Genomic DNA, 57,671 nt, shown 5'->3' on the forward strand with positions numbered 1-57,671 from the left:
GGTCGGACGATGGTGAGGAAGGGGTCGGCGGAGTCCAGAAAGCCGTGAGGGAGGCCACAGGTGTCCGGCTGGGATGCCGAATGTGGCCTGCTCGCGATGCCAATCCCGACCTCTCGGGGGAGGGAAGTCAGAGCCAGCGACAGGCCTGAGGGGGGCTGTACAAGGGTCACCGGAGAGCCGAGGTAGACATGCTCGGGGGTCCAGTAGGGCGTCTGGGGCGGGCGGGAGGAGGGCCGCGGGGGCTCGGGAGATGGGGTCATCCCGAGGCCAGGAAGGCTTCCAGCGCATCGACAGAGGCCGGCGCAGGGAGGGACCTGGCACGCCTCGCGTGCACAAGTCATTCGGTCGAGTTGTGCATGCCACCTGCCTGTTCAGGGGTGCGGGGAGGTCTGCCGCCGAGGCCAGCCAGCAGTCGGGGCCGTGGCATGGATGGTGAATCGGTTCCCGGAGGGCCGAGCGCGAGGTCGGCCTGGAGACTGAACGAACGACGTGGAGGTGACATCGTGCGACGTTCCCTGCCGCCTGCGTGCCTGTCGGTTGCCATGACCTGCGGAATGCTCTGGGCGCTCCCGGCGCCGGCATCGGCACAGGTCGAGTTCCTTCAGCGCTGCTCGCAGGACAGCCTCGATGCGTACCAGGCCGAGCAACGGATCAACTGGGCGCGGAGGTGTGCGCTCAACCTCCATACCTCCGGTCCGCAGGACTTCTTCGCGACCGGGGAACCCTATGCCGGAGGATCCGGTGGGCCCACGCTCTTCGACTACCTGGACGACCGGTATGCGAGCAGGAGCTATACCGGTTCGTACGAGCGCCTGATCAACACCCGGTATCGCTACAACCTGTTCTTGTCCTCCGGGGGTCCCACGACCCAGAGCCGCGATCCGCTCAATTCTTGGAAGTGGACGAAGAGCCTGAATTACAAGCGCCCTCGCCCGATGTACCCGACCTTCGGCAGCACGAACAACATCGCCACGGCGGTGTTGCTCAAGCCGAGCACCAACCCTGCCGACTGCAACTTATACGATGCGCAGGGGAGTGCCTCCGACACGTTTCACGTGCTCGGGTTCTGCACGGCGAGCTGCTACACGCCGGAGCAGAAGGTGCTCTTCCCCGAGGGTTACCAGAGCATCGTGGAGGCTGCCGATGCACGCCGGCCGACGATGATGACCCTCACCCCGGACGCCCTGCTGGGTGACATCCAGGTGATGGAGAACGACGTGCACAGCTACATCGCGGAGCTGCGCGATGGGGAGCACGTGATCTTCGAGATCCGCACCGCTTCGGGGGGCCTCTTGCGGCTCACGGACGAGCACCCCGTGGTCCTCGGGGGTGGCCAGCTCGCGCAGGCGCGCACGCTCCAGGTGGAGCAAGAGCTGATCCGCGAGGACGGCTCGCTGGACTCCATCGTGTCGGTCGACAAGACCACGCACCACGGCAAGGTCTACAACCTCCAGCCACAGACGACGGATCGGGTGTCGAACCTGCTGATCGCGCAGGGCTATGTCGTGGGATCGGCGCGCTTCCAGAACGACGACATCGGGTACATCAACAGGATCATCCTGGCAGGTGCCATCCCGGATGAGGTGATCCCTCGGTGAACCCCGGCGCCTGCTGACGGTGCTGCGACCGCAGGAGCAAAGGCAATGCAACCCTTTCTCAAGACAGGGCTGGGCGTGGGGCTACTCGTCCTCGCCACCGCCATCACGGCGCATGTCGTCGAGGCGCCGCGGGCGGCGCCAGAAGGCCATGGACGACGCGGACTGGATCCGAGGGCGTCGCGCGGCGCAGGCGCCAGGGCACCGGGCGTGACGGGCCAGCGTCTCGCGGGCGCCCCGGAGCAGCAAGCCGCCGCCTCGGGGGTGGACGGCGAGGCGACTGCGGCGGAGCGACGCCCTGCAGAGGACGTCGACGATGAAGGCGACAATGGCGCACTGCGCGCCGTGCTGGAGGGTGATGCCTGGCTGGCCAGCTACTGGGACTTCCGCAACCGCCCCCTGATGGGCGCGGACAGCCGCGCGAGCTACCGTGCGTTGCTGTCCGACCCGGAGATGCACGAGAAGGTGCGCCGGGATCTGCGGGATCCCGAGCCCACCGGGCCAGCCACCCAGCGCAACCTCCAGCAGCTCATGGAGATCGATTACCTCCGCGATGCGATTGCCTGGGACGACAATCCATTGAGGGAGGAATTGCTGGACCTGGTGGCAGCGATGATCACGGAGGACAACTTCGTGTCCGGGTCGGACGACGACATGCGGCGCACCAAGGCCGCGGTGAAGCGAGAGCTGTACGAGATGCTCGTCGAGGTGGATGCCGCCCGCGCTGCAGCGGTGGTCGACGATTGCCGGGGGACGAGGCTCGAAGGGCTGGTCGCGTTCCTCGCGGACGATGCGGCGCGGCGGAGGCGAACGACGTTCGACGTGGAGAGGAAGCCGGGCGGTGGATGAGAGGGTCGATGGTACCGCGCTGGCATAACCGGGCAGGTAATACGACGACGGGGGGCATGCCGCCGTTGAAGATGTCACGGGCAACGTGTTCGGGGGTCGCGGAACAGGCGCAGTGTCGGACCCTCTTTGGTGGTTGCAACAAGCGCCGCGTCGCGCGACGCTCGGGAGTCGATGCACATGGATCGATGTCGCTCATTAGGTGTCATGTTCCTTCTGTGGGGGTCGATCGATGAGTCCTGCAGCGTCGCTGACCTGACTGTCCCGACGGAGAGTTACTTCCAGGGCCTGAGCAACCCGTCGCCTCAAGGCATCCCGGGGCCGTTGGAGGGGAGCCCTTCGCTCTGCGCCAGGAGCTGGCAAGGTGACATCCTCACGGGGACCGCGCGCAGCGACGAGCTGCTGGCGATTGCGATCGACGAGCAAGGGCAGATCCTCGTCGCCGGCTACGAGAACGGTACGACCGGCGTGGCCAACGTCGAGCCGGTGGGCGATGCGCAGGGCGTGGTGCGCAAGTACTCCGCGCGAGGTCAGCTCCTCTGGGAGCACCGCATCGACACCGCGGGTGCGGAGACCGTGGAGGATCTGGTGCTCGGCAGGGGGGGCGCGGACATTCACGTGCTCGGGCGCACGACGGGGGCGCTGGGGAGCTTCACCAACCAGGGGCAGTTCGACGTGTTCGTCAGGACGCTCGATGCCCACGGCAAGGAGCAGCAAACGTTTCAGATGGGCGATGAGCGGCCTCAGCACCCCACGAAGATGGCGCTCGACGCGACGGGGGCCCTGACCATTGCCGGCTACGATGACCTTTACGTGATCGGGAACTACGTCGCTGCGTTCGAGGACGCCTTCGTGCTCCGACTGGCCCCCGATGCCGCGGGTGGGACAGGCCAGGGGCTGCACGAGGACTGGTGGTATCGCTACCAGACGGAGGGCCCTGATCTCCTGCTCGGAGCGGCCGTGGATCCGGCAGGGACCATCTTCGTCGCCGGCATTCATGGCGACCCCACCCCGGGAGGGGCGAGGGTCCGGATGGTGGGGAACGACGGCACGCCCGGCTGGACTCACGACGTCTCTCCCATCCGGGACGACGTGGCGTATTCGGTGGCGCTGTCGCCTGCTGGGGATCTCTATGTTTCGGGAGCGACCTTTCTCCAGCTCGGCGACCAGCAATTCGGCAATCAGGACATGTTCGTGGCCAAGCTCGACAAGGACACGGGGGACGTCGCCTGGATCGCCCAGGAGGGATGGGAAGACTCTGAATTCCCGACGGCCATGACCTTCGACGCAGAGGGCAACGTCTACGTGGCGGGCACCACGTTCGGGGGAGAGGACATGGGCATCTTTGCCATGAAGCTCAGCCCGTCGGGGGCCCTCCTGGACACCTGGAGGCGAGATTCGGCACAGGACGAAGAGATCTGGGGGGCCGCCGTCGATGCTTGCGGGCGCCTCTTCGTGGTGGGTTACACCCAAGGAGAGCTGATCCCGGGTACGCCGAACCTGGGCAAGCGCGACGCATTCCTCATCAAGACGGACCTGTAGGGCCCAGCTCCGGCGTGGTGCAGGTCGTGCGCGGCGTGTATCGGCGCGTATCGGCGCGTATCAGCGCGCGACACGCATCAGCGTGCCATCGCCAGCGTTGTGCCAGTAGACGTGGGTCGCATCGAGCGCGATGGCAGAGGGCAGCGCTTGATCGACGGCGAGGGAGAGGGGCTCTCCTCCGGCGGTGGGAATGCGGCGGATGGTCCCATCCTCGTCGGTCGAGTAGAGGTAGGCGCCGCCGAGCACGAAGCTATGCGGGGACACGGGAGGCTCGGTGAGGGGCACGAGGGGGCCACCCGCGAGGGTGTCGTGCCTCATGATGCCGACGTTGTCGATCCAGTAGACGTGGCTCTCGTCGACCGCAATGGCGCGGGGGGCAGGGCACTCCGTGGCGATGGGTTCAGGGAGGGCGTCGCCGTCGAGGGGGGAGCGCAGGATGGCGCCACCGTCCTGGTTGACCCAGTAGACATGGTGGTCGCCCACGGCGAGGCCGAAGGCGCCGACCTGTGACGAGGCGATGTGCTCCAGGGGGCCTCCACTCCGGGGAATGCGGAGGACCTCGCCGACTTCATAGGTGGTCCAGTAGGCAAACCCACCGGCGAGAGCGAGGGCATAGGCGCTCGGCTGGTTCGTGGCGAGGACCGAGGTCACGCCGGAGGTCAGGTCGAGCGCGACGATCTCCGCGGCGACGCTGTCGGTCCAGCAGAGGGTGTCGCCTTCGACGGCGAGCGCGTGAGGCGCAGGGGAAGTGGCGTGATCGGTCCTGGCGCCGCCACTCGAAGGGATGGAGGAGACGCGGCCAGGGGAGGCTTCGGTCCAGAAGAGCGCGCCATGGGTCACCGCGAGCGCGCGCAGGGTCCCGAGGCCTGTCATGAGGAGCTCGGGCGCGCATAAGGCGTCGGCGCAGGTCTGTCCGGAGCAATCGTGCTCGCACGCGCCGCAGTGCTGCGGGTCGGTGCGTAGGTCGACACACCCGCCAGCGCAGCGAGGGCGGTGAGAGGGACAGGTGCATTGCGCGTCGACGCAGATCTCACCCGTCCCGCACGCGGAGCCGCAGGCGCCACAATGCAGGGGGTCACCGGAGAGGTCGGTGCAGGTGCCATCGCACGCGTGCCATCCTGGCTGGCAAGCCTCGGGCGCGCCCGGATCCGGCGCGCTCGCGGTGCTGGAGATGCTGAATTCATCCAGGCCAGTGATGGCCTGACAGGCTGCGAACCCGAGAAGACACAGCGCGGCAGCCAGGTGTCGCGCGACGAGGACGAGGTCATTGTCGGTAGCCATCGCAACCTCCATGGGGGCGCGCAGGGCGGCGGGACGGTGCCGCGCTTCGCACCATGAGATGTCAGGGACCCTGGAAGAAGCTGTCCATGGTCCTCAATGAGTGCGTGCGGTGAGTGCAAGGACGGGGCCGGCGAGGGGCCACGCCAGAGACTTCACCGCGCCCGAGAAGGGCGGCTACGATGGTAGCATGGACTCCCTCCGCAGGGCGTGGATGGCCCCCTTATCCCTGGAGGTGCACGCTGTCGCTTCGGGCACGGCTGCGGCTGCGGCTGCGGGCGCGCTGGCCCGCCATCCGCTTCCTGCTTCTGGACAGGTGTCCATCGGGAGGGACGAAGGGAACGACATCCGCCTCGGAGACCCTGGCGTGTCGGGGCGGCACGTCATTCTGCACCTGGGACCCACGCTGAAGGCCGAGGATCTCGGGAGCCGCGGGGGGACGAGGGTGCTGCGGCGCTACGAGGAGGCGGGGATGGAGGAAGGCCCCGAGATCCTGCTGAGGAACGAGCAGCGCGAGGAGCTGTACCCGGGGGATGCCATCCGTGTTGGAGACACGCTGCTCGTCCTGAAGACGCGGGCGCAGGAGGTGCCGCCGCCGTCAGGACGGAAGGTGCGCGGGGCGATGCCGCTGGTGGTCGTGGCGCCGAGTATGCGCAAGCTGTACGAGCGGGTGGCGCGGGTGGCGCGGGGGGAGATCTGCGTGCTCATTCTCGGGGAGACCGGGGTGGGCAAGGAGGTCATGGCGAGCGCGGTGCACACCCAGTCTCCGCGGGTGGGCAAGCCATTCGTGTCCATCAATTGCGCGGAGCTGGCGGCGTCGCTGCTCGAAAGCGAGCTGTTCGGCCATGAGGCGGGGGCATTCACGGGGGCGCTGCGGGCGAAGCCAGGGCTCATTGAAATGGCAGACGGGGGGACGGTGTTCCTCGACGAGGTGGGCGAGCTGCACCCGAGCCTGCAGGTGAAGCTCCTGCGGGTGCTGGAGGAGCGGAAGGTGCGGCGGGTGGGCGGGGTGCGGACGCGCGATGTCGACGTCCGGTTCGTCTCGGCGACGAACCGCGATCTGAGGGGCGAAGTGACGCGAGGGGCGTTCCGGCAGGATCTGTTCTTCCGGCTGGAGGGGGTCTCCCTGCGGATCCCACCCTTGCGGGAGAGGACCGAGGAGATTGCTTCGCTGGCGCGCGCGTTCGCGCATCGGTGCGCCGAGCAGCTCGGACTCGCCGCGGCGCCGGAGCTGTCGGAGGAGGCGATTGCAGCGCTCGAGCGCCATGCGTGGCCGGGGAACATCCGCGAGCTGCGGAACGTGGTCGAGCGCGCGATCATGCTGAGCACCGGCACCACGGTTCAGCCGGAGCACCTGGAGATCGGGGACCAGGGCGCGCCACCGGCCTCCGCGGGGTCGCGGCCGGAGGGCCTGCAGCTTCGCCTGGACGATCGCGAGGCGGATCGGGCCCGGATCCTGGAGGCGCTGATCGCGTGTGCGTTCAACCAGACGCGCACGGCCGGGAGGCTGGGGATGTCGCGGCGGACGCTGATCAACCGGATCGAGGAGTACCGGATCACGCGCCCGAAGAAGCATTGACGCGTCGTGGCGCGAGGTCGGCGCGCGCTTCTCGGGAGAGGGCGCGCTATCCTCCGCGGCCGCATGACCATCAGTGTCTTCGATCTCTTCAAAATCGGCATCGGTCCCAGCAGTTCTCACACCGTGGGGCCGATGCGCGCGGCGCGGTCGTTCGCGCTGGCCGTGGAGGGGGCGGGGCTGCTGGAGGGGTGCGCGGCGGTGCGGAGCGAGCTGTTCGGGTCGCTGGGGGCGACGGGGCGCGGGCACGGCAGCGACAAGGCGGTGCTGCTCGGGTTGCTGGGAGAGACGCCGGACGGGGTGGATGTCGAGCAGGTGGACGTGCTGGTGGGGGAGGTGCGCAAGAGCGGGCGGCTGCGGCTGCTCGGGAAGCGGGAGGTGGCGTTCAAGGAGGGGGCGCACCTGCAGCTCGTGCGGCGGAGCTTGCCGCACCACCCGAACGGGATGCGGTTCACGGCGCTGGATGGGGCGGGGGAGCCGTTGATGTCGCGCGTCTACTACTCGGTGGGCGGGGGGTTCGTGGTCGACGATCCCGAGCCCGCGGCCGTGGCGGCTGGAGAGGAGGCGCCGCGTCAGGAGGCGCCGCGCCGTCCTTCCCGGCCGCCGCCGGGGCTCCTCGGGGCACAGGCAGCGACGGGGGCGCAGGGCGGGAGGCAAGCGGGGCGACCGTCGTCGTCGCCATTTCCGTATCCATTCACCACAGGGGCCCAGCTCCTTTCGCGGTGCACGGCGGCGGGGGTGTCGATCAGCCAGCTCATGATGGAGAATGAGAAGATCTATCGCTCGGAGGCGGAGATCCGGGCGGGGCTCGCGCGCATCTGGCAGGTGATGCAGGAGTGCGTGCGCCGGGGGTGCCGGACGGAGGGCATCTTGCCGGGGGGGCTCAAGGTGCAGCGGCGCGCGCCGGCGCTGTACAGGAAGCTCACCGAGAACCCGGAGGCGGGGCTGCGCGATCCGCTCACGGCGCTCGACTGGGTGAGCCTGTATGCGCTGGCGGTGAGCGAGGAGAACGCGGGAGGCGGGCGGGTGGTGACGGCGCCGACCAACGGGGCGGCGGGGATCATCCCGGCGGTGCTCCATTACTACCGGCGCTTCGTGCCCAGCGCGACCGACGAGGGGGTGCAGCGGTTCTTGCTCACGGCGGCGGCGATCGGGGTGCTCTACAAGGAGAATGCGTCGATCAGCGGCGCGGAGGTCGGCTGTCAGGGGGAGGTGGGCTCGGCCTGCTCGATGGCGGCGGGGGCGCTGTGCGAGGTGCTCGGTGGGTCGCCGGCGCAGGCGGAGAACGCGGCGGAGATCGCGATGGAGCACAACCTCGGGCTGACCTGCGACCCCATCGGGGGGCTGGTGCAGGTGCCCTGTATCGAGCGCAATGCAATGGCGGCGATCAAGGCCATCAATGCAGCGCGGATGGCGCTGCACGGCGACGGGCAGCACTTCGTCAGCCTCGACAAGGTGATCCGGACCATGCGGATCACCGGCGCCGACATGAAGGACAAGTACAAGGAGACGGCGCGCGGGGGGCTCGCGGCGCGGTTCGTGGAAGCCGCGCCCGACGTCAGCGTCAGCCTGCCGGAGTGCTGAGGGGATTGTGGGGTGAGGGGGGAGGATCCGGGTCGAGGTAAGCCTTGCTGACCGCCGAGAGATCCTTGATCACCAGCACACTCTTGATTCTGTCCCAGCGGAAGCTATAGACGGACGCCCAGGCGGTGGAGAATGCCTCTCCGGTCCTGCGCACGCGCAGAGATTCGGCGCCGAGGACCACCACCTTGTCCTCGCCAGCGAGGTAATCGTGGACCTCGACCGTGAGCTGCTCGACCACCTCCCGCAGGGTCCGGAAGTAGCCCATGACGGCTTCTTTTCCCCGGAATGTGCCGCTGATGGGCGTGCCCGCGGGGATGGTGAGCGTGAGCGACACGTCGTCCGTGAGGCTCTCCAGGAGGCCTCCTGCCGATCCAGTGGCAGCATAGTCCCCGTAGATACGCCGCAATAAGGAGATGTTATCGTCAGCGCCCATCCATGTTCTCCTCGTGTGCTGTGTCACCGAGAAGACAGCGGCGTGGGTGCGGTGTCAAGCGCACCTGGTGTGCATAGCGTGTGGACGGAGATTACATTTGGGCGTGAGTCGCCTCACCTGACGTCCAACTTCAGAGGGAAACCGTGTCTCTGCACAAATGATTCATTTTGTTTTCTCGTCACGCGTCATTGAGAGGTGAGCCTACTCTGCATCGTGGAGGAACCTCCTGATGACCAGTGCGCCCGTTCGAGAGAGGTCGACGCGCTCAGTGGAGTTCAATGAGACGACGCTCACCTGGGATCCCGAGAGCGGTTTGCTCGGTTATCACGGCCGGCGGTCGACGATGTTCTGGCTGGATCCCTCGCTGTCCCAGCTCCTTGCGCCGCTCGCGGAGGAGCTCGGGGTGCCGCTGTTCCGCCTCACCGTGGCGTACCACGCGAGCCTGGGGGCCAAGGACGATCACCGCCTGAGCATTGCGGACGGGGGCGGGGCGTCCTTCGCGGAGGTGCTGGAGACCTGGGGGCACTCGGTGGAGGTGTGCGGCTGGGGGCGCTTCGAGCTGGAGTGGTTCGACGAGGAGACGGGCCGCGCCAGCGTGCGGGTGCACAACCCCTGGGAGCTGGCAGTGCAGGCGTCGGCGAAGGAGAGGTGGGGGTGCCCGTTCCTGTTCGGGAAGCTCGTGGGGCTCTACTCGCGGGTGATGGGCGCGAACGGCTGGGCCGACGAGACGGTGGGGGTCCGCGAGGACGGTACGCCGGTGGTGGACTTCCTGCTGTACCGCTCGGACCGGACCATCCAGGACGACCTGGAGGCGCTGCGGCGGGAGCACGACGAGGAGGCGCGTCAGCCCCTGCGGGAGAAGCTCCAGGAGCTGTGGGAGAGCAAGGAGCGGCAGCGGGCGGTGCTCGCGTCCCTCGGGGAGGTGGTGCTCACCCTGGACCTGGAAGGGCAGCTCACGGGGCTCCACGTGCCGCCCGACCAGGCGCCCTTCCACCCGTCGCCCAAGGCAGCCGTGGGGCGCTCGCTGGAGGAGGCGCTGCCCTGGAACGTGGCCGTGGCGCTGCGGGGAGCCTTCGAGCACGTGCTCCGCGGGGAGGCGCCGGCGCCGGTGAGCTACGAGATCGAGCACGAGGAGGGGTGCCGGGGCTACAGCGCCAAGCTGACCGCGCTCCACGACGCCACGGGGAAGGTCGCGGGGGTGACGGTGCTGGCCCGGGACCTGACCGAGCGGCTGCGCACCGAGCACGCGCTGGAGGCGCAGCTCGCGGTGATCGCGCGGCAGCAGGAGGCGATCCGGGCGCTGTCGACGCCGGTCCTGCAGGTCTGGGAGGGGGTGGTGGCGCTGCCGATCATCGGGGTCGTGGACGATCGGCGCGCCGCCGACATCACCGCCGCGCTGCTGGAGACGGTCTCGCGCACCCAGGCGCGCTGCGCGATCCTGGACGTCACCGGGGTCGACTCCATCGACGCGCGCACGGCCGATCATTTCACCAGGATCCGGAGGGCCGTGACCCTGCTCGGGGCGGAGTGCGTGGTCTGCGGGATACGCCCCGCCGTGGCCCAGGCGATGGTGGAGACCAGCGCGGGGGGCTCGCCGGACGTGGGGGCAGCGGCGCGGAACTTCTCGACGATGCAGGCTGCGCTCCAGGCGGTCATCGGCCAGCGCCGGGAGTGGGCCGCGGCCCAGGCGCAGCCCCGGCCAGCGCGGCGGTGAGCGGCGAGGAGCGGCGAGGAGCGGCGAGGAGCGGCGAGGAGCGGCGGGGGACCGGGGATCGCGGTAGAACGTCCGGGTGACGTACGCAGAGCGCCTCCCTTCTCCGGACCTCGGCCGCTTCGTGCGGTGCGTGTGGGCCCACGAGGAGGTGTCCCGGAGCGGTGAGCCCTTCCGCGTGCTGCCGGATGGGTGCGTCGACGTGGTGTGGAACGGGGTGTCGCTGAGGGTCGCCGGTCCCGACACGGGGCCGGTGCTGGAGGCCTTGCCCGCGGGGGCTCCGGTGAGCGGGGTCCGGTTCCATCCAGGAGCCGCGCCTGCGCTCCTGGGGGTGCCTGCGTCGGCGATCCGGGACGCGCGGGTCTCGCTGGAGTCGCTGTGGGGAGGGGATGCGGTCCGGCTGGCCGAGGCGCTCTCGGAGGCAGGGTCGGTGGAGGAGAGGGCTTCGCTGCTGGAGCAGGCGATGGCAGGTCGCGCGGTCCGGGCGGGCGCGCCGGATCCGCTGGTGGGGGCGCTGGTGCGGCGGCTCGCGCAGGGAGGGCAGGGGAGCCTCGACGGGCTCGCCAGCGAGCTGGGGGTGAGCACGCGGCAGCTCCTGCGCCGCTGCACGGCGGCGGTGGGGTACGGGCCGAAGGTGCTCGAACGGGTGCTGCGGTTCCAGGAGGCGATGCGCAGGATGCAGGCGGAGCCCGAGGTGCCCCTGGCGCGGCTCGCAGTGGCGGTGGGCTACGCCGATCAGGCCCACCTGGCCCACGAGACCATGGCCCTCGGGGGGCTGACGCCCGCGGCACTGCGGGAGAGGGTGCGCTGAGGGACTCCAAGGGGAGCGCTGGGTGCGCTGGGGGCGCTGGGTGTAGGGGATGTCCGATTTCGACAAGATGGCCGGGGGCGGCCGCTGCATGCTCCGGCCATGCGAGAGGTCGATCTGGCTGCCTTCGAGGCGGCCGAGCGGTTCGTGTGGCTGTCGGGGCGGTTGCTCGAACGGCTGCGGTTTGCGCGCCTGTTCCGCGGAGGGGAGGGCGCGCGCGTGGTGCAGGCGCTGCGGCCCTACCAGAATGCCGATGGCGGCTTCGGGGAGGCGATCGAGCCCGATTTCCGGGGGCCGGTGAGCCAGCCCCTCTGCGTGGAGGCGGCGCTGCGGGTGCTCGACGAGGTGGGGAGCTTGCAGGACCCGATGGTGGAGGCCGCGCTCGGCTACCTCGGAGGCCTGGTGGCGGCGGATGGCGGGATTCCCAACGTGCTGTCCGACGTGCCGCGCTATCCCCATGCGCCATGGTGGGCGCCCGCGGAGGGCGTGCTGCCGGGGTGTCTGCTGCCGACGGCGAGCCTCGTGGGCCTGCTGCACAAGCACGGGGTGACGGCGCCATGGGTCGCGCGCGCGACGGCGTTCTGCTGGGAGGCCATCGAGGCGATGCCGGGCCGGGTGGCGGCGGCGGCGGCGGCGAAGGAGAGGGTGCCGCTCCTGCAGATCGCTTACGAGAGCCGCGCGGCCCTGGTGTTCCTCGATCACGCGCCGGAGCGGGCGCGGGCCGCGCAGGCGGCGCAGAGGCTCGGGGAGGTCTTGCTGGAGCCGGGCGGGATCGTCGCCCTGGAGGCGCAGGCTGGGGGGCACGCCGGGGAGGTGATGATGCCCCTGGAGTTTGCGCCGCACCCTGGGTGCCTCGCGCGGCGGTGGTTCGACGAGCGGCTGATCGAGGCGCACCTCGACGCGCTCGTGGGGGAGCAGGCGGAGGACGGGGGGTGGACGGTGGGCTGGGCGGCGTGGACTCCGGCGGCAGGGCTGGAGTGGCGGGCGATCCAGACCCTGGAGCGCCTCAAGGTGCTCGCTGCCCATGGCCGCTTGAAGGTCCCGGCAGCCATCAGGTGAGCTGGCGGCACCCGGGGCGGATGAAGCGTGGGTGACCCCTTGCCAACCCCCGGGGGTTGCCCGAGGGAGATCCAGGTGACCTGCGGGTTCGGCGGGTAAAAGCGACACAGAGGCGGAGGCGATGGGCAGCGACTGCTCCCCTGGAGGCGCAGGCAGGGGCAGGCGTGGGGGTGGAGTGTCCCAGGCGCAGCCACGTATCGTCGGCACGGCCGTTGCTGCTGTCGCTGCTGTCCCTGATGCGCGCTTCCCGGCAAGTACTCTCGGTGAAGCGCCCGTTCACGCGCTGGTGAATCACCACCGCAGAGGAGAATGCGATGAGCAACGAGAGCAATCGTGCCGAGGGTGCTGCCGAGGAGCTCGGGGGCAAGATCAAGAAGGGCATCGGCGCCCTCATCGGCAACGAGCAGATGGAGGCCGAGGGCAAGGCCAAGGAGCTGAAGGGCGAGGCCAAGCAGGAGGCCGCCAAGGCCGCCGAGCGCGCCCAGGGCAAGACCGAGGAGGTGGTGGGGGCCATCAAGAACCGCGTGGGTGCCCTCATCGACAACGAGCAGATGCAGGCCGAGGGCAAGGCCAAGGAGCTGAAGGGCGAGGCGCGCCAGAAGGCGAACGAGTAACGCCACGCGGCGCGGCACCGCGTCACGCAGTACGCCGTAAGGCGCTGGCTCGGGGCGGGTCCTGAAAAGGGCTCGCCCCGTTCGTCATTTCCCTGCTCCCCATGACCTCGGGATCGGCGCGAACGGGTGAGACCGGCGTGAGGTCGGGTGTTGGGGTATCCTGGAACGTCCGAAGAAGGAGGCCCAGGTGCAGGAACAGACGATCGCCGGGTGGTGCGGAGAGTTCATGCGGGGATTGCCCGAGAAGCCGAGCTTCGGCCGGGAAGACGCGATCCTCCAGGCGGTGCGCGACGCGCGCACCACACAGACCACCTGGGTCGAGGTGGTGAGCAAGCACAAGGAGCACGAGCTGGTGCTCTTCGTGAGCGCCGACGCGCTGCGGGTCGGCGATGAGCAGGGCTCGGTGCGGGTGAGCGTGAGCGCCCGGACGGCGCAGCGGATCGCGGACCTGCTCGGGTGCGTGCTGCCGACGACGAAGGTGTGCGATCTGATCTGGGAGCAGGCGGCGGTGAAGCTGAAGCCCTGCATCCAGAAGCCCGACGGAGCGATGGGCTACACCTCGCGGATGATCCAGCACCACACCAAGGTGGAGGCGGCCTACGCGGGGCGGCAGGGGCTCATCGAGAACGTGGGCAAGCACTGGGTACTCACCAACCGGCTGGCAGGGACGCGCAACGTGTCGGCGAACTACGGCTGGTACGACGAGGCGGCGCCGCGCAAGTTCGGGGCGCACAAGATGTGGCAGACCCTCGGTCTGGCGCACAACCTGGACCACGTCGATTACTCGCAGGTGATGCGGCTCGTGCAGCGGTGCTGCCTGGTGAACGGCGAGGAGCGCGACCTGACCGAGGTGATGGTCGACCGCACCCTCGCGCCGCTCGTCTCGTCGGAGGGGCCGCTGCGCTTCACGCGGCTGCCCGGCGTGAAGGCGGAGGCATGACGCGTCGTCCGCGGCGTCGTTCGCGACGGCGTCATCGTCCTGGACCATCGCCAGGTCGGCCGCGTCGGACGCGTCGGACGCGTCGGACGCCGTCGACGTGCCTTGCCGTTCGGTGTCTGCACGGTATCGTTCCAGCGGGATGAGGGGGCACGGTCGAGGGGAGCTTGGGCGATGCTGGTGACCCCGGGGGCCGTCATCGGAGAGAAGTACCGCGTCGAGCGGCTGCTCTCGCGCGGCGGCATGGGCTCCGTCTGGGAGGCCAAGCACGTGGTGCTGGGCCTGCCGGTCGCGCTCAAGCTGATGCACGAGGGGCTTTCGACCTCGCCGGACTCGGTGACGCGCTTCGAGCGTGAGGCGCGCATCGCCGCGAAGCTGCGCAGCCCCCACGTGGTGCACGTCGTCGATTACGGGATCGACGCGGACATGCCTTACCTGGTGATGGAGCTGCTGGAGGGCGAGGATCTCGGGGCGCGGCTCGATCGCGTCCGCCGGCTCTCGCTCCAGGAAGCGGTGGGGATCTTCGCCCAGGTGGCGAGGGCCATCCGGAGGGCGCACGACGCCGGCCTGGTCCACCGCGACCTGAAGCCCGCCAACGTGTTCCTGGCGCGGACCGAGGAGGAAGGAGAGATCGTCAAGATCCTCGACTTCGGGATCGTCAAGGACACCCTCGGTCAGGTGCTCGGGAAGGTGACGCGCCCCGGAGAGCTTCTGGGCTCGCCGCACTACATGAGCCCGGAGCAGGTCCGCGGCGAGGAGGTCGACCACCGCAGCGACCTCTGGGCGCTGGGCGTGATCCTGTTCCGGATGCTCACGGGAGAGCTGCCCTTCGGGGGTGAGCAGCTCGGGATGGTGCTCTCCAAGATCCTCACCGGTCCTTGCCCGCGGGCGACACAGATCGTCGGGGATCTGCCGGCGCCTCTCGATGGCTTCTTCGAGCGCGCGCTCTCGCGCGACCGCGCGCAGCGGTTCCAGTCGCTCGGGGAGATGATCGAGGCGCTCGAGCAGATCGCCGGGGGACCCCTGTCGCTCCGGGCGAGCCGCTCGTACGCGTCACGGGACCTCGCGTTCGCGGTGACGGGCGTGGGATCGACCGGCGGTGCGCGCGGGAGCGAGGAGCGCGGGCGTGGGAGCGAGGAGCGCGGGCGCGGGAGCGAGGAGCGCGGGCGTGGGAGCGAGGAGCGCGGGCGTGGGAGCGAGGAGCGCGGGCGTGGGAGCGAGGAGCGCGGGCGTGGGAGCGAGGGGAGCGCGCGGGGAGACGAGGGGAGCGCGCGCGGGAGCGAGGGGAGCGCGCGGGGAGACGAGGGTCAGCGGGAGAACAGGGCTGTCGAGGCGAAGCCGCACAAGCGCGCGCGCCATGTCCTGGCGCTCGGCGGAGCCGGCCTGGTGATGCTGCTGGGCGGCGCGGTGTTCGCTGCTCTGGCGCACGAACGAAAGCACCTGGATCTCGATGCCACGGCAGAGGGCACGTCGAGCGCGGAAGGTCCACCCAGCACCGCAAGGCAGGTGCCGCGACAGCAACCCGCGGGCGTGGTGAACCCTTTGGTGACTGCCGCGATCGCCGCGACCGAGCCAGCGCCCTCTCCCGAGGCGGTGGTGCAGCGTGCGCCGGAGAACGCCTCGACCCCGCGCGCGCTCGCCCCTGCCAGCAGCGGAGCGGCGCCACCAAAGCCTTCGACGTCTTCCAGGGCCCGCCCCGTGCGCGCGGCCTCGTCGGCGCCGCAGCTCTCCCGGAAGCGCATCAATCCCAGCGAGATCCAGTGAGCTTCGTACCGAAGCCGCGTCGAACGCCGTAGGGCGTGACCCGATGCGCCATCGCTGGTGATCGGCCCATGGCCCTTGAAGGCTGCGCGCACGTAACTGCGTCGGTTTGTCGCCATCCCAGGGGCGATCCATTGCGGAGCGCGGCCCTGGCCCCATGAACCCAGCGATCATCTGGATCGAACCTGGGAGGAGACTCATGCGTGGTTCCTTGAAGTGTCTCGGTGCTGGGCTGTCGGCGTTGCTCCTCGTGGTGGGGACTGCGGCGTGCGATGACGATGGCGATGGGGGATCGGGAGGAAGCGGCGGCAGCGGCGGCGATGGAGGAGGTGGCAGCTCGGGCGTGAGCAGCGCGAGCGCCGAGATCGGGGCGCTGGAGGCCAGCGGCGTGAGCGGCACGGCCATGTTCAGCCTGTCGGGGGCCGAGGTGACCGTGGTGGTGACCCTCATGGGGGCGCCTCCCGGGGAGCACGGCCTTCACATCCACCAGAACGGGGTGTGCGACGGCGACGGGACCTCCGCAGGGGATCACTGGAATCCGGAGATGCACGAGCACGGACAGCCGGGCGAGGAGATGTCTCACCTCGGTGACCTCGGGAACATCACCATCGGCGCCGACGGGAACGGCTCTCTGACCTACCGGTCGACGCAGTGGACCCTGGGCGATGGGGCCGCGACCGACGTGATCGGTCACGCGATCATCCTGCACGCAGCCCCCGACGACTTCGGCCAGCCCTCGGGCAACGCCGGGGCGCGCATCGGGTGCGGCGTCATCAAATAGGGCCGTGGTGCCGCGCCCCGTCGACGCGGGGCGTGCGCGGCGCTGCACGGATGGGCGCGCTGTACAGGCGCGCCGCACCGCCGTGTCCGACATGGCCGGGGCGGTTCTCCGGCGCGATCTTGACTTGCGCGTGGTGGCGCGGAAGATGACCTCATGGTCAGGTTCCTGCGCCGCGCTCCGCTCATACTGACCCCGTTGCCGCCGCCGCCGCCGGAGGTGACGGAAGGCATGGTGCTGAACCAGGGATTCCTCTTCACCCTGTTGAGCACCGTGGCCGCTCCGGAGCTGAGCGCGGAGACGCTCGACGCGCTCCGGGCCATCGATCCGGAGTGCTGGTACGACGGGCAGCACATGGAGACGATCCTGAACGAGCTCGAGGATCGCGATCCGGAGCTCCCGAAGCTGATGGGGCAGAGCATCTATTTCATGCTGCGCCCCGAGCTGGAGAAATCGGGCATCACGAGCTGCGTGCAGATGATCGAGCAGCTCCCCGCCTTCTGGAAGTTCGCGGTCCGCGGCGGCCGCGGCGAGTTCCGCTCCACCATGCTCGGCCCAGGCGCGGCCCGGGTGGAGATGGAGCAGCCGTTCAACTGCCACTTCGAGGAGGGGGCACTGCAAGGGCTGCTCGACTCGTGGGAGGTGCGCGACGTGAGCATCACCCACGCGCCCTGCATGCGCGATGGGGCGCGGTGCTGCGTGCTCGACGTGCGGTGGTCGGGATGATGGCGAACGAGGCACCGGGGGGCGGTGGCAGCGTGGAGGGCTCGCTCACGAGCCGGCTGTCCGCCGAGGAGCTGGAGATGGTCCGCAGCATCGGGACCGGGCTGCTCCGGGTGCTGCAGGGACGCTACGACGACATCGCCCAGATCGCGCGGCGGGACGAGCTGGGGATCCTCGCCAACATGGTCGAGCGGGTGGCCAAGTCGCTGAAGGCAGCGAAGGAGAAGGAGAACACCCACCGCCAGGTGCTGGAGGAGAAGATCCGGGAGCTCGAGGACGCGCGGGCGCAGCAGGAGGATCTGCTGGCGTTGATCCGGCAGCTCTCGTGCCCGGTGCTCTACGTGGAGCGCGGCGTGCTGCTCGTCCCGCTCATCGGGGACGTGGACGCGGCGCGGGCGGAGCTGGTGACCACGGCGCTGCTCGGGCGCGCCGCAGAGATGGGTGCGGACACGGTGATCCTGGACGTGACGGGGGTGCCGAGGCTCCACGGCCAGGTCGCGCACGTGATCGAGCGCGCGGCGCAGGCGGCGCGCCTCCTCGGAGCACGCGCCATCGTGTGCGGCCTGTCGCCCGAGAGCGCGCGGGAAGCGGTGGCGCAAGGCCTGGACTTCGCGGGGCTGACACCCTGCAGCACGCTGGCCTCGGCGCTGGAGATGGCGCGGAGCTGGCGGCACGTGCGGCATGCGCGCCCCGGCGAGGCGCCCGTGTCCCAGGCGGTGCCCTCGTCACGCCGCTGAGACACGGTCGACGTCACCTCGCCGTCTACAGACAGAAGAGCCAGCCGCGCAGGTCGTGGCAGGCATCGAAGCGGTCGAGATCGCGGGCTGCGTCGCGGGCGAGCGGGTGGTTCCAGCGGGCGTAGCAGGTGCGCCGCGCGTCGAGCTGCTCGCGATCCCAGGGGGGGTGAGGCTCCAGCGCGGCGAAGGCGGCCACGCAGAGGTCGTGCTCGGCCTGGGAGCGGGCGATGGCGACGCGGGTGAGCTTGCGGGATTGCTCGAGCACCAGCACGGAGAAAGGCTGCTCCAGCGCGTCGAACAGGAGCCTGGCCACCGGATCGGGTGAAACGCCTGGCTGCCCTGGCGGCGCCGCGGTGGCCATGTCCGTGGCGAGCGTGAGCGCGCGGCCGATCACGGAGGTGGAGGGCCAGGGGTCCGCGCGCAGGCCGGTGAAGACCTGCGCGAGCTGGGTCGCCGCCCTGGCCCGGTCGCCCTTGCGGAAGGTGAGGCGGGCGCGGTGGGCGCCGGCTTCGAGGGGGTGGGTGCGTTCGAGCGCGGCGATGATCGGGAGGGCGGCGTCATCGCCGGCATTGGCGAGGCCCTCGGCGACGAGGGAGCGCTCGTTGATGCTCAGGGGAGCCCGCTCCTGGAACTGCCACTTCGCGAGCGCCCCGTCGATGTTGCCGGCCACCCAGTTGACGGCCGCCTGCGCGCGCACCTCCTGATCGGGGGCGAGGTTCTCGGGGACCTCGGGCTCGGTGCCGTCGCCCGCGATCTGGAAGAGCCGCTCCTCTTCGACGCGCGCCCAGTCCACGTCGTCGTGGAGCAGCACGGGGCGGTGGGACCCGTCCTTGCGCAGGGGCGTGAAGAGGTCGTCGACGCTGCTGAAGTGGCCCACGTGGCGGGCGAAGCCGAACTCGACCTGGTTGCGGTCGTCGGTGTTCACCGCCTGGCCCGGGCGCGCCATGAATGCAGAGGCGAAGGCGGGAGGCGCGAGGTGGTGGGCGAGGAAGCCCTCCAGGCTCTCCGTGCGCCACGCGAGCGCGAGGGCGTCACGGTAGGGCTGCTCCGCGAGGCGGGCGCGCAGGGCGCGGGCGTCGTGCCGGGGCGGCTCCATCGAGCCGACGAGCAAGAGGTCGTGCCAGCCGATGTACCAGGTCTCCACGTGGGGGAAGACCGATCCGAGGGTGGCATAGAGCGTCTGCAGGGTGCCTGCGTCGATCTCGTAGGCCTGCACCCACTGCAGGAACAGCCCGCCCTGGTTGAGCCGGCTCCGGGCGGCCTCGTAGTACTCGCGGGTGAAGAGGCTGGCGACGCCGGCGCGGTAGGGGTTGGAGGGCTCGGAGAAGATGACGTCGTAGCGGGCAGGGACGGTGAGGAGGATCTCGCGCGCGTCGCCCACGAGCATGCGCAGGCGCGGGTTGCGGAGGGCGTCGTGGTTCACGGGGGCACAGCGCGCGCCGATCTCGCGCATGGCGGGCTCCAGCTCGGCGACGTCGACGCGGGTGATGGAAGGGACGGCGGCGAGCCAGCCCGCGGAGCTGCCGGTGCCGAAGCCGATGACCATGGCGCTCTCGGGCGCGGGGTGGAGCGCGGCGCCGAGGAGGCCACCCATGACCTGGGTGGAGGCGTCGCCGCGGGCGTTGCCGTCGACCTTGCCGTTCACGACCATGGCCAGGCCGTCGGTGGCATCGAGGGCGACGCTGCTCTCCCGGCCTTCGGTCTCCCAGACGATCACCTCGCGGGCGCTCTGGAGGAAGGAGCGGGCGAAGGCCGGTGTGCTCAGGTAGACCGCGTCGACCCGCCCCGCGCCGATGGGGCTGTGGCGGAAGGCGGCGGTGGGGCCGTCGGCCGCGAGGGCGAGGAGCGCGAGGGCCATGAGGAGGGGCGCGGCGAGGGGGAGGCGGCGCCACGCGCGCCCATGCGCCGGGCGGAGGTCATCGCTGCTGGCGCGGAGGCACGCGCGCGCCGGGTACAGCCACGCGGCGAGGCCCATCAGCACCAGCGCGACCACCACGGCGCGCCACGAGCCGACCGCATTGAGGCCCGGCAGGAGGATGAAGCCGCCGAGGAGCGAGCCAGCCATCGCGCCGAGCGTGTTGCAGGCGGCGGCCGTGCCCACGTGGCGCCCGACCTGCTCGCGGCCAGCGCCGAGCAGGGCGATGAGCAGCGGGTACTGCACGCCGGCCACGAGCGCGGCGGGCAGGATGACGATGGCGGTGATGGCGAACCAGCCAGGGAGGTAGTGGGTGAGGGGCGCGCCGGCGTCGGGGCGGACCGCGAGGGCCAGAAGCGCGATGCGGTCACCGAGCGCGAAAGGGATGGCCAGGCCGAGGGCCTCGATGGCGCAGGTGAGGGCGAGCCCACCTGACGTGGCGCGCGCGCGGCGCGGCGTGGCGCCGTAGGCGAGGCCTCCGAGGCCGATGCCGAGCAGCGCGACCGCGAGGATGAGCCCGAAGGTGTAGACGGTGCCGCCGAGGAGAGGCCCCAGCATCCGGTACCAGACGAGCTCCATCCAGAAGAAGACGAAGCCCGAGAGCGCGGCGAAGGCGAGGACGAAGCGGGAGGGCAGGGGAGGGGCTTCGGCGGGAGAGGGAGCGGCCTCCGGGACCGGGACCGGCACTGGCGCAGGCACGGGCGGAGGCGCAGGTTCGGTGGAGGGAGGGGTCGGGACGTTCGCAGGGGCCTGCGCGTGCGGCGCGCGCGCTGCGTGCTGCATGGTGGAGGTGCGCGAGGGTGTGGAGAGGGCCCACGCGAGCAGCGCGACCACGGCGTTGGCGGCGCAGGCGGCCCACAGGGTGCGTCGCGTGCCCAGGGCCTCCAGGAGGCCGAAGGTGGCGCTGGTGCAGCCGACCACGGCCCCCAGGGTGTTCGCCGCGTAGAGCAGCCCCACCACGCGGCGGCGCGCGTCCGACGCGGGCGCGACGCTGCGGACCGCGGCGGGCAGGGTGCCGCCCATGAGCACGGTGGGCGCGCCGAGCACCAGGGCCGCGAGCAGCAGGCGGAGGAGGGTGCCGGCGCCCATGCCGAGGTGGAAGGTGCCGCCCACGCTGCGGTAGGCGGCGCGCGCGAGGTCGAACAGGGGAGGGGAGATCGCGGCGAGGGCAGCGATCGCGAGCTCCAGGGCGGCGTAGAGGCGGAGGGGGCGCGGGTGCGCGTCGGCGCGCTTGCCGAGCAGCAGGCTGCCAGCGCCGGTGCCTCCGATGAAGATGGCGAGCACGGCGGCGGAGGCCGCGGTCGACGAGCCGAAGATCAGGCGGAACTCGCGCTGCCAGGCGATCTGGTAGACGAGCGCCGCCGCGCCCGAGCCGAAGAGCAAGGCCGCGCTCACGGCGAGGGTGAGGGCAGAGGCGACGCTGCGGCCCGGGCGCAGGGGAGCCCTCAACCGCGGCGCCCGACCTGCGCCCCGGAGCGGGCGGCGGTGAGGGCGAAGGCGAGGGCCGCGCGCAGCGTCCCGAAGCTCTGCACCTCCAGCGCGACGCCGTGCTCGGTGAGCAGGCGCGCCAGGCCCGGGCCCATGCCCGACACCAGGCAGGTCGCGCCGAGGAGCCGGACGGCGCGCACGAGCTGGCCGAGGTGACCGGCGATGGAGGCGTCCAGGGACTCGGCGCCCGTGAGGTCGAGGATGGTGTAGGCCGCTGTTCGATCCACGATCGCCGCGAGGACGGCCTCGGTCATGCGCGCGGCGCGTCCGGTGTCGAGCGCGCCGAGGATGGGCACGGCGACGATGCCCTGCCACAGGTCGAGCACGGGCGTGGAGAGCTGGTCGATGGTGGCTGCCTGCGCGCGCTCGCGCTGCCGCAAGGCTTGCTCGGCCTGGTGGCGCTCGGTGACGTCGAACACGAGCGAGGTGACGCCGATGATCCTCCCGTCGCTGTCGGCGAGGACCGCGTTGTGCCACTCGCAGACGATGACGCGCCCGTCCTTGCGGATGTTCTCGTTGACGGTGCTGGTCGTGAGCCGCTGCGCGACGATGCTGTCCCAGTAGGTCTGGATGTGGGGCTTCAGGTCTTCGCCGACGACCAACTCCGGCCCGAACTTCCCGAGCGCTTCGTCGCGCGAGTAGCCGAAGATGCGCTCGGTCGTGGCGTTCCACTCGGTGACCTTGAAGTTCCCATCCCACTCGATGACGCCGACGGGCGCCTGACGGTACAGGAGCGCGAGCTTCCGCTGGGCGTGCTGGAGCTCCTCCTCCAACCCCCGGATCACGTCGTCCCGATCATCATTGCTGGGCAGCATCTAGCCTCGATACCGCGCGTCGTACTGAAAGGCACGTCTGGAAGATGCTTCTTTGCCGTCAGGATTGCGCACCACGACGTCGACCATCTGTCCGTCCGATCCAGGCGGCGTCGTGGCGTCGATCGTGGTGGCGTTCACCACCTTGACGCGCCCGGCCGGCTTGCCGCCGATGAGTATCTTGCTGTCTGCGCTGAAGCCCTTGCCACTGATGCTCAGCTCCGTCCCGCCGTCCACGGTGCCCCGGTTCGGGGCCACGGACTCGATGACCGGCGGGGGGGCTGCCTCGTACCGGAAAGCGCTCTTGGCGACGGTGTGACCCGCCTCGGGCGAGGTGATCTCCACGTCGACGAAGCCCGCTTCCCGGGAGGCGGGGGTGACGATCTCGATCTGGGTGGCGGACCGCACCACGACCCGGCTGGGGGGTTGCTTGCCGACCCGCACGGACACGTTCGAGGTGAAGTGCTCGCCCTCGATGACCGCCCGCGTGCCACCGGAGAGAGGGCCGGTGCGGGGGGTGACCCCGGTGATCCGGGGAGCCGGTCGCTCGACGTACGTGAACCCGTCTTCCCGTCGTACCAGGACGCCGCTGCCGTCGAGGAGATCGATGGCGACCACGCCGGGCTGCGCGCGCGGCGGTAGCTCGATGACGAGCTCGTTGCGGCTGACGACCTGCGCGCTCACCCGGATCTCGCCGATCCGGACCACCGTCGCCTCGTCGAAGTTGTCGCCGTGCAGGTGGATCTCCTGCCCTCCGCCGAGGAAGCCCTGAGCCGGGCGCACCTCGATCAGCTTGGGCGGCGCTGGCGGCAGCTCGTACGTGAACGCCCCCGGCGCACGCGCGATCTGCCCGTCGGGGTTCTCGATCTCCACGTCCACCGCGCCGGGCTGCTCCACGGGCGGCACGATGAGGTCCACCGTGTTGGCGTTGCGCCAGGTGGTCGCTGCGGCCTGACCCCCGATGCGGCCCACGCACCCGGACTCCAGGTCCTTGCCGGTGACGGTGATGCGCTTCGTGCCACCGAGGTAGCCGCGATCCGGCGACACCGCGAAGAGCCGGGGGTTGCCGAGGCGGTAGGAGAAGCCCTGAGGCGCGGCGCACGAGAGCCCATCGGGGTTGGTCAGCCTCACCTCGCCCCGCAGCGGCCCCTCGTCCTGCGCGGGGGTGACGAACCACACCCGCGTCGCGCTCTCGAACCGCACCTCCGGCGAGCGGGTGCCGTAGAACGAGACGACGCACCCTTGCTCGAAGCCGGTGCCCTCGATGAGCACCTCGGTCCCTCCCCGAGGGGGGCCTTCGGCGGGCAGGAGGTGGGCGATCTCGGGGCCGCTCGCATACAGGACGGCGCCCGCGACACCCTGCCCGTCGGGGTTCTCCACCTCGATGGGGCAAGGGCCAGGGGCACGCGGCGGTGCGTTCACCTCGATGAGCCCCGTGTCGATCCGCCGCGCATCACACACTGCCCCCCCGAAGCGGATCTTGCAGCCGTCGGCGAAGTTGGCGCCGAGGAGCCTGAGCGTCCCGCCGAACTGGGAAGACAGCTTGTCCGGCCTGACCGAGACGATGAGCGGCGCCGGGGCGCCCACGTGCTCCGGCGGCGCCGGCACCATGCTGGGGCTGCCGGCGTCGCCCTCACGCTCATCCCCCTCGCCTGCGTTCTCGCCTGCGTTCTCGCCCGCGTTCTCGCCTGCGTTCTCGCCCGCGCGTCCGGCCTCGGGCGCGTCCGCGCCTGTGCTGGCCGCGCCCTCCTCCTGCTTCGACCCTTGCTGCGTCACCTCGACCTCCTTGCGCGTGCTCCCGTCGTCGGTCGCCGCGGACTCCGCCGTGGTCGAGGCCTGCGCCGCGAGGTCCTCCGCCGCCTGGGCCGTCGCCCCCGGCAGGGTGTCCTTCTCGCCGGCTCCCGGGGCCATGTCAGGCAGCGCTCCCGGGGCGGCGAACGGCATGTCCGCCACCGCGCCCGCGGGTGCGAGGCGTACGGACGCCACCGCGGTGACCTCGGCTCCGGAGGCGCTTCTCTCTGCAACGCCGGGCACGCCGGGCACGCCGGGCGCTCCCGCTCGCGCCTCTCCGGCGTCGAGGGAGGCCCCTGCCTCGACGGGCGGCGCCTGCTCCAGCGCCACGGAGCGCCCTTCGGGATCGCGGATCCAGGCGCGGCGTTTGCCGTCGACCTCCTCGTCCCGATGCAGGTCGATCCCGCGGTGCTCGAGCCTCCGCACGAGCGCGCCGAGGTCGTCCACGAGGAACAGCAGCGCGGCATCTCGCGCCCCCTCGCCGAGCGGCTCCGCGCTGCCCTCCAGGACGAGGCGCGGCCCGCTCTCGGAGCCCACGCGCGCTTCGAAGCGGCGCGCTCCCGCGCGCGTGAATGTCACCCCAAGGAGGCGTCCGTAGAACGTGCTGAGCGCCTCGGGGTCGTTCGCATAGAGGACGAAGGCACCAACGCCATGGATCCGCATGCCACACCTTTCATCTTGGTCCCTGGACCTGGGCATCCTATCAGAGCCGCGATGACGGACGCCCACCGCCTGCATGACGCTCAACGTGGACTTGGTGACATGAGCCCCGCCGACTTCCGCGAAGCCGGCGCGCGGGTGGTCGAGCAGGTGGCCGGATACCTCGAACGGCTCGAGGCGCTGCCCATCTTGCCGCCGATCGAGCCGGGAGACGTGCGCCGACAGCTCTCCGCGGCGCCCCCCTCTGCCCCCGAGGCGCTCGACGCGATCCTCGGGGACTACGCCCGCATCATCGAGCCGAACATCACCCACTGGCAGCACCCGGGGTTCATGGCCTACTTCCCCTCGGTCGCGACCGGCCCGGGGATCCTCGGCGAGTGGCTCGCCGCGGGCCTGAACTCCAACGTCATGCTGTGGCGAAATGCCCCGGCCTCGACCGAGGTCGAGGAGGTCACCGTCTCCTGGCTGCGCCAGCTCTTCGGCCTCCCCGACATCTTCGATGGGATGTTCACCGACACAGCCTCCATCTCGTCGCTGCTGTCCCTCGTCGCGGCGCGCCACGTCGTCCCGGGCCTCGACGCCCGCGACGAGGGCCTCGCTGGCAGACCCGAGGTCGGGCGGCTGCGGATGTACTGCTCCACCGAGACCCACTCCTCGCTGGAGAAGGCGGCCATCGTCTCCGGCGTCGGCCGCGCCGGCGTGCGTCGCGTCGCGGTCGACGAGGTCTTCCGCATGCGCCCCGACGCGCTCGCCGCGGCCATCGCGGAGGACCGGGCCGCGGGCTTCCTGCCCTTCTGCGTGGTGGCCACCATCGGCACCACCTCGTCCACGAGCATCGATCCCACGGCGGAGATCGCCGCCATCTGCCGCCGCGAGCGGCTGTGGCTCCACGTGGACGCGGCCTACGGGGGCGCCGCGGCGGTGGCTCCCGAGATGCGGCACCTCTTCCAGGGCTGGGAGCACGCCGACTCGATCGTGGTGAACCCCCACAAGTGGCTGTTCACGCCGTTCGACGCCTCGCTGCTCCTCTTCCGCTCCCCGGAGGTGTTCCGGGACGCGTTCAGCCTGGTGCCGGAGTACCTGCGGGTGCGCCAGCAGGGCGAGGCGCACGACTACCACGAGTACGGCATCCAGCTCGGCCGGCGCTTCAGGGCGCTGAAGATGTGGATGCTGATCCGCTACTTCGGCGCGGAGGGCCTGGCCGCGCGCGTGCGCGAGCACTGCCGGATGGCGCAGGAGCTCGGGGGATGGGTGGACGCGCACCCCACCTTCCAGCGCATGGCGCCGATCCCGTTCGCCACCGTGTGCCTGCGCCACGTGCCCGTCGCGCTCGCCGGTCGTGAAGACGAGCCCGAGGTGCGGCAGGAAATCGACGCGCTCAACGAGGCGATCCTCGACCACGTCAACCGGAGCGGGCAGATCTTCCTGTCACACACCCGCCTCGGCGGCCGGTACACCATCCGGGTGAACATCGGTAACCCGCGGCAGACCATGGATCACGTGCGCCACTGCTGGGCGCTCCTCCAGGAGGCAGCCTCGTCCGAGGTCGCCTGACCGTCGTGGTCATGTGAGGAAAAGGGCGTCGAAGGGCAACGTCTCCCTGCCTTTCCCCGCCTTTCCTGGCGCATCCGCTGTACAAAAGAGCAAGCGCATGGAGCCGGAGCCCAGGGTCCCCGAGCACGATACGCTGGAGGACAACGACCCTCCGGCGGACGCCCGGGGAGACGTCCATACGCTGCTGAAAGGTGAGCCTCCGGTGGGTGCCCGGGGTGACGTCCACCCCAACGCCGAGACGGCGCTCGTCCCGCCCTCCGGCACCCTCGCCTCGGGCCTCGTGGGGGTGGAAGCGCTGAACGTCGAGCCCGGCACGGTGCTCGCCGGCAAGTACCGGATCGAGCGTGTCCTCGGCAAGGGCGGCATGGGCCAGGTGCTCGCCGCCGAGCACGTGGAGCTGCGCGAGCGGGTGGCGCTGAAGCTCCTCCTGCCCGAGTCGCTGGAGAGCGGCCAGGCGCTCGCGCGCTTCATGCACGAGGCCCGCGCCGCCGCGAAGATCAAGGGCGAGCACGTGGCCCGGGTCCTCGACGTGGGCAAGCTACCGAGCGGCATCCCGTACATCGTCATGGAGTACCTCGACGGCCAGGACCTCGCCGAGGTGCTGGTGCGCGAAGGGCCGATGCCGGTGCGGGACGCCATCGAGCTGGTGCTGCAGGCCTGCGAGGCCATCGCCGAGGCGCACACCATCGGCATCGTGCACCGCGACCTCAAGCCCTCGAACCTCTTCCTCGCCCGCCGCCCCGACGGCTCTCCCACCATCAAGGTCCTCGACTTCGGCATCTCCAAGACCCTGCCCCGCGACGGCAACGAGCCGCCAGCGAGCCTGCACATGACCCGCACCCGGCAGGTCCTCGGCTCCCCCCTGTACATGTCCCCTGAGCAGCTCACCTCGGCGCGCAGCGTGGGGCCCGCGACGGACATCTGGTCCATCGGCGCCATCCTCTTCGAGCTCGTCGCGGGCGCGCCCCCCTTCGCGGCCTCCACCATGTCCGAGCTGCGCCAGCAGATCCTCTTCGAGGTCGCGCCCTCGCTGCGCCCCCGCCGCCCGGACGCGCCGCGGCATCTTGAGAAGATCGTCCGGCGCTGCATGGAGAAGGACCCGGCCCACCGCTACCCCGACATCGCCGCCCTCTCGCGCGACCTGCGCGCGCTGGCGCCCCCACGGGCGCGGCCCTCCATCGACCGGGTGCAAGCGATCTACCGCAACGCCGGCATGTCGGCCCCGGCCGTGGAGGTCGCGCCTGCGCGGCGCCGCAGCCTGATGGCGGCCACCGCCCTCGGCGCGCTCGCCGCAGGCGTGGTGGGCGCGTTCCTGCGGACGACCCTCACCCACGCGCCGACGCATCCTTCGACCTCGCCGACCGCACTGACCTTGCCGACCTCGTCGACCTTGCCGACCTTGCCGACCTTGCCGACCTTGCCGACCTTGCCGACCTTGCCGACCTTGCCGACCGCGCCGGGCGACACGGACCCTGGGACCACCGCCGCGAAGGCCGCCGCGTCCCCTCAGGCGATCACGGCGCCCTCCGCGGCAACCTCTGCGCCTTCCACCTCGCCGCCCGCGCCAGACGCGCCCGAGCCCTCTGCCACGCCCGCCGTCTCCGCGGCAGCGACCCCGGCCGCCTCCGGCAGGAAGCCCGCATCCAGTGCGGGACGCCCCGAGGCAGCGGCGCCACCGCAGGCCCCTGAGCCTCCGCCTGCGGCGTCCTCGGCGGACCCCTACTCCCTCTCCAACATGAAGCTCAAGCCACTCACCAAGTGATCCCCCGCTCCTCTCCCGCGCGGCGCCTCCGTGGCCTCGCCATGATCGCGCTCCTCGCGTCGACGGCCCCGGGCTGCGTCGACGGCCCCGCCGAGATCATGATCGTGCTCGAGAGCGATCTCGCCGTGCCGAAGGACATCGAGCAGGTCTCCATCGAGATCGTCACCGGCGGCGAGGTGCAGTTCGCCTCGGACTTCCCCACCGCGGGCGATGCCCTCCAGCTCCCCGCCACCCTGGGCGTCGTCGTCCACGACCCCACCGCGCTCGTCACCTTCCGCGCCACGGCGCTCAAGGGCGGCGTCCCGCGCGTCACCCGCCAGGCCGTGACCCGCGCCACGGAGGGGGCGGTGGGCATGCTGCGCCTGCCGCTCTCGTGGTTCTGTGACGGGGTGGTCTGCCCGGGAGGAGAGGCGAACCCGGCCGACCTCCAGACGTGCCACGAGGGCGCCTGCGTGCCAGCCTTCGTCCCTCCCGCGGACCTCCCGGACTACGCACCGGAGGACGTGTTCGGGGGCGGAGACGGCTCGGGCGACGGCACCTGCTTCTCCGTCACCGACTGCTTCGCGCTGCCAGTCCCGAGATTCCTCGACGCCGCGACCTGCAGGAGCGTCGGGGTGAGAGCAGACCTCGCCACCGCGGTGCAGACCGAGGGTGACGGCGTGTGCAACCAGCAGGGATGCTTCGTCCCCCTTCCCGCATCCATGCTCTCCACCGCCCTCGCGGAGGACACCTCCCTCGCCTTGCCGACCCGGATCTGTGACCGGACCGGCACGACACAGGCGCTCGGTGTCGCGCAATCCACCTCGTGCGGCCCCTGGGCCCAGCCCCATCCCCTCTGCGGCCCCTGGGCACCGACCGCCGGGCCCGCCCTCGACCCCGTGGCGCCCGTCACCCTTGCCGCTGGCCAGCGGCACCCTCAGGCCCTCGTGCTCCACGGGGAGCACGTCTACTGGACGAACGCGGGCAGCGGCGCCGCCGACGGAGAGATCAAGCGGACCCGCCGCGAAGGCGGCACCCCCGAGCGCCTCGCCTCGGACCAGATCCGGCCCGCGGGCCTCACCGTCATCGATCCCGGCGGTGGAGACGCGCTGCGCGTGGCGTGGCTGAGCGAGGGGGAGCGGTCCATCTTCAGCGTCCCGGTGGGCAGCGGCCTCGACCCGCTCCTCCTCCCCCGCCTCCTCGCCGAGCGCGAGGGCACGCGCGGCGCGCTCGCCCAGCAGGGCGGCCGGATCCACTGGACCACGTCCCTCGGCTTCGTGATGGCACTCCCGGTGGGCGGCGGCGCTCCCGAGGCGTTCAACCTCGACGCCCAGGACCCCACCGCGATCGTCGCTGTCGCGGACGCGGTGCTCTGGCTCGACCGCACCAACCGGCGCATCTGGGCGCGGGCGGGGTCGAACGCGCCAGCGCCCGTGGTGTTCACGGAGGGCAACGCCGGCATCCTCGCTGCGGACGCGACGCACGTTTACTGGACCGTCCCCGGCACCCTGGGCAGCACCGACGGCAAGGTGATGCGCGCGCGCTGGCAGGGAGGAAACGACGGCACCACCCAGGAAATCGCGGGCGGCGAGGACTACCCTTACGCGATCGCCGTGGGAGGGGCCGAGGTGTACTGGACCACCTGGGGCCAGGGGAGGATCCGGAGCACGCTCACCGGAGGCGGCACGCCGAAGACCCTCGCCACGGGAGAGCCTCACCCGATGGCGATCTCCGTCGACGCCTCGCACGTGTACTGGCTCAGCGCTGGCACGAGCGGGGCAGCCTTCGCCGACGGCGCACTCCGGCGTGTGTCCCGGGGTGCCCAGAGCGTCTCACCGTAGAATGGGGCAGGGAACATGGCCGATCACGTGAGGTGGCAAGGTGCTGGGCGAGCGAGAAAGGTGGCGGCCACGGGGCACGTCCTCCTCGCCGCTGCGCTCGGCCTCGCCGCGCTTGGCGCGCAGAGCCCCGCCCTCGGCCCCGAGCAGACCGTCGCCCCTCAGATCCTCACGGCGGAGCGGTTCGAGGTCGACGCCCTCGCGACCGTCGCCGGCCCAGGAGGGTTCCTCGTCACCTGGCAAGCAGCGCCCTACAGCGTGAACAGCGCGCACATCCGCGCCACCTTGCTCGATCCTGACGGTCAGCCCCTCGACCCGGTGGGCGTGACCCTCGGCGAGTGGTCCGGGAGCCCGTACCCCTGGCTCAAGGCGACAGGCGGCACGAACGAGTACCTCGTCGTCTGGCAAGAGACGGATGGCAACACGCCCGCCGAGACGCTCCGCGGGGCGCTCCTCGCTCCTCCCGGCAGCGGCAACAACCCCATCCTCTCCCGGTCCCTGATCTCCCAGATCGGTCAGCTCGTCGGACCGCCCGCCCTCGCGTTCGACGCCGCGCCCGGCCACCCCACCTCCGGCAGGTACCTGCTCCTGTACGCGAACGCCGACGGCGTGTGGGCGCGCTGGATGAGCCCGACCCCCGACGGCCTCTCGGACCCGCCGGACACGGACTTCATGATCATCGACGGGAGCACGCCGGTCAGCGCACCCAGGCTCGCGGCGGCGTGCAGCACCGGTGGCTGCCTCGTGGCCTGGGAGGGGCTCTGGTACGACACGTCCACGCAGGCGCTCCAGACCGCGCTCTTCACGAGGGCGGTCTCCGGCCTCGACCAGGCTGGGCTCGGGCCCACGCAGATGGTCCTCCCGTTCGAGCCCGAGGAGCTCGGCGACCTCGCGCTGTCGGCGGATGGCGACGGGTATCTCCTCTCGTACGCGATCGACGCCGGCGTCCCTTCCGTGAACGTCCTCCAGCTCGATGCGGCTGGAGCGCCGCTCGACCCGACACCTCTCGTGGTCACCTCCGACCCCACGGCGCGGTTCCCGCTCCTCGCCCGCACCGGGCCTGGTGAGCACCTCCTGGCCTGGCTCTCGAATCACGCGACCGTCACCCTCACCACGCTCGACACCCAGCCGGCGCCGCCGACCTCGGGGCAGGAAACGGATCTCTCGTGGCTCGGGTCCTCCTCGCAGACCGTGGGCCTCGCGTGCACGGACGCGCCGACCCGCTGTGTCCTCACGGGCCCCTTCAACACGGGCGCGCTCACGCTGCAGGGCGCCCTCGTCGATCCCGATCTCGGCAGCGCGCCCGACGCTCCACACACGCTCGCCACGCGCCCCTCGGCCCAGCGCGTCCCGGACCTCGCTTGCGGGCGCGGCGGCGCCTGCCTCGTCACCTGGCAGGAGGCTGAGGGCTTCAGCAAGAACCCCTTCATGACCGCGGTGATCGACGCGCAGCCCACCGCGGACGAGCCCCTGGCGATCCGCGTGGAAGCCCCCGTCCGCATCGGCCAGGGCCTGCCGGACAGCAGGCCCACGGTCGCCGCCGCGTCCCTGGAGCCCGGCGCACGCCAGCGCTTCCTCGCGGCGTGGCGGGGCCAGTACGACCAGGTGGACTCGTTCCAGCAGGGCATCCTGGCCATGGTGCTCGACGCCTCTGGCTCCCGGGTTCCGATCACCCTGGCGCCGCCGGTCGACGAGCCCTCCCCCTTCACCGATCCCGCGGCCGCGGCCAGCAGGGACCATTTCATGGTCGCCTGGGGCGAGAGCCAGGGCGTGGACGAGAACGCCCTCCATGTGGCGCGCATCGGCGCCCGCGGAGACCTCGCTGGCGGTCAGCCCGAGGTGCTCTCGATCGATGACGACACCCTCCTTGGCGGTTACCCCCCGGTGATCACCCACGACGGCGAGGCCTTCCTCCTCGTGTGGCCCACCCACGACGCTCACCTGTTTCACCTCACGGGCTGGAGGGTGACGGCCACTGGCCCCAGACCGACCGCCGTGGGCGAGCCCTTCGTGGCTGCGGGCTCGCTCCAGACCATGCGGGCTGGATCCTACGCGCTCGCCTCGGAGGGCAACGGCGTGTCCCTCCTGATCTGGGAAGACACGTTCTACGGCCCCGGCGACGTGGACTACGAGCTGCGCGCCGTGCGCCTCGGGCCCACGGGCTTCCCGCTCGGGGACTCCGTGCGCGTGACGAGCGGCGTCTCGGTGCATCACCCGCGGGTCACCTTCGATGGCGAGGTGTACCTGGTCTCCTGGCAGCGCAGGCGCGGAGACAACGAGGAGAGCTGGGGCACGTGGATCGGGCGTGACGGCAGCGTGTTCCCCGAGGGGGGCTTCCCGCTCTCGGCCGACGTCCGCACCGACGAGGCGCCGTCCCCCACGCGCGCGGCGGTGGTGTCGAGCCCGGGAGAGGGCCTCACCCTCCTCGCCACCACCCAGTCCCGGTTCGAGGAGCCGGGCGGGGGAGGATACGTGGACCCCGCGCGGGTGCGCGCGAAGCTCCTCGGCAACCCCTGTCAGCGCGCCTCTGCCCCCGTCACGTGTGCCGGGAGCGCGTGCGTGGAGGCCGGCTGGTGCCACCCCCTCACGGAGACCTGCGAGGCGCAGGTGCCCCGGCCCGACGGCACCGTGTGCGAGGGGGGCCTGTGCGTCGCTGGCACGTGCGTCCCCTCTCCCGAGTCCACACCGCCCGCCGAGCCCCCTCCGGCTCCCCTCGACGTCGGCGATGACCCTGCCGCTGCCGGCTGCGGGTGCCACGCGGTGTCCAGCGGCTCCTCCGGCCTCCCTGGCCTTCCCGCCCTCCTCGGCCTCCTCGCGCTCCTCGGCTGCAGGGTCTCCCGCAGGCGCGCCGCCCGCGCGTGACCCCCTGCGCGCCCCAAGCGCTCAGCGCTTCAGCGGCGCATCTGCGCGAGCATGCGCAGTGCCGCCCCCGGCGTCTGCTGCGTGCGGATCCCCGACAGATCTCCCCCGAGCGCCACCAGCGTCTGCGCCACTGCCGGCCTGATCCCGGTCACCACGGCGCGCGCCCCGAGCAGCCCGAGGGCCCGCACGATCCCCACCAGCCGGCCGGCCGTGTTCTCGTCCACCGCCTCGATGCCCGTCAGGTCCAGGATCACGTCCCGCGCCTTGCGCGCCACGACGGCCCTGAGCAGCCGCTCCGTGAGCGTCGCCGCCCGCGCCTCGTCGAGCGCGCCGAGCAGCGGCACCCCCACGGTCGACGCGTCCATCTCCAGGATCGGCGCCGACAGCGTGAGGATCTCCTCGTTCTGCGCCTGGATCTCCGCCAGACGCCGGTCGAGCTCCGAGGCCAGCGCCGCCTTCTCCTCCGCCTCCCGCCTGGCCCCCTCCACGGCCGCCGACAGCTCGCGCAGCGCCTCGTCGCGCGCCAGCTCCGCGAGGTGCTTCTCGGTGATGTCGCTGGCGAACCCGAGCACCTGCACCTCCCCGGAGCGCCGCACCACGGGCTGCTTCGTCACCTGGAGGTAGCGCGGCTCGCCACCTCTGGGCGTGAAGACGTCCAGCATCGTCTTCGCCAGGCCGCTGCGGATCACCTCCGCGTCTGCCCGCAGGTAGCCCTCGCTCTCCTCGCTCTCGTGCACCTCGCGCTGGCTCTTGCGGAGCACCTCCTCCACGGTCGACCCGTGCAGCGCCGCGTACGCCTTGTTCACCACCACGAACCGCCCGTGGCGGTCCTTCACGAAGATCGCGCTCGGCATCGTGTCGATCACCGCCCGGAGCACGTGGTTCTCCTCGGCGAGCGCCTGCGCCCGGGCCACCTCGTCGCCCTCGCCGCGCACCGTTGCGGCTCCGCAGGCGTGAGGGGCGCTGGAGACCGGAGAGACCGCGGCGGTCGCCGGGAGCGCCGGGAGCGCCGGGAGCGCCCGCGCGTGCAGGAGCGCCAGCGCCTCCGTGCCCGGGATCGCCACCACCGTGAAGCGGTATCTCGCGTCGCCTTCCGGGGGCGCTGCAGCCTCCACCTCGGTGCGCTCCAGCTTCCCTTCGAGGACGGCACGCACCGCCGTCCGTACGGCTGGCGCGAGTGGGGCTCCCCCGGCTGGCGCCAGCGCCTCCCGCCAGAGCGCGTTCATCTCGCGGAATTCGAGGTGACTGTCGAGGATGGCGACCGGCTCGGGGAAGATGTTCAGAGCGACATGCATGGGGCCTGGAGAGGTGTCGAAACGATCGCTGAGGGTCCTCCTGTCCGCGCAGCCCGTCAAGCTGCCCCGAACCCCCGAGCCCGCCCGGAAGCCCAATCTTTCCCGCATCCTACGATGCCTCGCCCCTTGCGCACCAGCGCCGCGGACCCACGATGAGGTGACCTGCACCCCATGGATCTCAGGGCCAAGCTCACCATCCTCGCCGACGCGGCCAAGTACGACGCCTCGTGCTCGTCGAGCGGCTCCAGGCGCAAGGGCGATCGCAACGGCCTCGGCAACTCCGAGGGCATCGGCATCTGCCACAGCTACACGCCCGACGGCCGCTGCGTGTCGCTGCTCAAGATCCTCTTCACCAACCACTGCATCTACGACTGCCAGTACTGCATCAACCGCGTCTCCAGCGACACCCCGCGCGCCCGCTTCGTCCCCTCCGAGGTCGTCGCCCTCACCCTCGACTTCTACCGCCGCAACTACATCGAGGGCCTCTTCCTCAGCTCGGGCGTCATCCGCAGCGCCGACTACACCATGGAGCAGATGGCGGAAGTCGCGCGCTCGCTCCGCGAGGATCACGGCTTCCGCGGCTACATCCACCTCAAGGCGGTCCCTGGCGCCTCTCCCGAGCTCATCGAGCGCGCCGGCCTCCACGCCGATCGACTCAGCGCCAACCTGGAGCTGCCCACCCAGCCCGACCTCGATCGCCTCGCCCCCGACAAGCAGATCGTCACCGTCGAGCAGACCATGCGCCACATCCATGCCCGCCGCGAGCAGGCCGAGGAGGAGCGCCGGGGCAGCCAGCGCGCCCCCACCTTCGTACCTGCCGGCCAGACCACGCAGCTCATCGTCGGCGCCACCGCGAGCCCCGACGCGGCCTACCTCGCCGCTGCCGACCGGCTCTACAAGAACCACGGCCTCCGCCGCGTCTACTACTCGGCCTACAGCCCCATCCCCCGCCCGGACGCGCGCCTCCCCGCCAAGTCCCCGCCCCTCTGGCGCGAGCACCGCCTCTACCAGGCCGACTGGTTGATGCGCCATTACGGCTTCTCCGCCTCCGAGCTGACCACCCCGGATGCGCCGGACCTCCCCCTCGATCACGACCCCAAGCTCGCCTGGGCCTTGCGCCACCGCGCGCTGTTCCCCCTCGACCTCAACACCGCCGCCCGCGAAGCCCTCCTCCGCGTCCCTGGCCTCGGCGTCCACTCCGTGGACCGCATCCTCGCCGCCCGCCGCGTGCGGCCCCTGCGCGTCGACGACCTGGCCAGGCTCGGCGCCTCCGTGCGCAAGGTGCGCCCCTTCGTCACCGCCCTCGGACCGAACCCCGAGGCCCACACCCTCGACCGCGTCGACCTCCAGGCCCGCCTCGTCCCGGCGCGCCAGCTCGACCTGTTCGCCGCCCCCACCCCCCGCGTCGTCACCCCGGACCCTGCCGCCTCCCGCCTGCTCGTGCCCGTCCCCGACGCGCTCCCCGGCGCCCTCCCCACCGCGGGCCCTGCCCTGGGGCGCCTCACGTGACCCAGGTGGTCACCGTCGACGGCCTCCCCTCCTTCCGCGCTGCTGCGCGCGACCTCGCTGCCCGCGGCGTCCGCCCCGAGGATCTCATCTTCCGCGACGCCGCCGCCGCCCAGGCCTTCCTGCCCGGCCTCGACGGCAGCGCACCCGCCGCGCCCCACGCCGCTGGCACCTCACGCGCACCCGACGCCCCGCGTGCCCCCGACGCCCCCCGTGCCCCCGACGCCCCCCGCGTCCCCCGTCGCTTCCTCGACATGGCCGAGCATGTGGCCTGCCACCGCGACCCTGCCCGCTGGGCGCATCTCTACCGCGTCCTCTACCGCCTCCTGCACGGCGAGCCGCGCCTCCTCGACGACCCTGCCGATCCCGACATCCGCCGCCTCGCCCAGCTCGACCAGCAGGTCCGCAAGGACATGCACCGCATGCAGGCCTTCGTGCGCTTCACCCGCGTCGAGACCCCCGACGGAGAGCGCTACCTCGCCTGGCACCGCCCCGACCACCGCATCGCCGCCCGCGTCGCCCCCTTCTTCGCCGACCGCTTCGGCTCCATGCGCTGGTCCATCCTCACCCCCGACGAGGGCGTGCACTGGGACGGAGACACCTTGCGCTTCGGCCCTGGCGCCCCCCGCGCCGAGCACGACGTCCCTGCCGACGCCGAGCTGCTCGACCTCTGGCGCGCCTACTACGCCGCCATGTTCGACCCTGCCCGCGTCAACCTCCGCAAGATGCGCGCGGACATGCCCCTTCGCTACCACGCCACGCTCCCCGAGCTGCGCAACGTCCACGATCTCGTCCGTGACTCCTCCCAGCGCACCCAGATCATGATCGCCAAGCACGCCGCTCCTGCGCCCACCGCCTCCGACGCCTTGCCCGCGCAGCGCACCTTGCCCGCGCTGCGCAAGGCCGCCGCTTCCTGCCGCGGCTGTGACCTCTACCGCTGCGCGACCCAGGTCGTCTTCGGCGAGGGCCCCGAGGACGCGCAGGTGATGCTGGTCGGCGAGCAGCCCGGGGATCACGAGGACCTCGAAGGCCGCCCCTTCGTCGGCCCTGCCGGCAAGCTCCTCGACGACGCCCTCGCCGCCGTCGGCCTCGATCGGGGCACGCTCTACGTCACCAACGCCGTCAAGCACTTCAAGTTCGAGCGCCGCGGCACGCGCCGCCTCCACGCCCGCCCGACCCAGCCCGAGATCCGCGCCTGCAGCACCTGGCTCCGGGCCGAGGTCGACGTCCTCCACCCGCGGATGATCCTCTGCCTCGGCGCCAGCGCTGCCCAGTCGTTCCAGGGCCCCTCGTTCCGCCTCACCGCGAGCCGCGGCGAAGTCTTCGACGACACCCCCTGGGCCCCCTGGTGGATGGCCACCTACCACCCCTCCGCCCTGCTCCGCATGCCGGACAAGGACGCCAGGGCCGCAGCCACGGAGGCCTTCCACGCCGACCTCCGCAAGCTCGCCCAGGATCTCGGCCGCAGGTGAACCTCCGAGGAAACCCACGGCGAGACGTTCTGCTCAGGGGCACTGCGTGGCGGCTGGCGCGAGCAGTTCGCGGGGAGTGGGGCTCCGTCGGGGTTCACTCCCGACGGGGCGAGGGGACGCGAGTCCCCTCGTCGAGGCTCAGAAGATGGAGCTCGGGCTGCTTCCCGCCTCGGGGAGTGGCTGAATGTCGAGCCGCGCCGGCACGGTGCGCGGCACCGGCGCAGGCTGCATCACCCGCCGGGTCTCCACCGCCTCCTTCTGGTGCGCCCACGCCCAGCTCCTCGGCGGCTGCGCGCCGCTCTCCTCCGGCGCGGCCGTGGGGAGCGTGGCCTGCGCGAGCTTCCCGGCCGCGCGCTGCTTGCTCGACGCCCGGGCGAGGGCCAGCCCGTGCGCGCTCAGCGCCTCCACCTGCGGCCTGAACGTCATCGCGCTGAGCCCTGGCGCTTCCGGCTCCTGCAGCACCAGCGCCGCCCCGCACCCCACGGACGTCGCCACCAGCCCTGCCAGGAACGCCCAGCCTGCCCAGCTCGCGTGCCGCCTCGTCCCGCCTGCGCGCGCCTCCAGCCCTGACAGCGGCGACGTCGCGCTCGCCAGACGGAACGCCTCCAGCATCTGCTCCACCGAGCGGAACCGCCGGCTCGGATCCGCCGCGAACGCCGTCGCGAACCACCCGTCGAACCCGCGCGGCAACCCCCGCCGGATCGTCGACGGCGCCGCTGTCGCCTCCAGGAGCAGCTTGGTGAGCACCTTGGCCGGCGTCTCCGCGCGGAACGGCGACACCCCCGTGAGCGCCTCGTAGAGGATCACCGCGATCGACCAGAGATCCGTCTTCTCGTCCACCACGAGCCCCTGGAGCTGCTCGGGGCTCATGTACGAGAGCGTCCCGAGCACCGTGCCGTAGGCGGTGCGGGGAGGCATGTCCATGGAGAGATCCGACCGGAGACCCTTGGCCAGCCCGAAGTCGGCCACCTTCACGTGGAAGCTGTTGGAGGGCCCGTCCAGGAGCAGCAGGTTGGACGGCTTCAGGTCCCGGTGCACGATCCCCTCGCGGTGCGCGGCGATGATCGCGTCCGCCACCTGCTCGAACAGCGAGAGCGCCTCGGGCACGCTCATCTGCCCGTGCTTGTTCAGGTGATCGCGCAGCGTCCGCCCCTGCACGTACTCCATGACCATGAACGACCCCACCCGCGGATCGTGCCCGCTGTCGTGCACGGCCACGACGTGCGAGGTGCTCTGCGCCAGCCGCGCCTCCACCTGCGCCTCGAAGACGAACCGCTGCCGCGCGATCAGCTCGGCCGAGCTTCCCCGCGGCAAGAGCAGCTTGATCGCCACGTGCGCCCGGAGCCGGGTGTCCACGGCCCGCCACACCTCACCTGCCGCGCCCTGACCGAGCCTGTCGAGGAGCTGGTAGCGCTTCGCGATCTCCATCCCGCGCCCGCGCCACGAGGAGCGCGGCGGCTCTTCGGCCGCGCTCTGCGCCTCCACCGTGCTCGTGGTGCTTGGGGGGACAGGCGCTTCGACGGTATCGACATCCGACAGGTGGAAGAGGGGGGGCTCCATGGTACTCCGGTGCCGTCGTGCGCCCTCCGCGCGTGTCCCGCAGGGCACACGGCAGGCGCGACAGCCGTGCGTGATCGACCGTCCAGGAGGGGGAATCTCCCCTGAAGCGAACGGCATGCCGACGGATGACGCCGTGTGCCTCCGTCCACCCCTGGCGAAACGGCGGTGAACCGATCGCATCCTTGTGGAAGTTCACCGCCCTGCGGAAACCCCCGGTGCCATTCCGGAAGCCATGTGCTCTTCGGTGACGTCGCCCTCGGGGGCCCGTACCGGCCCTGCACACCCTGCCATTGCGCAGCGCGGGCTCACCTCGCGCGTGCTTGTCCATGGCGGTCGTCGCCTTCCTGTGGGGGTCCTTTCCTGCTCAGCGGATGCGCTCACCACCGTCGAGCGCGACACGCCGCGCCTCGATCCAGCGCCGCGCCTCTGCCTCGGTCGCACAGAAGATCGCCGGCACCTCTTCACCCTTCATGAGGAGCTTGCGCACGAGGATCATCATGTTGAAGATCAGCCTCGCGTGGAAGCTCGCTCCGTAGACGGCGTAGCCGCGGAAGGGGATGTCGGTCGTCTCGTTGATCGCCTTGCGCGCCTCGCTCCCCACGTGGCCCAGATCCGAGGCGTCGAGCATGAGCAGCACCCGCCCGCTCTCCGCGGCGAGGATCCGCTCGAACGTCAACGTCTCCCGCAGCTCCTCGGCGGACAGGTCGCCGTGCAAGACCACCCGGATCACGTCGGGCGGCTCCACCGCGAAGAGGTGGCGTCCGATCTGCACCTGCCCGCTCACTGCCGTCATCGATCGCCCTGCCCCCCCCGGTGACGCCTCGACGCCACGCGGATACCTGAAGATTCACCCACATCCTCGCGCGTGCGCCAGAGATCTCGTCCAGCGCGACGCGCAGAAGGACGTCCGTCCAGCACTCCCGCGCGTTCACCTCTCCTTCGGGTACCGTGAGGTCATGACCACGGATCCTGAGCGTGCGTTTGCCGTCCTGGTCAGCCTCGCCACGCTGGAGGCGGCTGCCGCGAAGGACGAACTGCCCGCGCTCCGTCAGCGCCTCCTCGACCTCGCCCCGAGCTTCCCGACCGGAGGCACCCGCCGCGTGGTGCTCGACGGCCTCGCCGCCGCGCTCCGGGTGGACCTCGCCTTCCTCCGCGCGCACCCCGAGGAGATCCTCTCCACGCTCCACGCGCGCTGCGTCTTCGACGGCACCCTCGCCGCGCTGGCCCAGCGCTGGCGCGAGGAGCGCGCCGCCCAGCGCCCCCACGTCCCCTGGATCCGCGCCCTCGTGCCCGATGCGCTCCTGCCCCCCGCGACGGCGCTGGGCGGCGCGCTCCTCGCCGAGCTGCGTGAGGCCGGCGCCCACGCGCTGCTCGCCCTCACCGACGAAGGACACGTCCTCCTCGGAGAGCCGCGAGAGCCGCGCGCGCCGCGTCCGCCGCGTCCGCCGCGCCCCTTCACCGTCACCTCCCGGCCTTGGAAGGGCGCCGCGCTCCACCACGCCGACACCGGCGCGCACCACGTCGACCTCCCCATCCCCGAGGGAGGGAACGCCAGCGCCTCGGCCTTCTCGCCCGACGGCACCCGGTGTGCCCTCGTCGGCTGCAGCGACCCCGACGGCGTCACCTCCTCCACGCGCCTCTGGTACGCCACCCCCGAAGCCCTCCGCGCCCTCCGCGCCCTCCCTGGGTGGGGCGGCTTCGACGGCCCGGACCCCGGCGCCCTCGACCTCGACGCGCGCGCCGGCGTCACCACCCTCGTCGAGCGCGCCACGGGCCGGAAGCTCGCCGCCATCCCCCTCGACGGCCCCTGGATCATGCACCCCGCAGGCCGCATCTGGGCCAGCCCCACCGCTCAGATCCTCCTCGAAGGAGGAGCCGCCCTCGAAGGACGGGCGCGGGAAACGGCGCCGTAGGAGCGTCGAACAGGACGGAATCGAGGGGCGCGGCGCGCTCTTCAGGCGACGGCGCTGAGAGAGACGCGGCGGGCGTTGATCCAGGCGTTGGCTTCGGCCTCGCCGGGCAGGAAGACCACAGGGTGGTCGTCGGTGGGGGTGAAGAGGCTCATCACCCCGGCGACGAGCCTGGCAATGATGCGCGCGTGAAACGACGTGCTGTGGATCACGGTTCCGCGCATTGGAATGCTGGAGCCTCCGCCGAGGGCCCGGCGGGCATCCGCCGAGACGGTGCCGAGCCCTGAAGCATCGGCGATCACCAGCACGTAGCCGTGCTCGCGGGCAGCGAGCCGATACTGCTCGAAGATGAGCAAGATCTCCTGCGCGGAGATATCGCCATCAATGACCAGATGGACAACATCGGAGGGCTGCCTCCATACCCGATGTCGTCCAATGTGGACGTCATTTGCACCTTCATCGATTCTATGCGACGAGGTGGTAGAGGAGGGGCGCGCGGCTGCTGCTGTACTCATACGCCTCCCGGAAATGCAATGGCTCCCACACGGGCCGGACAGTGCGGAATTACGCTGCTCCGGTAGCTGCTCCTCGATTCACAATCGAGAACGCCGCACGGGAACCATTCAGGCAATTCAACAAGGAGATTAGCAGACGACCGAGCCTGGACCCCATAGGAGGCTTCCCGATTCTGTCGCCACGTCGACCGGCGCGACTTCCAGGGAGGGGGCTGCGGCTTACCTCCACGTCGGCGCACCCGCCCGCAGTGGAACAAGCATGCACACGACGCAGGGGCTGCTCCGCGATCGGCTGCGGCTTCGATTCCGCAGTGGTGAAATGAGTCCTGTGGTGTGGTGCGCTGGAGGCTGTGACGGTGGGGCGATTCACAGGAACCTGACGCTCAGCCGCGCGATGAGAAACCGCCACATCCCGGAGGAACGACGGCCACCTCCTGGAGGAGGACGCTGACGTCTTGGAGGAGAACGGCGACGTCTTGGAGGAGGTCGGCGACGTCTTGGAGGAGGTCGGCGACGTCTTGGAGGAGAACAGCGACGTCTTGGAGGAGAACAGCGACGACTTCGAGGAGGTCGCTGACGTCTTGGAGGAGAACGGCGACGTCTTGGAGGAGAACAGCGACGTCTTCGAGGAGGTCAGCGACGTCTTCGAGGAGAACGGCGACGTCTTCGAGGAGAACGGCGACGTCTTGGAGGAGGTCGGCGACGTCTTGGAGGAGAACAGCGACGTCTTCGAGGAGGTCAGCGACGTCTTCGAGGAGGTGGGTTGATGTCCTGGAGGGTATGGATCGATATCCTCCAGGAGGAGAGAGTGATCTCCTGGAGGTGAAGGGGTGACCTCTTCGAGGAGATGGGGGTGACCTCTTCGAGGAGATGGGGGTGACCTCTTCGAGGAGATCACTTAAATCGTCGAGCTTGCTGGATAAATCGCCGGGAGCGCCGGGTCAGAGGCTGGCCTTCAGGCCGGCGAGGAGCGCGTTGAGCCCGAACAGGAAGCGGGCGTCGAGGTCCTCTTCGAAGATGTCGTCGAGGACAGCGTAGACGTTCGGGTAGGCGGCAGGAGAGAAGGTCGAGAAGTGCGCCCGGCGCTTGGACAGGTCGACGGGCTCGGGGTTCGAGCGCGGGTCGAGCGCCTGTTCCTCCATGGTGAAGCCGATCACGTAATGGAGAATGCTGAAGCAGCCCCAGGCGGCAGTGCGCTCGCCTGCACCTGCTTTGCGCAAGGCACCCATCATGGCCTCGCTCACGCGCAGCACGTTCTCGGTGACGATGTAGGTGCCCGCGAAGACCCGCGCGCCGTCGCGGCGGGAGAGCAGGGCTCCGCGCAGCTCGGAGGCGACCGCCGTCACCACGTTCTCCCAGCGCGCCCGTGACTTCACGGCGCGGGCCACGGGGGTGATCAGCGCGTCCGCCATTCCATCGAGCAGCGCCGTCTTGCTCGCGAAGTGCCAGTAGAGCGACGGCGCCTGGATGTTCAGCTTCTGCGCGAGCTTGCGCATCGTCACGCCCTCGATGCCCGCCTCGTCCAGCAAGGAAAGCGCAGCCTGCACGACCTGGTCTTTCTGGATGCGCAAGCTGGGCTCCCTCCTGTCGGTTGACACCCTAACACCGTTAGGTAAAACTAACGGTGTTAGGTTGGAGGAGGTGGCCGCATGAGACGGTACGAGGCGGACGTGGCGGTGGCGGGCGGCGGGCCCGTGGGCCTGATGGTGGCCTGCGAGCTCGCGCTCTCCGGGATGAAGGTCGCTGTCTTCGAGCGGAGGGTGGCGCGGGTCGAGCAATCGCGGGCGCTGACGCTGCACCCACGGTCGCTGGAGATCCTGGCGCTGCGGGGGCTCGTGGAGAGGTTCCGGGAGCGGGGGCACCCCATTCCGGTGGCGCACTACGCCGCGCTGGACACCCGGCTGGATCTCTCGGCGCTCGATTCATCGTTCAGGTTCACCCTGTTCATTCCCCAGGCGCTGACGGAGGCGCTCCTGGAGGCGCGCGCGCTGGAGCTGGGCGTGGACCTTCACCGGGGGCACCTGGTCACCGGGGTGGGCGAGGGAGACGGGGCGGTGGAGGTGGAGGGGACGTGCGGCGGGGACACGTTCGCGGTGAAGGCGCGCGCGCTGGTGGGCGCGGACGGGGCGCGGAGCGCGGTGCGCAAGCTCGCCGGGATCCCGTTCCCGGGCACGGAGGCGACGGCGAGCCTGATGCTCGGCGACGTGGTGCTCACCGAGCCTCCGCCGTCGGCGCCGCTCTCCGCGCTGAACACAGGGGGAAACCTGCTGCTCGTGCCGCTCGGAGACGGGGTGCACCACCGGCTGGTGGTGGTGGACCCCGAGCGGCTCGACGTGCCGCTGTCCGAGCCGGTGACCCTGGAGGAGCTGTCCCGGGCGACCCGCAAGATCGTGGGGACCGACTTCGGGATGACCAGGCCCTTCTGGCTCTCGCGCTTCGGCAACGAGACGCGGCAAGCGGCCACGTACCGCGAGGGATGGGTGTTCCTGGCGGGGGACGCGGCGCACGTGCACCTGCCAGCAGGGGGGCAGGGGCTGAACGTGGGCCTGCAGGACGCGATGAACCTCGGCTGGAAGCTCGCGGGGGTGCTGCGCGGGCTCGCGCCGGCGTCGCTGCTCGACACCTACCAGGAGGAGCGTCACCCGGTGGGGGCCCGGCTGCTGCAGGACACGCTGAGCCAGACGGCGCTGCTGCTCGCCTTCGATCCCGCAGGGCTCGCGCTGCGCGCCACGCTGTCGCGGCTCCTCACCACCCCGGAGGCGAACCGGATGCTCGCCGCACAGATCTCCGGCTGCGACGTGGTCTACCCGGATCCGGTGCTCCCGGCGCCGCCCGGGATGGAGGTCGCCCCAGGCCTCACCGGGCGACGCTTGCCGCGCTGCGGGCTGCGGCTCGAGGACGGCGCGGAGGTGTCACCCTTCACGCTCTTCCGCGAGGGCAGGTGGGTGCTCCTGCGCCGCCCCGGGACGCACGCGCCAGCGCTCCCCGAGCCCTGGGCGCGCTGGACGTCGGTGGTCACCGCCACGGTCGACGGTGGCGGCGAGGGCCTGCAGGGGTGGTCGTCGATCCTGCTCCGCCCCGATGGGCGGGTGGGCTACGTGGCGCGTGATCTCCGGAGCGAGCTGGTCGATCCGCGCGACGCGCCGTGACTGCATGGATCTCCGTGGAGACACGAGGGCCTCGCCTGCTGGTTCAGCACGCGTGGAGGAGCCTTTCGAGGTCCTCCACGCGCAGCGAGCCCGAAGTGTGTCATCCTGGATCGCGAGCCTCCTTCAGGCTCCGGAGATCGCAGAGGGCGCCCATGGACGAATCAGCTCGGCAAAGCCCGGCGACATCCCCGGACCCACCGGCCGCCTCCCCGTCTCCCGCCGACGCCCCGCGGAAGATGAGGGCGATGGTCCACGACGCCTACGGGGCCCTGGAGTTCCTCGAACTGCGGGAGATCGACCTGCCAGCCCTCGGCGACGACGCGGTGATGGTGCGCGTTCAGGCGGCAGGGCTCCACGTGGGCGACTGCTTCGGGGTGCGCGGCGAGCCCTTCGCCATGCGGCTGGTGAGCGGCCTGCTCAGGCCCCGGTACGGGGTGCCGGGGTTCGACCTGGCGGGTCGGGTCCACGCGGTCGGCAGGAACGTGAAGCGGTTCCAGCCGGGTGACGAGGTGTTCGGCGTGTGCGAGGGCTCCTGCGCCGAGTACGCGCGCGCCGGAGAGAACCAGCTCGCGCTGAAGCCTGAGAGCCTCACCCTGGAGGAAGCGGCGGCCCTGCCGACGTCCGCCCTCGCCGCCCTCCACGGCCTCCGCGATGCGGGGAAGCTCCGGGCGGGACAGAAGGTGCTGATCAACGGCGCGTCGGGCGGCGTGGGGACCTTCGCCGTGCAGATCGCCAAGGCGCTCGGCGCCGAGGTGACGGGCGTCTGCAGCACCGCGAACGTGGCCCTGGTCCGTTCACTCGGCGCAGACCACGTGGTCGACTACACGCGCGAGGATTTCACGCAGCGCGCGGAGCGCTACGATCTCGTCCTCGACAGCGTGGAGAACCGCTCCCTGTCGGAGTGCCGGCGCCTCCTCACCCCCGGCGGGACGCTCCTCCTCAACAGCGGCACCGGAGCGCAGGGTATGGACATGCTGATCCGGCTCGTGAAGCCGCTCCTGGTGTCCCCCTTCGTGCGCCAGAACCTGCGCCGCTACCTGTCGACGCCGAACCACGAGGACCTGGTCGTCCTGAAAGATCTCGTGGCATCCGGGAAGCTCCGCCCGGTCATCGACCAGACGTACCCCCTCGCCGGGACCGTGAAGGCCCTGCGCCACATCGAAGGCGGGCACGCCCGAGGCAAGGTCGTCGTGACGGTGTGAGCGCAGCCCCGTGGGGGCGGGCTTCGCGTGGGGGCAGGCTTCGCGTGGGGGCAGGCTTCGGGTGGGGGCAGGCTTCGCGTGGGGGACGCGCGTGGCGTCAGGAGGTGCTCTTGGCGCTGCAGCCCCTGGCGACCCAGCCGCCCCCGCTCTGGCGCTCCCGGAACTCCTCGCGCAGCTCGCTGCGGGCGTCGTCGCGGAGCAGCTCGCAGGGGTCGAACCAGTGGGTGGTCACGGCCCTCGCCAGCACCGGCGCGAGGTCGCCCTGGAACTCGGGGTTGTCGGGGCAGCGGTACTTCCAGAGCGCGCCGCGGGCGGGCAGGTCGGCGAAGCAGAGCACCTCCTTCACGCCCCCGTTGCAGTTCGTGGCGACCACGAGGTAGGCGCCGGGCAGCACGGCACCGGGCTTCACCCGGAGAATGACGTCGTGATGGAACTCGCCCTGCTGCCAGTGGTCGAGCAGGTCGAACTCGCCCACGGCGCGGCGCAGCTCGTCGAGGAGGGCTCCGAGGACCAGCGTTTCGGCGAGGCGGCGTACCAGCATCCAAGGAGCGTAGCACGGCGTTCCCGACGCGCCCCAAGCGCCCCAAGCGCCCCAAGCGCCCCAAGCGCCCCAAGCGCCCCAAGCGCCCTACGCATGGGAGGCGCCAGATCCGGCCGACACGCGCGCTGCGCGCTGCGCCGAAAACCGGGCGGGGTGCCGTGCCCGGCGGATCGGGCGCTGTCCGCTTGCCGCCAGCCTGCGGCGGTGGCCTGGTGGCGGGCATGCTCACCGTCCATCACCTGAACAACTCTCGCTCACAGCGCGTGCTCTGGTTGCTCGAAGAGCTGGAGGTCCCCTACGAGGTGAAGCGCTACGAGCGCAACCCGAAGACCATGCTGGCGCCGCCCGAGCTGAAGGCGGTGCACCCGCTGGGGAAGTCGCCGGTGATCACCGACGATGGCAAGACCATCGCGGAGACGGGGGCGATCATCGAGTACATCCTCGCGACGTACGGCAAGGGGCGGCTCGTCCCGCCGGAGGGCTCGCCGGAGCGGCTCAGGTTCACGTACTGGCTGCACTACGCGGAGGGATCGGCGATGACGCCGCTCCTGCTCAAGCTGGTGTTCTCGCAGCTCCCGAAGCGCGCGCCGGCGCTCTTGAAGCCGGTGGTGAAGATGATCGCGGGCAAGGCGCAGTCGACCTTCATCGATCCCCAGATCGCGCTGCACGTGGGCTACTGGGAGAGCGAGCTTGGCAAGTCGACGTGGTTCGCGGGCGAGGAGCTGACGGCGGCCGATGTGCAGATGAGCTTCCCGGTCGAGGCCGCGGGGGCCCGGGTGGGCTACCCCGACCGGCCCAGGTTGAAGGCGTTCCTGGAGCGCATCCAGGCGAGGCCCGCGTACAAGAAGGCGCTGGAGCGCGGGGGGCCCTACGGCGTGGTGGGAGGGACGTGAACCGGGAGGCGCACGAGGAGCGCGAGGAGCGCGAGGCGCTGCGGGAGATGGAAGGGCCGCGCCCCGGCGTGAGCGGGGTGGCGAGCGGGTTGCTCCTCGTGGCGGCGAGCGTGTTCGGGGGGGGCGTGCTGGGGCTGGTGATCGGGGTGCCGGTCGACAAGGCGCTGACGTCGGGGCACGGCTTCTCCGGGCTCGGGGGGATCGTGTTCGGCACGCCGCTCGGGATGATCGTGGGGCTCGTGGCGGGCGTCGTGGGGGTGGTGCGGCTGCCGCTGGCGGGATCCAGGCTGCGCCTGGCGGCGGTGGCGCTCGGGGTGGGGGTGGCGTGCATCCTGGCGATGGTCTTCGCGGTGCAGACAGGGTTGATGGACTGGTGACGTGGCACGGTACGCGCGTGCGCGTGTCGGCCCCGTGCATGCCGCTGTCACTGGTCGGCTACCGTGATGGTGCGCGGGTGGTGACGCCTGGGCCGCGGTGATGGCGACATGCGGCGATCGCGAGGGCGCGGCGAGGGCGCGGCGAGGGCGCGGCGAGGGCGCACGGGAACATCCGATCCTCTGCGTTGCGGCGTGTTGCGGCGCGTTGCGGCGCGTTGCGGCATAAGGAACGCGCGCTCTCCGTCTCTTGTACGGAGGAGGAGACCATCGTACAGTCGCTCCACGATTGGGCCCGCGTCCCTACGTATTGCGCGGTGAGCGCGAGGGGGCGCCTGAGGAGGCAGCGTGCGATGGCGACTCTGACGCTCAGCTTCGCGAACGGCGAGACTTCACTGTCGGTGCGGCGATTCTCCGTGGAGGAGGGCATCTCGAACCTCTTCACGGTGTCGGTGTGGGCGCGGTCCGAGAGCCCGAGCATCGATCTCGAAGGGATCGTGGGGCAGCAGGCGAGCCTCAAGGTGGAGAGCGGCTACGTGCACGCCAAGCTCGGGGGCGGGCGCTTCTGGAACGGCGTGGTGCGCACGATCCAGCAGGTGCAGGCGGTGCAGCCGACGGGGAGCGGCGACCAGCTCTCGACCTACCACATCAACATCGTGCCGAGGCTGTGGCTGCTGACCCAGCGGCGGAACTACCGCATCTTCCAGCACCTCAGCGTGCCGGACATCGTGGACAAGCTGCTCGGCGAGTGGCAGGTGTCGCCGACCTGGAAGGCCGAGCGCGGGCGCTACCCGAAGCTCGAGTACCGGGTGCAGTACGGTGAGAGCGACTTCGCCTTCCTGAGCCGGATGCTGGAGGAGGCAGGGATCTCGTACACGTTCCCGGACCAGGACGCGGGCGGCAACGGGATCGTGCTGGGCGACGAGCTGCAGTCCGCGGAGCCGCGGGCAGGCGGGCCGCTGCCGTTCATCGACAACGCGCTGAAGCAGACCGAGGTGGAGCACGTGACCAACGTGCGGCTCGGGCACGCGGTGCGGCCCGGGGCCCACACCATCCGCGACTACGACTTCCGGAACCCGGCGTTCTCGCTGTTCGGGGACGCGCCGAAGGCCGGCGGGTCGGAGGCGAACTACGAGCAGTACCACTACGAGCCCGGCGCGTTCCTCGTCGAGGGCGGCGGCGGTGGCGGGACGCCGACGGCCGACGACAAGGGCGCGGCGCGGTACGAGCAAGGGTTCGGCAAGGGCCGGGCCGGGCGGCTCCTCGGGGGCACCCGGAGCGATCGGCGCACGGTGCCGTTCAACACCAACATCATCGACATGTGGCCGGGCCACGTGATCAGCCTGGCGGATCACCCGCACGCAGAGCTGGCGTCGAGCGCGCGGCTTCTGGTGACGCAGTTCGCGGTGGAAGGGACGCCCGAGGGGGAGTGGACGATGGCGGCGCAGGCGGTGTTCGCCGACGCGCCGTACCGGCCCGCGCAGAAGACGCCGAAGCCGCGGGTGGAAGGCGTGCAGACGGCGACGGTGGTGGGGCCGGGCGGGGAGGAGATCCACACCGACGAGTTCGGGCGGGTGCGGGTGCAGTTCCCCTGGGATCGCGAGGGGCAGAACGACGACAACAGCTCCTGCTGGATCCGGGTGAGCCAGGGCTGGGCGGGCACGGGCTACGGGATGATCGTGCTGCCGCGCATCGGGCAGGAGGTGCTGGTGGGCTTCCTCGACGGCAACCCCGATCAGCCGATCATCGTGGGGCGCGTGTACAACGCGAAGCAGGTGGTGCCCTACAGCCTGCCCGAGAACAAGACGCGCTCGTCGTGGAAGAGCGACTCGTCGCCGGGATCGAACGGCTTCAACGAGATCATGTTCGAGGACAAGCAGGGCGAGGAGCTGGTCTGGGAGCAGGCCGAGAAGAACCGCCGCCGCCTCGTGAAGAACGACGAGACCATCGCCATCGGCCACGACCGGCAGAAGATGGTCCAGAACGACGAGTACGAGAAGACGATCGGCTTCCTCAAGGTGTACGTCGGCAAGGACCAAGACATCGTGGTCCAGCAGGACAAGCGCGAGCGGGTGGAGGGGAGCAGCCACCTCTACGTGTACGGCAAGCGCAACCAGCGCATCGAGGGGAACCAGTCCCTGACGGTGAAGGGCAACCGGCAGGAGTACGTGGGCGAGAAGCACGCGCTCGCCGTGGAGGACCAGATCCACCTCAAGGCCGGCGGGGCGATCGTGATCGAGGCGACCGACATCACCCTGAAGGCCCCCGGGGGGTTCATCCGGATCGACGACAGCGGGATCGTGATCCGCGGCAAGGTGGTGCGGATCAACAGCGGCGGGTCGGCAGGCAGCGGCGCCGGATCGAGCCCCGAGGAGCCCGAGAAGGCGATCGAGGCCGAGGTCGACGACGTGAGCAAGACGCTGATCGGCCAGTGAGCCCGCGGTGGATGCGGACGGCGTGTGGGTGCGGACGGCGCGTGAGCCCGGACGAGGAGTGAGCCCGGGCGGCGTGTGAGACGAATGGGAGAGGAGCCGTAGCGATGCCTCCTGCAGCGAGAATCACGGACAAGCATTTGTGCGCGAAGTGCCCTCCGAACGTGGACGCGGCGGGCGAGGGGACGGTGATCGTCGGCTTCCAGCCTCAGGCCCGGGTGAGCGATGCCCAGGCCTGCGGGGCGTCCATCACCAAGGGCGAGTCGACGGTGATCATCGGCAACCAGGACGCGGCGCGAAAAGGCGACCCCACCTCGCACGGGGGCGTCATCGGCTCGGGCTGCCCGACGGTGATCATCGGCTCGAACCCGACCTCGCTGAAGACCGACAAGCCGTTCTGCGAGGACTGCGCGCGGAAGGCCGCGGAGCGAGAGAAGCAGCAGAGCGCGGGGAGCGGGGCGTGACCGAGCCGCGGCTGATCGTGGAGGTGCGCTGGGGGAAGCTGGCCGGCACGAAGGCGGCCATCCCCCCCGGCGGGTCGCTCGTGGTCGGTCGGACCGATCTCTCGGATCTGGTGGTGCCGCACGACACGGAGCTGTCGGGGTCGCACTTCGAGCTGTCGTGGAGCGAGGGGGTGTGCGCGCTGCGGGACCTGGAGAGCCTCTCGGGGACCAAGGTCGGCGGTGAGGCGGTGCGCGAGGCCCAGGTGCCGCACGGGGGCTGGATCCACGCGGGCGAGACCGACTTCATGGTCTACGTGGAGGGCCGGACGCCGCCGAAGAAGAAGGAGCTCGACGCAGCCGAGGCGGCGGGGGAGAGGGCGCGGCTCGACGCGGCGCACGAGGCGCTGAAGTTCCTGCGGCAGAAGGCCGAGGAGGCGCCGCTCTACGCGGTGGTGGACGGGGCACGGGACAACCGGATCCTGGCCGTGCTGCGGGAGCACCTGGAGCGGCAGCAGTCGCTCTACGACGGGCTGCAGGGAGAGGTGATCGAGGACATCGCGCCGTATCTGGTGGGGCCGATGCTGCCCGACTCGGGGCTCCTGGAGCGGCTGGCGATGGAGGGGTGGGGGAAGCGCTGGGGGATCTGGTGCACGAGCGACGAGAAGTTCGTCGAGGTGCGGCGGCACTGGCGCAGGTTCCTGATGGTCGACCTGGAAGAGTCGGGGGAGCGGGTCTACTTCCGGTTCTACGATCCGGGGGTGCTCCGGGTGTTCTGGGGGACGTGCGACACGGCGCAGCTCACGGCGCTCTCGGAGGACCTGACGGGCCTCTTCGTGGAGAGCAAGGAGGGCGCGGTGGTGGCGCTGCCGCTCGTGCAAGGCGCAGGCGATGCGTAGCGTGGCGCGGGCCCCACGCGGTTTGGTGGCAAGAACGATCCACTGCAGAAGGACGGAAGGATAAGCCGTGTCCACTCTCGAGCTCACCCTCGCCTCAGGGCCGCGCGACATCACGGTGCGCAACTTCGCCGTGCAGGAGACCGTCTCTGCGCCCTTCGAGGTGTCGCTGTGGATCCGCACCCGCGATCACAGCCTCGACCTCGCCGGGATCGTCGGTCAGCCGGCGACCTTCACGTTCGTGGCAGGCTACGCGAACGTGGCCGGCGGAGGCGCGCGGTCGTGGAGCGGGATCGTGTCGTTCATCGAGCAGTCCACGGCGCTGCAGGACGACGAGGACGAGTCGGGGCTGTCGATCTACTACCTGCGGATCGTGCCGCAGCTCTGGCTGCTGACGCAGCGGTCCGGGAACCGGATCTACCAGCACCTGTCCATCCCCGACATCGTGAGCAGCCTGCTCGGGGAGTGGGGCATCGGGCCGCAGTGGCGGGTCGATCGGGGGAAGTACCCGAAGCTGAACTACAAGGTGCAGTACCGGGAGACCGACTACGATTTCATGAGCCGGCTCCTGGAGGAGGCGGGGATCGCGTTCACGTTCGCAGAGGAGGGGTCGGCGCTGATCTTCGGCGACAGGCTGCAAGGGAACCAGCCGCGCGCAGGGAAGCCGATCCCGTTCGTGGACGATCCGAACGAGGCCGCCGAGCAGGAGTTCGTGTCGGAGATCCGGATGAGCCGCGAGGTGAAGCCAGGGGCGCACCAGGTGGTCGACTACGACATGCGGCACCCGGACTTCCAGCTCGCGAGCGATGTGCCCGCAGTGTCTGGGCCCGAGGGGCGCTACGAGCAGTACTACTACGATGCAGGGTCGTTCTTCGCGGAGACGGGGCGAGACGAGAAGACGCCCATCGCCGACGACAAGGGGATGGCGCGACACGATCCGAAGTACGGGACGGAGCTCGGGACGCGCGATCTGGAAGGCGAGCGGGTAGGAATCCGCGAGGTGGCGTTCCGGGGGAACACGTACGACGTGGCACCCGGGGCGGTGATCTCGATCGCGCAGCACCCGCACCCGGAGATCCCGGAGGGGCGAGGGCTGCTCGTGGTGGGGTGCACGATCGAGGGGACGGACACCGGGAAGTTCAGCATGAACTCGCGGGCGCTGTTCGCCGACGCGCCCTACCGGCCGCAGCGCCGGACGAGGAAGCCGATCATCCACGGTCTGCAGAGCGCGACGGTGGTAGGGCCCGGTGGAGAAGAGATCCACACCGACGAGTTCGGGCGGGTGCGGGTGCAGTTCCCCTGGGATCGCGAGGGGTCGCAGGACGACAACAGCTCGTGCTGGGTGCGGGTGAGCCAGTCCTGGGGCGGGATGGGGTTCGGGACGGTGACGCTGCCGCGCATCGGGCAAGAGGTGCTGGTGGCGTTCCTGCAGGGAGATCCGGACCAGCCGATGGTGGTGGGTCGGGTCTACAACGCGGCCCAGCAGGTGCCCTACAAGCTGCCGCAGCACAAGACGCGGAGCACGTGGAAGAGCGATTCGTCGCTGGGGTCGAACGGGTTCAACGAGATCATGTTCGAGGACCTGAAGGGTCAGGAGCTGGTCTGGCAGCAGGCGCAGAAGAACCGCGACCGGATCGTGAACAACGATGAGTTCTCGACGATCGTGCACGACCGGCAGAAGCTGGTGAAGAACGACGAGAAAGAGAACACGACGAACAATCGTCGGAGCCTTGTCGGGAAGGACAAGGACATCGTCACGAAGAAGGACAAGCACGAGCGGGTGCACCGGGATGTGCACCTGGTGGTGAAGGGGAACCGGAACGAGCGCATCGATGGGGTGCAGTCGTTCGTGGTGAAGAAGACGCGGCAGGAGAAGGTGGAGGGGCGCGACGCGCTGAGCGTGGGGAGCGACATTCACCACCTGACCGGGAAAGACTGGGTCGGGGAGGCGGCGGACGCGACGCTGCGAGGGCCCGGGGGGTTCATCCGGATCGATGGGGGCGGGGTGACCATCAGCGGGACGATGGTGTGGATCAACGAGCGCGGGGAGCCCGGGAAGGGGGCGGGGAGCAAGCCCGAGTTCCCGGAGCAGCAGAAGAAGAAGAAGCCCGAGGAGGAAGGCGGCGAGGGCGAGGGTGAGGGTGAGGGGGCGGCTGGGGGAGAGGGCGGTTCGGAGGGGGCAGGGGGCGACGCGTAGAGGGGCGGCGGCGGGCTGGTGGTGGGGTGACCGGCGCCTGCGTTGCTGACTGACCGGCGCCTGCGTGCGCGGTGCTCTCGGCCCCTGCGTTGCTGACTGACCGGCGCTGCGAGCGCGGTGCTCTCGGCCCCTGCGCTGCGCCACCACCGCCCTCCTTCGCTTCGGCGCCGAGAGCACCGCGCTCGCAGCGCCTGCGTTGGCGCAGGGGGCGGCGACGGTGGGGTGGGGAGAGGGGGGCGGCGACGGTGGGGTGGGGAGAGAGGGGCGGTAGCCGTGAGGGGGAGCGGCTTTGGAGTGAAGGGGTCAGTAACCCGTGGGCCAGCGACGGCCTTTCAGCTCCCAGCTCTCCTTGGAGTACTGCTTCACCTTCACGGACTTGCTCTGGTTGCCACCGAGCATGATGTAGTGGCTGGAGGTCTCCTCGATGAGGAACGAGCAGTGATTGCCGGAGGCGGTCTCGCTCGAGTTCTTCATCGCCTGGTTGAAGATGACGACGATGGCGCCGACGCGGGGCTGGGTCGCGGTGCCCCAGTTGACCCAGCTCGCGGCGCCGGCGTTGTTGGTGCCGGTGATGCCCACCTGTTTGAGGACCCAGTTGATGAAGGACGAGCACCAGGCGTATTCGTCGCCGGCTCGGCCGAGGGAGGTGGTGGCGTGGTACTCGACGATGCGGGGGTGCGAGCCGTCGCCCGCCACGGTCTTCACGTCGCGCTCGGCCTTGGCGACGCGGAGCCAGGGGGGGTTGTCGGGGACGTCGTCGATGAGAGGGGGCTCGTCGCGGGACGAGCCGGGGGGGACGAAGCTCGAGCCCACATTGGTCACGGGGCCGTCGAGGAGGGCTGCCCACTCGGTCGCGGTGACGACGCCGGTGTCGGAGACGCCGAGGTGACGCTGGAAGTGCTTCACGGCGGACTCGGTGACGTTGCCGAACTTGCCGTCGGCGCCACCGATCCGGTAGCCGCGGCGGGTGAGTTCGGTCTGCAGGACGCGAACGGCTCCGTTCAGGTGAGGCTCGCTGGTTGGGAAGCCATAGCCTACGCGCAGGGTGGGTCGCTCCATGGCGGGGATCTTACCCAGGATCCATTGCGCGACGAAAGGCTCTCGGCAGCGCCGTGGAGGTGCGGTGGTCCGGAGGGGAACATGGAATGTTCCGCTGTCGGGTGGGGCTCTGCGGTGGTGAGGCGCGGTGCTGGAGGCGGTGGAGTTCCTCGACGGCAAAAATCTCCGGTGGCTGGCGGTGGTTTCGGTCGGTGGGTGGGCTGCGTACGATCGGGAGATGCGCGCCACGTTCGTCGCTTCCACGCTGATTCTCGCGGTCTGTTCCATGTTCGCTGTCCACTGCGGGGGTGATGAGGGGGGCGATGCGGGTGGGGGCGCCGGGAGCAGCGAGGGCGCGGGTGGGTCGGGCGGGAGCGGGGGAAGCGGTGCGGGCGGGAGCGGGACGGGAGGGGGCGGGACAGGGGGGAGCGGCGGCGGGGAACGTCATCTACGGGCGGATGATGATCCACATGGAGCAGGCGGCGAACGACGGCGTTCACTGGACCATGATCCAGGGCTCGGGGCCGCTGGAAGGTCACGACGGGGTGACCGCGCATTACCGGTACGGGGGGATGCACCAGGGGAAGATGATGGCCAACTACGAGACCTCCGGCGCGGCCACGGATGGCTGGAACAACGCGCAAGATCTGATGCCGACGGGGCGGTGGGCGTGCATGGAATGGCGCTTCGATGGGCCCCAGAACGAGATGCGCTTCTGGCTGGATGGGGAGGAGCTGCCGGAGATGTACGTGAAGGACGAAGGGCAGGGCTGCGGCGGGCACGCGCTCGATGACCAGTGGCTCGCGCCGACGTTCGAGCAGATGTTCCTCGGCTGGGAGAGCTACCAGCAGGACGACGCGCGCGAGGCGTGGATCGATGATGTGGTGCTCGACGACGCGCCGATCGGCTGCCCGGAGTAGGGCCTGGCGCTCGGCGCTCGGCGCGCGGGGGCAGCAGGGCGCGAGGCCTGCGTCAGCCCCGGGCGCGCCGGTGATGGGCGGCGTGCGTCAGGGGGCCGGGGTGGTGAGCTTGAGGCCCACCACCGAGACGAGCAGGAGGGCGAGGAAGAGCATCCGCGCGAGGGAGAGGCTCTCGCCGAGGAGCAGGGCGCCCGCGAGGGTGGTGCCGACGATGCCGATGGCCACCCACACGGCATAGGCGGTGCCCATGGGCAGCTCGCGGACGGCGACGCCGAGGAGCGCCATGCTGACGATGATGGCGAGCACGGTGAGCACGGTCGGGAGGGGCTTGGTGAAGCCCTCCGTGTACTTCATGCCAACGGCCCAGCAGGTCTCCAGGAGACCGGCGATGACGAGCAAGAACCAGGACATGACGGCACCTCGTGCGTCGTCTTGTCCTGACCGGGTACGGCGCGTCTCGTCCGGGGCCCCTGGCAGGGCCACCTTGGTGTCCGAGGCCAGGATATGGCGCCAGCGGCGGGCACGGTCAAGGAGCGGCGGGAGATCCGGAGGCGCCGGGGGCGAGGGTGGCGGTCAGGTCGAGGGAGACGAGGGCCTCCTTGTTGACCTTGGGGGCGAGGACGTCGAGCGTCTTCTGGGCGAGCTTGCCGAAGGCTTCGCGGGGCTGGACGTCGTGCTCGGCGAGGCCGATGGCGAAGGGCTTCACCGTCTTGATGACGGCGCTGACAGGCCGGTCTCCGGAGCCGTCCGGGAAGCGGAAGGTCACCGAGAGCTCGGTGGTCTTCTCGGACTTGCGCTGGTGGAGGAGGAACTCGCCCGTGGCCTTGAGGGTCACGGTGCGCTCGGCGCCGCTGCGCGCGAGCAGGTTGGGGTCGCCCTCGACCTCGACCTTGCGGATGGCGAACTGCGCTTTCTCGTTCTTCGCGCGCGCCTCGGCAGGGGTGTCGGGGGAGATCTCCAGCCAGGTGCGGGCGTGCTCGTTCTGCTTGTCGCTCTTCGACTCCTCGCCGAAGGTGCCGTCGTCCTTGGCGACGGTCTGGAACAGCTCGATCTTGCCGATGTCCACGGTGATGAGGCCCGTGGTGCGGGTGAGGTCGGTGAGGTCCACCGAGATCTCGCCGGAGGTGGCGCCGGTGACGCGGCCGCGGATCTTTTCCTTGGGGGCGTCCATCAGGAAGTCGACCTTGCTCTGGGGGGTGTCCACGGTGAGCCGGGAGGCGCTCGGGGCGGCGGGCTTGGCAGTCTCCAGGCTGGTGGCCGCAGGCGCGAGCGGTTCCTTCTCTCCTTCACACCCCGCCATGCAGGGCAGCGCCAGGGCGACCACGCCCGTGGCCAGCACGGACCTCAACCGCGTCATCGTTCCGCTCATCGTCTCCTCCTGCGTCATCGTCGCCCGGGCTTCCGTGCGTCTCGTCTCCCCGTGGCCCGCCAGGGGGCAGGACAGCTCGGGGATGATCCGCGCAGCCAGGGCCGTGGGCCCGTCGGCTGCTCCCTGCGTACGGTCGAGGTGCGCTCGCGTTTCGCGCGACCTTCGCGTCACGTCGCGCTTCGCGTCGCGTCGCCCGGATCCTGACGTCACGTCGCGCGTCGTCAGGCGTCCCCCGAGGCTGCGTACGTGCCTTCTCACCCTGCTCTCCATGCGCGCTTCTGCGCCGCAGGACACACGTTTCGCGCGGTTCGCGAGCTTCTGACACCTGTTTGCCAACACAGAGCCGCCAGGTTCGCCGCCTCGCCCTATGCTGATGGCGAAGGTTCACCATGGATGCAGACGCACGCCGCGCCGCGCTGGCCGGCCGTTTCTTCGACGCTTCGTCCGAGATGCTCTGCATCCTCGATCGGGAGGGGCATGTCGTCCTCGGCAACCGCGCCTGGACGGAGAAGGTGGGGATCTCGCCAGGGGAGGGTCTCCTCGGGCGCGTCTCCACCGAGCTGCAGGCCGAGGTGCTGCGCGCCCACCTGCAGGACCCGAAGGGGCGCTCCTGGGTGGGGCATCTCCGCAGGCCAGGAGGAGGCAACCAGCGCTTCGAGCTCTCCTGGACGATCGATGACGAAGGGCTGCTCCACATGGTCGCCCGTCACCTCGACGCGGAGCAGCTCGAGCTGCGCGCCGTGGAGCGGCTCCGCGCCCTGGTGCGCCAGACGGATCTCGCCATCATGGAGCTGTCCGGGCCGTCCGGGGTGGTCTCGTGGAACCCCGCGGCGGAGGCGGTGTTCGGCTACACGGCGGAGGAGGCGCTGGGCCGCCACCTGCACGAACTCGTGGGGGTGGTGGGGGAGGCCGCGCTGAAGGCGGCGAACATCAGCGCGACGCTGCTCGCGGGGCAGGTCGCCCGGCTCGTCACCCCGAACCGGACCAAGGATGGGCGCGAGATCACCTGCGCGTGGCAGATCTTGCTCCTGCGCGATGAGCGGAACGATCCGATGACGGTCGCCTGCTTCGCGCAGGAGATCACGGAGGTCGAGGCGCAGCGAGGGACGCTCGAAGAGCAGAAGCGGCTGCTCCAGGCGTTGCTCACGGAGAGCCCGCTGGTCCTGTGGGAGCTCGATCGCGAGGGGACGTTCACGCTGTCCATGGGGAGCGCGCTCCGCCGGCTGAAGCTGCAGGAGGGCGAGATCGTCGGCGCCAACCTCTTCGAGTACTTCAGTGCGTACCCGGCGGTCTGCAAGGCGGTGCGCGAGACGCTCGAC

The 57,671-nt window shown here is 70.8% G+C and carries 46 protein-coding genes and 1 riboswitch (1 of these 47 running past the window's edge); of the genes, 32 read left to right on the forward strand and 14 right to left on the reverse strand.

Annotated features, from left to right (window positions below; all coding sequences use genetic code 11):
• Positions 1-503 precede the first annotated feature (503 nt).
• The 3 genes from CAP_RS36175 to CAP_RS36185 all read left to right on the forward strand — a co-directional run bounded on the left by CAP_RS36175 (position 504) and on the right by CAP_RS36185 (position 3,983).
• Entirely contained in the window at positions 504-1,598 is a 1,095-nt protein-coding gene (locus CAP_RS36175; protein WP_231511904.1) for a Hint domain-containing protein, read from the forward strand.
• 45 nt (positions 1,599-1,643) lie between these two features.
• Positions 1,644-2,444, forward strand: coding sequence for a hypothetical protein (locus tag CAP_RS36180; RefSeq protein ID WP_044249400.1), 801 nt, complete (start codon positions 1,644-1,646; stop codon positions 2,442-2,444).
• A gap of 204 nt (positions 2,445-2,648) precedes the next feature.
• Positions 2,649-3,983, forward strand: a complete 1,335-nt coding sequence (locus tag CAP_RS36185; protein ID WP_044249401.1) for an NHL repeat-containing protein — start codon at positions 2,649-2,651, stop codon at positions 3,981-3,983.
• A 60-nt stretch (positions 3,984-4,043) separates the two neighbouring features.
• Here the strand turns inward: CAP_RS36185 and CAP_RS36190 are convergent, their stop codons facing one another.
• A complete protein-coding gene (locus CAP_RS36190) occupies positions 4,044-4,856 on the reverse strand; it encodes an SMP-30/gluconolactonase/LRE family protein (protein ID WP_156041463.1) in 813 nt (270 codons plus the stop codon).
• Between the two features lie 721 nt (positions 4,857-5,577).
• On the opposite strand from CAP_RS36190, the gene CAP_RS36195 reads away from it, so the two are divergent.
• On the forward strand, positions 5,578-6,840 hold the full coding sequence (locus CAP_RS36195; protein ID WP_231511905.1) for a sigma 54-interacting transcriptional regulator: 1,263 nt from the start codon (positions 5,578-5,580) through the stop codon (positions 6,838-6,840).
• A gap of 63 nt (positions 6,841-6,903) precedes the next feature.
• Positions 6,904-8,421 carry an L-serine ammonia-lyase gene (locus CAP_RS36200; protein WP_044249406.1) on the forward strand — a complete coding sequence of 506 codons (1,518 nt, stop codon included), beginning with the start codon at positions 6,904-6,906 and terminating at the stop codon, positions 8,419-8,421.
• Here CAP_RS36200 and CAP_RS36205 read toward each other — a convergent pair.
• A complete protein-coding gene (locus tag CAP_RS36205; RefSeq protein ID WP_081865622.1) occupies positions 8,402-8,854 on the reverse strand; it encodes a nuclear transport factor 2 family protein in 453 nt (150 codons plus the stop codon). The two genes, CAP_RS36200 and CAP_RS36205, sit on opposite strands and share 20 nt — an antisense overlap.
• Before the next feature lie 229 nt (positions 8,855-9,083).
• On the opposite strand from CAP_RS36205, the gene CAP_RS54450 reads away from it, so the two are divergent.
• The 9 genes from CAP_RS54450 (at position 9,084) to CAP_RS46315 (ending at position 17,982) form a co-directional block, all read left to right on the forward strand.
• Positions 9,084-10,568 (forward strand): PAS domain-containing protein, encoded by a 1,485-nt coding sequence (locus CAP_RS54450; RefSeq protein ID WP_081865623.1) that lies wholly within the window; start codon positions 9,084-9,086, stop codon positions 10,566-10,568.
• A 76-nt stretch (positions 10,569-10,644) separates the two neighbouring features.
• Positions 10,645-11,376, forward strand: a complete 732-nt coding sequence (locus tag CAP_RS36220; protein ID WP_044249410.1) for an AraC family transcriptional regulator — start codon at positions 10,645-10,647, stop codon at positions 11,374-11,376.
• 99 nt (positions 11,377-11,475) lie between these two features.
• Positions 11,476-12,432, forward strand: a complete 957-nt coding sequence (locus tag CAP_RS36225) for a hypothetical protein (RefSeq protein ID WP_044249412.1) — start codon at positions 11,476-11,478, stop codon at positions 12,430-12,432.
• Between the two features lie 314 nt (positions 12,433-12,746).
• Positions 12,747-13,046 (forward strand): CsbD family protein, encoded by a 300-nt coding sequence (locus tag CAP_RS36230; RefSeq protein WP_044249414.1) that lies wholly within the window; start codon positions 12,747-12,749, stop codon positions 13,044-13,046.
• A 187-nt stretch (positions 13,047-13,233) separates the two neighbouring features.
• Positions 13,234-13,986 (forward strand): hypothetical protein, encoded by a 753-nt coding sequence (locus CAP_RS36235; protein WP_231511906.1) that lies wholly within the window; start codon positions 13,234-13,236, stop codon positions 13,984-13,986.
• Between the two features lie 171 nt (positions 13,987-14,157).
• Complete coding sequence (locus CAP_RS36240) at positions 14,158-15,747, forward strand: serine/threonine-protein kinase (RefSeq protein WP_044249417.1); 1,590 nt, start codon at positions 14,158-14,160, stop codon at positions 15,745-15,747.
• Between the two features lie 196 nt (positions 15,748-15,943).
• Positions 15,944-16,525, forward strand: a complete 582-nt coding sequence (locus CAP_RS52900) for a superoxide dismutase family protein (protein ID WP_081865624.1) — start codon at positions 15,944-15,946, stop codon at positions 16,523-16,525.
• A gap of 153 nt (positions 16,526-16,678) precedes the next feature.
• Positions 16,679-17,248, forward strand: a complete 570-nt coding sequence (locus CAP_RS36250; protein WP_044249419.1) for a hypothetical protein — start codon at positions 16,679-16,681, stop codon at positions 17,246-17,248.
• Entirely contained in the window at positions 17,245-17,982 is a 738-nt protein-coding gene (locus CAP_RS46315) for an STAS domain-containing protein (RefSeq protein WP_156041464.1), read from the forward strand. The genes CAP_RS36250 and CAP_RS46315 overlap by 4 nt, the downstream gene beginning before the upstream one ends.
• Positions 17,983-18,007: 25 nt before the next feature.
• Here the strand turns inward: CAP_RS46315 and CAP_RS36260 are convergent, their stop codons facing one another.
• Genes CAP_RS36260 through CAP_RS36270 form a run of 3 tightly spaced genes read right to left on the reverse strand, consistent with a single transcriptional unit; the run spans position 18,008 to position 24,651 of the window.
• The gene (locus CAP_RS36260) at positions 18,008-21,346 is read right to left on the reverse strand and encodes a fused MFS/spermidine synthase (protein ID WP_052376609.1); all 3,339 of its coding nucleotides are present in this window, start codon (positions 21,344-21,346) and stop codon (positions 18,008-18,010) included.
• Positions 21,343-22,200: a PAS domain S-box protein gene (locus CAP_RS36265; protein WP_044249423.1), complete on the reverse strand. Its 858-nt coding sequence runs from the start codon at positions 22,198-22,200 to the stop codon at positions 21,343-21,345. Before CAP_RS36265 ends, CAP_RS36260 begins: the two co-directional genes overlap by 4 nt.
• Entirely contained in the window at positions 22,201-24,651 is a 2,451-nt protein-coding gene (locus CAP_RS36270; protein WP_044249425.1) for an IPT/TIG domain-containing protein, read from the reverse strand. It lies immediately after the preceding gene.
• A gap of 99 nt (positions 24,652-24,750) precedes the next feature.
• Between CAP_RS36270 and CAP_RS36275 the strand changes: the two genes are divergently transcribed.
• The 4 genes from CAP_RS36275 (at position 24,751) to CAP_RS36290 (ending at position 32,643) form a co-directional block, all read left to right on the forward strand.
• A complete protein-coding gene (locus CAP_RS36275) occupies positions 24,751-26,202 on the forward strand; it encodes a pyridoxal phosphate-dependent decarboxylase family protein (RefSeq protein WP_044249429.1) in 1,452 nt (483 codons plus the stop codon).
• 97 nt (positions 26,203-26,299) lie between these two features.
• Positions 26,300-27,964, forward strand: coding sequence for a serine/threonine-protein kinase (locus tag CAP_RS36280; protein ID WP_052376610.1), 1,665 nt, complete (start codon positions 26,300-26,302; stop codon positions 27,962-27,964).
• A 41-nt stretch (positions 27,965-28,005) separates the two neighbouring features.
• Positions 28,006-29,784: a hypothetical protein gene (locus CAP_RS36285; protein WP_231511907.1), complete on the forward strand. Its 1,779-nt coding sequence runs from the start codon at positions 28,006-28,008 to the stop codon at positions 29,782-29,784.
• A gap of 60 nt (positions 29,785-29,844) precedes the next feature.
• Positions 29,845-32,643, forward strand: a complete 2,799-nt coding sequence (locus CAP_RS36290) for a hypothetical protein (RefSeq protein ID WP_044249433.1) — start codon at positions 29,845-29,847, stop codon at positions 32,641-32,643.
• Between the two features lie 29 nt (positions 32,644-32,672).
• On the opposite strand, the gene CAP_RS46320 is transcribed toward CAP_RS36290, so the two are convergent.
• A complete protein-coding gene (locus CAP_RS46320) occupies positions 32,673-33,938 on the reverse strand; it encodes a PAS domain-containing protein (RefSeq protein WP_052376611.1) in 1,266 nt (421 codons plus the stop codon).
• A 171-nt stretch (positions 33,939-34,109) separates the two neighbouring features.
• Here CAP_RS46320 and CAP_RS36300 point away from each other — a divergent pair, with 171 nt between their 5' ends.
• Positions 34,110-35,447, forward strand: coding sequence for a putative DNA modification/repair radical SAM protein (locus CAP_RS36300; RefSeq protein ID WP_063748804.1), 1,338 nt, complete (start codon positions 34,110-34,112; stop codon positions 35,445-35,447).
• A complete protein-coding gene (locus CAP_RS36305; protein WP_044249436.1) occupies positions 35,444-36,916 on the forward strand; it encodes a UdgX family uracil-DNA binding protein in 1,473 nt (490 codons plus the stop codon). Before CAP_RS36300 ends, CAP_RS36305 begins: the two co-directional genes overlap by 4 nt.
• 138 nt (positions 36,917-37,054) lie before the next feature.
• Here CAP_RS36305 and CAP_RS46325 read toward each other — a convergent pair whose 3' ends face one another.
• Both CAP_RS46325 and CAP_RS36315 read right to left on the reverse strand, forming a co-directional pair.
• A complete protein-coding gene (locus CAP_RS46325; protein WP_052376613.1) occupies positions 37,055-38,476 on the reverse strand; it encodes a serine/threonine-protein kinase in 1,422 nt (473 codons plus the stop codon).
• 364 nt (positions 38,477-38,840) lie between these two features.
• A complete protein-coding gene (locus CAP_RS36315; protein ID WP_044249438.1) occupies positions 38,841-39,269 on the reverse strand; it encodes a SpoIIAA family protein in 429 nt (142 codons plus the stop codon).
• Positions 39,270-39,432: 163 nt separating this feature from the next.
• Between CAP_RS36315 and CAP_RS36320 the strand changes: the two genes are divergently transcribed.
• Positions 39,433-40,389, forward strand: coding sequence for a hypothetical protein (locus CAP_RS36320; RefSeq protein ID WP_044249441.1), 957 nt, complete (start codon positions 39,433-39,435; stop codon positions 40,387-40,389).
• Positions 40,390-40,430: 41 nt separating this feature from the next.
• Here the strand turns inward: CAP_RS36320 and CAP_RS36325 are convergent, their stop codons facing one another.
• Positions 40,431-40,901, reverse strand: coding sequence for a hypothetical protein (locus CAP_RS36325; RefSeq protein ID WP_156041467.1), 471 nt, complete (start codon positions 40,899-40,901; stop codon positions 40,431-40,433).
• A 455-nt stretch (positions 40,902-41,356) separates the two neighbouring features.
• Here CAP_RS36325 and CAP_RS36330 point away from each other — a divergent pair, with 455 nt between their 5' ends.
• Positions 41,357-41,668: a methyl-accepting chemotaxis protein gene (locus tag CAP_RS36330; protein ID WP_044249445.1), complete on the forward strand. Its 312-nt coding sequence runs from the start codon at positions 41,357-41,359 to the stop codon at positions 41,666-41,668.
• Between the two features lie 174 nt (positions 41,669-41,842).
• On the opposite strand, the gene CAP_RS36335 is transcribed toward CAP_RS36330, so the two are convergent.
• Positions 41,843-42,472: a TetR/AcrR family transcriptional regulator C-terminal domain-containing protein gene (locus CAP_RS36335; RefSeq protein ID WP_044249449.1), complete on the reverse strand. Its 630-nt coding sequence runs from the start codon at positions 42,470-42,472 to the stop codon at positions 41,843-41,845.
• Positions 42,473-42,550: 78 nt separating this feature from the next.
• Between CAP_RS36335 and CAP_RS36340 the strand changes: the two genes are divergently transcribed.
• Both CAP_RS36340 and CAP_RS36345 read left to right on the forward strand, forming a co-directional pair.
• The gene (locus tag CAP_RS36340; RefSeq protein ID WP_044249452.1) at positions 42,551-44,050 is read left to right on the forward strand and encodes an FAD-dependent monooxygenase; all 1,500 of its coding nucleotides are present in this window, start codon (positions 42,551-42,553) and stop codon (positions 44,048-44,050) included.
• Positions 44,051-44,286: 236 nt separating this feature from the next.
• The gene (locus CAP_RS36345; protein ID WP_044249455.1) at positions 44,287-45,252 is read left to right on the forward strand and encodes an NAD(P)-dependent alcohol dehydrogenase; all 966 of its coding nucleotides are present in this window, start codon (positions 44,287-44,289) and stop codon (positions 45,250-45,252) included.
• Between the two features lie 97 nt (positions 45,253-45,349).
• Here CAP_RS36345 and CAP_RS36350 read toward each other — a convergent pair whose 3' ends face one another.
• On the reverse strand, positions 45,350-45,793 hold the full coding sequence (locus CAP_RS36350; RefSeq protein WP_044249457.1) for a hypothetical protein: 444 nt from the start codon (positions 45,791-45,793) through the stop codon (positions 45,350-45,352).
• 221 nt (positions 45,794-46,014) lie between these two features.
• Between CAP_RS36350 and CAP_RS36355 the strand changes: the two genes are divergently transcribed.
• The 6 genes from CAP_RS36355 to CAP_RS36380 all read left to right on the forward strand — a co-directional run bounded on the left by CAP_RS36355 (position 46,015) and on the right by CAP_RS36380 (position 53,025).
• The gene (locus CAP_RS36355) at positions 46,015-46,686 is read left to right on the forward strand and encodes a glutathione S-transferase family protein (protein ID WP_044249459.1); all 672 of its coding nucleotides are present in this window, start codon (positions 46,015-46,017) and stop codon (positions 46,684-46,686) included.
• Positions 46,683-47,063, forward strand: coding sequence for a hypothetical protein (locus CAP_RS36360; protein WP_044249462.1), 381 nt, complete (start codon positions 46,683-46,685; stop codon positions 47,061-47,063). The genes CAP_RS36355 and CAP_RS36360 overlap by 4 nt, the downstream gene beginning before the upstream one ends.
• Before the next feature lie 350 nt (positions 47,064-47,413).
• Positions 47,414-49,495, forward strand: a complete 2,082-nt coding sequence (locus tag CAP_RS36365; RefSeq protein ID WP_044249463.1) for a type VI secretion system Vgr family protein — start codon at positions 47,414-47,416, stop codon at positions 49,493-49,495.
• Between the two features lie 104 nt (positions 49,496-49,599).
• On the forward strand, positions 49,600-49,956 hold the full coding sequence (locus CAP_RS52905) for a PAAR domain-containing protein (protein WP_044249465.1): 357 nt from the start codon (positions 49,600-49,602) through the stop codon (positions 49,954-49,956).
• Complete coding sequence (locus tag CAP_RS36375) at positions 49,953-50,831, forward strand: DUF4123 domain-containing protein (RefSeq protein ID WP_044249467.1); 879 nt, start codon at positions 49,953-49,955, stop codon at positions 50,829-50,831. Before CAP_RS52905 ends, CAP_RS36375 begins: the two co-directional genes overlap by 4 nt.
• A 67-nt stretch (positions 50,832-50,898) precedes the next feature.
• A complete protein-coding gene (locus CAP_RS36380) occupies positions 50,899-53,025 on the forward strand; it encodes a type VI secretion system Vgr family protein (protein WP_052376614.1) in 2,127 nt (708 codons plus the stop codon).
• A 303-nt stretch (positions 53,026-53,328) separates the two neighbouring features.
• Here the strand turns inward: CAP_RS36380 and CAP_RS36385 are convergent, their stop codons facing one another.
• On the reverse strand, positions 53,329-54,084 hold the full coding sequence (locus CAP_RS36385; RefSeq protein WP_052376615.1) for an NlpC/P60 family protein: 756 nt from the start codon (positions 54,082-54,084) through the stop codon (positions 53,329-53,331).
• Positions 54,085-54,386: 302 nt separating this feature from the next.
• On the opposite strand from CAP_RS36385, the gene CAP_RS36390 reads away from it, so the two are divergent.
• Positions 54,387-54,983: a hypothetical protein gene (locus CAP_RS36390; RefSeq protein ID WP_156041468.1), complete on the forward strand. Its 597-nt coding sequence runs from the start codon at positions 54,387-54,389 to the stop codon at positions 54,981-54,983.
• 87 nt (positions 54,984-55,070) lie between these two features.
• On the opposite strand, the gene CAP_RS36395 is transcribed toward CAP_RS36390, so the two are convergent.
• Entirely contained in the window at positions 55,071-55,394 is a 324-nt protein-coding gene (locus CAP_RS36395) for a DMT family transporter (protein ID WP_044249469.1), read from the reverse strand.
• Positions 55,395-55,404: 10 nt separating this feature from the next.
• A riboswitch (guanidine-III (ykkC-III) riboswitch) is annotated at positions 55,405-55,469 on the reverse strand.
• A gap of 40 nt (positions 55,470-55,509) precedes the next feature.
• Positions 55,510-56,352, reverse strand: coding sequence for a hypothetical protein (locus CAP_RS36400; protein WP_231511909.1), 843 nt, complete (start codon positions 56,350-56,352; stop codon positions 55,510-55,512).
• A gap of 389 nt (positions 56,353-56,741) precedes the next feature.
• Between CAP_RS36400 and CAP_RS46330 the strand changes: the two genes are divergently transcribed.
• Positions 56,742-57,671: the 5' portion of a PAS domain-containing protein gene (locus CAP_RS46330; RefSeq protein ID WP_052376617.1), read on the forward strand. 561 nt of this gene lie beyond the right edge of the window; 930 of the gene's 1,491 nt are visible here — the first part of the coding sequence; the start codon lies at positions 56,742-56,744; its stop codon lies off the right edge, out of view.

Source organism: Chondromyces apiculatus DSM 436, assembly GCF_000601485.1.
Classification (GTDB): Bacteria; Myxococcota_A; Polyangia; order Polyangiales; family Polyangiaceae; genus Chondromyces; species Chondromyces apiculatus.

Excerpts from the sequence above, each read along its gene's own strand:
- CAP_RS52900 (WP_081865624.1), top strand. The coding sequence starts at position 15,944 with ATGCGTGGTTCCTTGAAGTGTCTCGGTGCTGGGCTGTCGGCGTTGCTC.
- CAP_RS52905 (WP_044249465.1), top strand. The coding sequence starts at position 49,600 with ATGCCTCCTGCAGCGAGAATCACGGACAAGCATTTGTGCGCGAAGTGC.
- CAP_RS36350 (WP_044249457.1), bottom strand. The coding sequence starts at position 45,793 with ATGCTGGTACGCCGCCTCGCCGAAACGCTGGTCCTCGGAGCCCTCCTC.
- CAP_RS36230 (WP_044249414.1), top strand. The coding sequence starts at position 12,747 with ATGAGCAACGAGAGCAATCGTGCCGAGGGTGCTGCCGAGGAGCTCGGG.
- CAP_RS36345 (WP_044249455.1), top strand. The coding sequence starts at position 44,287 with ATGAGGGCGATGGTCCACGACGCCTACGGGGCCCTGGAGTTCCTCGAA.
- CAP_RS36275 (WP_044249429.1), top strand. The coding sequence starts at position 24,751 with ATGAGCCCCGCCGACTTCCGCGAAGCCGGCGCGCGGGTGGTCGAGCAG.
- CAP_RS36400 (WP_231511909.1), bottom strand. The coding sequence starts at position 56,352 with ATGAGCGGAACGATGACGCGGTTGAGGTCCGTGCTGGCCACGGGCGTG.
- CAP_RS46315 (WP_156041464.1), top strand. The coding sequence starts at position 17,245 with ATGATGGCGAACGAGGCACCGGGGGGCGGTGGCAGCGTGGAGGGCTCG.
- CAP_RS36270 (WP_044249425.1), bottom strand. The coding sequence starts at position 24,651 with ATGCGGATCCATGGCGTTGGTGCCTTCGTCCTCTATGCGAACGACCCC.
- CAP_RS36390 (WP_156041468.1), top strand. The coding sequence starts at position 54,387 with ATGCGGGTGGGGGCGCCGGGAGCAGCGAGGGCGCGGGTGGGTCGGGCG.
- CAP_RS36190 (WP_156041463.1), bottom strand. The coding sequence starts at position 4,856 with ATGACAGGCCTCGGGACCCTGCGCGCGCTCGCGGTGACCCATGGCGCG.
- CAP_RS46320 (WP_052376611.1), bottom strand. The coding sequence starts at position 33,938 with ATGCATGTCGCTCTGAACATCTTCCCCGAGCCGGTCGCCATCCTCGAC.
- CAP_RS36265 (WP_044249423.1), bottom strand. The coding sequence starts at position 22,200 with ATGCTGCCCAGCAATGATGATCGGGACGACGTGATCCGGGGGTTGGAG.
- CAP_RS36325 (WP_156041467.1), bottom strand. The coding sequence starts at position 40,901 with ATGAGTACAGCAGCAGCCGCGCGCCCCTCCTCTACCACCTCGTCGCAT.
- CAP_RS36300 (WP_063748804.1), top strand. The coding sequence starts at position 34,110 with ATGGATCTCAGGGCCAAGCTCACCATCCTCGCCGACGCGGCCAAGTAC.
- CAP_RS54450 (WP_081865623.1), top strand. The coding sequence starts at position 9,084 with ATGACCAGTGCGCCCGTTCGAGAGAGGTCGACGCGCTCAGTGGAGTTC.
- CAP_RS46325 (WP_052376613.1), bottom strand. The coding sequence starts at position 38,476 with ATGGAGCCCCCCCTCTTCCACCTGTCGGATGTCGATACCGTCGAAGCG.
- CAP_RS36240 (WP_044249417.1), top strand. The coding sequence starts at position 14,158 with ATGCTGGTGACCCCGGGGGCCGTCATCGGAGAGAAGTACCGCGTCGAG.
- CAP_RS36385 (WP_052376615.1), bottom strand. The coding sequence starts at position 54,084 with ATGGAGCGACCCACCCTGCGCGTAGGCTATGGCTTCCCAACCAGCGAG.
- CAP_RS36200 (WP_044249406.1), top strand. The coding sequence starts at position 6,904 with ATGACCATCAGTGTCTTCGATCTCTTCAAAATCGGCATCGGTCCCAGC.
- CAP_RS36340 (WP_044249452.1), top strand. The coding sequence starts at position 42,551 with ATGAGACGGTACGAGGCGGACGTGGCGGTGGCGGGCGGCGGGCCCGTG.
- CAP_RS36320 (WP_044249441.1), top strand. The coding sequence starts at position 39,433 with ATGACCACGGATCCTGAGCGTGCGTTTGCCGTCCTGGTCAGCCTCGCC.
- CAP_RS36315 (WP_044249438.1), bottom strand. The coding sequence starts at position 39,269 with ATGACGGCAGTGAGCGGGCAGGTGCAGATCGGACGCCACCTCTTCGCG.
- CAP_RS36205 (WP_081865622.1), bottom strand. The coding sequence starts at position 8,854 with ATGGGCGCTGACGATAACATCTCCTTATTGCGGCGTATCTACGGGGAC.
- CAP_RS36395 (WP_044249469.1), bottom strand. The coding sequence starts at position 55,394 with ATGTCCTGGTTCTTGCTCGTCATCGCCGGTCTCCTGGAGACCTGCTGG.
- CAP_RS36180 (WP_044249400.1), top strand. The coding sequence starts at position 1,644 with ATGCAACCCTTTCTCAAGACAGGGCTGGGCGTGGGGCTACTCGTCCTC.
- CAP_RS36225 (WP_044249412.1), top strand. The coding sequence starts at position 11,476 with ATGCGAGAGGTCGATCTGGCTGCCTTCGAGGCGGCCGAGCGGTTCGTG.
- CAP_RS36250 (WP_044249419.1), top strand. The coding sequence starts at position 16,679 with ATGGTCAGGTTCCTGCGCCGCGCTCCGCTCATACTGACCCCGTTGCCG.
- CAP_RS36285 (WP_231511907.1), top strand. The coding sequence starts at position 28,006 with ATGATCGCGCTCCTCGCGTCGACGGCCCCGGGCTGCGTCGACGGCCCC.
- CAP_RS36355 (WP_044249459.1), top strand. The coding sequence starts at position 46,015 with ATGCTCACCGTCCATCACCTGAACAACTCTCGCTCACAGCGCGTGCTC.
- CAP_RS36365 (WP_044249463.1), top strand. The coding sequence starts at position 47,414 with ATGGCGACTCTGACGCTCAGCTTCGCGAACGGCGAGACTTCACTGTCG.
- CAP_RS36280 (WP_052376610.1), top strand. The coding sequence starts at position 26,300 with ATGGAGCCGGAGCCCAGGGTCCCCGAGCACGATACGCTGGAGGACAAC.
- CAP_RS36185 (WP_044249401.1), top strand. The coding sequence starts at position 2,649 with ATGTTCCTTCTGTGGGGGTCGATCGATGAGTCCTGCAGCGTCGCTGAC.